Origin of the sequence: Brevibacillus parabrevis, from assembly GCF_022701015.1 — a bacterium.
GTDB classification, from domain to species: domain Bacteria; phylum Bacillota; class Bacilli; order Brevibacillales; family Brevibacillaceae; genus Brevibacillus; species Brevibacillus parabrevis.
The window spans coordinates 2205022-2261774 of the sequence record NZ_CP064090.1 but is presented as its reverse complement, the minus strand read 5'-3'; the positions used below and the strand labels follow the sequence as shown (position 1 = coordinate 2261774).

The window sequence follows — 56753 nt, the reverse complement described above, 5'->3', positions numbered from 1 at the left end:
CCATCTTCGCAGGCTTGGAGCCGGAGTGCGTGTACAGCGCGATGTTGTCGTGCAGCTTATCCATATAGCCCCACGCTTCTTTGTCTCCGTACAGCTCGATCCAGGCGGCAACCGTGAAAAATCCGGTTCCTGACGACGCAGGGTTTGGCATGACGATCAGCCCTTTGTATTCAGGCTTGGTCAAATCAGCGTATGATTTCGGGATGGGCAGATTGCGCTTCTCCAGCTCTTTTGTGTTGACGACAAAAGCGGTTTCAAATGCATCGATGCCGACCCAATGGGCGGGGTCTTTGGAATCTTTGAACTCTGGCGAAATGCGCTCGATTCCTTTTGGCGTATAACCTTCCAGCACGCCTTGAAACTCTGCGCCCAAAAGCTCTGTCGCCGCGGTTCCCCAGACGACGTCGGCTTTCGGATTGTCTTTTTCCGCAATCAGCTTGGCGACGATGACACCAGTAGAGTCTCTGACGATGTTCAACTTGATTTCAGGGTGTGCGCGATTGAAGGCTTCCACATACGCTTTCAGCTGGTCATCCTCCAGAGCGGTATAGACAGTCAGCTCCGCTGAACCTGACTTTGCCCCTGTCGAACCTCCGGATTGTCCACATCCTGCCAGCAAAGCAGCCGCTAGAATCCCCACTACCATAGAGCCAATCCACTTTTTCATCCTGAATCCTCCCCTTTGTTTCTGATCCATGCTCCCCTTCCAAGCTGCCTGACGGTAAAGACAAGACTAATTCCATGTGTGATTAGTTTGTTTTCCCGTTTTTTAGTTGTTTTTGTTTTTATTATATATGTAATGTTCTTAAAATTTCAAATATTTTTTGAAAAAGAAAAATCGAGCCAAAAAGCCCGATTTTACGCGATTCTTTTATATGCATCCCTGCCTGCTCTGCTTGTCTACAAGGAAACTAGCGTCCTTTTTCGTTGCTCAAAGGTTGCGATATGTTGGTATCCTGACTGTTTCAGTGTATTTCTTGCCTGTTCCAGATAGCTGCCCAGGTGGTCGGGAAAGTGCGAATCGGACGAAGTCGTAATCGGCACGTCATGCTCTCGCAAAATGCGCAAAAAGCTTTCGCTTGGGCACATTTCCTTTACCGGATAGCGATAGTACAGCCCTGTGTTGATCTCCGTTGCGACATCGTGCTGTTTCAAAAGCCCGGCGATCCGCCTGTAGAGCGGAACAAGCTTGGCTTCTGGCGGCCGATGACCGAACACTTTCAAGTTGTCCAAATGCGCCACGATGTCAAAAAGTCCGCTGGCTACCGCCTGCCCGACCACCGCAAACGTCTCCTCGTACAAATCAAGCAAAGACATCGCAAGGAAACGCTCCTGCGTCTGCGGGTTGTCGAAGCCCCAGCCGCTGGCAAAATGAATCGAGCCAATCACATGATCCCACGGATAGTTGGCAACGAGCGGAGCGAGCACCTCTTCTCCCCCGGAAAAGTAGTCGGCCTCGATGCCAAGGCGCAGAGCGATCCCGTCCTCCGCCCAGACTGGTTGCTGGGAGAGAATAAACGAGACAAACTCGTCGATCGAGGTGGTGCACACCTGATCGAGCCACTCGCGCTGCAATCGGCCCAGCTCGTCATCTGCGAGATGCATGTGCTGCTCGAAGTACGGCTTGAACTCTCGAAAACGATACAGGTGATCGACCACGCCGACTTCCTGCAAGCCGAGCTGCTTGGCCCGCACGCGATACAAATCCAGCCACTCGCGGGAGAACGCGCCTTGCGCGACTCTTTTGCCTATTCTCGCTGTCATTTCCTCCATCCAGGCAAGCGAATGTCTGGGAGAGTCCGGCTGCTGAAAAAATAGCAACGCTTCTGCTGTGCGGGTGAGCCACCTCAAAGAATACGGCCCTTCTTCCAGATGGACGTGATAATCGACTTTCATTTGGCTTCCTCCCCGGGAACTTTGCGTCTCGAACTGCTCCAAGCTTGCCACGCAAGCTGCTGCTGGCGCTTTGGTGAAAGTTCCGACTTTGTTGTTTTTGTTTGTTTTTATTTTGAAAAGTAGTTTTTTTGTGCTTTTTCATTGATTTTCTTTATTATAAAATCTGCTCCGCCACCATACAATTGTTTTCGCGTAAAATGCTGGGCAAACAAAAAACCGGAAAGCTCCCATGGAGTTCCGGTTGCGTTGCTACGTTTTCGGGTCATCCCACATCTCCTGCGTCATGGCGACAAACGCCCGAATCGCTGCTTCCTGATTGCGTTCCTTCAAATAGATCAAAGACGTGCGCAGTTTTTTGGCAAAACGGTGGAGAACGACCAGCTTGCCAGCCGCAATTTCTTCTTCGACAATCGCCTCGCCCAATACACAGCACCCGGTCTGGCTCAGAGCGGCTTGCTTGATCCCTGCTTCGCTGCCGAACTCGATGATCGTAGTCGGCTTGAAGTCGATTTCGGCATACAGATTGCCGCCGATCTTTTCGACCATCCCGTCTTTGAGGAACGGAACGGTGTGGAGCAGCGTTTGCTTATCGCGCCCTGCAAGCAGTTCAGGCGCTGCCAGCAGCACAAAATCTTCCTCTCCGATCGGGACGACTTCCAGATCGGGGTTGAGGCAATCGCCCGCTATAATTCCCACATCCGCCTGATGGGCACAAACCAGCTTCGTCGTCTCCACACTGTTGCAGGAGATCATTTGCAAGCGAACTTGCGGGTAGTCTTTCAAGTAGCGCCCAATAATGCCGGGCATGTAACGCGTACAGTAAAACTCCGGGCTGGAGACGACCAGCGGGCCATACGGGATATCCAGCTTCCGCAAGTCGTCATCCAGCTCCCCCATGACGGCGAGCAGACGATCCGCATGATGCTTCAGCAGCTTTCCCGCGGGCGTGAGGTAGTTTTGCCTGCCCACCCGTGTGAACAACGGTCGGCCGATCTCTTTTTCCAGTGCCTTGATTTGCAGCGTGATTCCTGGTTGACTGTACCCGAGCTGCTCAGCCGCTTTCGTCAGATTCAACTGCTCGGCTACCACCTGGAACGTTCGGAGGTGACGCAATTCCATCTGTCCAACACACTTTCTTGAAAAAGATTTCCCTCATCGTACCACAGCGCCGCTCTCCTGTCTTTTGGAACGAATCGACCAGTCAGCACTCAGCAGGTGATTCGGTAAGGAAGCTGCGGGTGCGACTGAAAATGTCTTGGCTGACCTGGATCGCTTGCCGCCTCCACCGAGATCGGATGAATGGAAGCTCCCCTGTCTGTCGGGAACCATGGACGGCTTTCTTTGACAAGCACGAGAACCCCTTCCTGGTCGCCGTAGAAGCGAAAAGTGGTTGATTCCGGCTCGAATGCATTCGGAATGGGTATTGATTGTAAAAAAGCTGTGTACGTCGGAACATCAGGTACAGGCATCCCGATTTCCTGGATCGACAGCCAGCTAGTTTTCGCTTCGCTCGGAAAAGCCAGCATTTCCAGGATGTTACCCTCAGGGTCCAAAAAGTAGAGCTGTTTGCCTTTCCATGTGTAGGACTGCATGATCTCTTGCCCGTCTTTGCCGCGCAAAACAAGCCCGCGCTGCTGGATCACTTTGGCTAAAGCGTCAAAGGCCGTCTCGGCAATCCCGCAGGCAAAGTGGTAAAACGGCTTTTCGGCTACCTGTTCAAAAACGAGCAGAGCGTCGCCCACCCGTACAGAAAAGGAGTGCTCCGAACGCTCGGAAAGCGGCATTTGCAAGACGCTTGTATAAAAGGCCAGCATCTCTTCCAGCATGGTTGTCGTTAGCGTGACTTTTTGCCATTTCACTGTCAGCTCACTTCCTTTCCCTTCCATATTAGCATGCCGGATAAAAGCCACGGCAAGCATTAGAAAACTTGGCTGCGCCAAGCCTTGGTTGCACTTGCACTGGATAAGCATCTTATACATTCTTATCTGTATAAAAAAGCAAGCTATCCAAACGAGAATAGCTTGCCTTGCCGCATATGTGCTTTGTCGCCTCAGGCGAATCGCTTCACCAAGTTCAGGAACAGGTCGATGGCCGTCCCGATTTCTTCTTCATCAATGTCGAACTCGGGATGATGATGGGGAAAAGCGCTCTTTGCGCCGCCCATTCCGACCAGCAAATACGCACTCGGCTTGCTCAGCGCGTAAAACGCAAAATCTTCCGCCCCCATAACTGGCTCTACTTTCGTCGCCACTTCGTCTCCATACACTTCGCGAATCACTTTTTCCGCAAACAAACCGAGGTTTTTATCATTGATGAGCGGCGGCGTTCCCAAAATGTAGTCGACTTCTCCCGCTCCCCCGAACGTCAGGCACATTCCTTCTACCAGCTTTTTCATTTCCCGGAAAATGTACTGCCTCGTCTCTTCGGAAAACGTGCGAATCGTGCCTGTGATCACCGCTTCATTCGGGATGATGTTGTAGTTCGATCCGGCGGTCACTTGTCCGACTGAAATGACAGCAGGTTCTACCGGATTGATTTTCCGGCTGACAATCGATTGCAGACCAATCAACAAATGCCCTGCGATATACGTCGGATCGACTGTTTCGTGCGGGGATGAGCCGTGCCCGCCTTGCCCCTTGATCGTGATGCGAAAATCATCGGAGGAAGCGAGCATCGCGCCATGCGAATAACCGAGCTTCCCTTTTGGCAGAGCTGACATCAAATGCAGGCCAAATACGGCATCCGCCGACTCGATCGCGCCTTGCTCAACCAAGGCCTTTGCCCCGCTCGGAGACATCTCCTCGGACGATTGGAACAAAAAGAGAATATTCGCCTTGACCGCGTCCCGGTTTTCTGACATCCACTTTGCTACAGCAAGCAAAATAGCCGTGTGTCCGTCATGTCCGCAAACGTGCGCCACTCCAGGCACTGTCGACAAATACGGCTTGTCTCCTTCTTCGTCAATCGGCAATGCGTCAATATCGGCACGCAGAGCAATCGTCTTGTGCCCATCTGTCCCTTTCAAATAGCCGACCAGATTCGGCGGCTGAAAATCGAGAATCTCGATGCCCAGTTCTTCCAACACGCCCCGGATATAGGCGCAAGTCTGATACTCTTCCCCAGACAGTTCAGGATAAGCATGCAAATGGCGTCTGTGAGCGACAGCCCACTCGGTAAGATTTGTTTCCACAATTGTCCGCATATGTTGCACTCCTCCTTAAAATGGTCCATAGCCAATCGCGTGCGCCAATATGACGGCGACGACTGCAATGCCGTATTGCATGAGCAGAAGCGGGAACAGCCATCTGATCCAGCTCAAGTAAGAGATGCCCGCCATCCCGACTCCCGCTACTGCAATGCCAGGAATCACGATATTGGAAATGCCGTCTCCGAACTGGAAAGCCAGCACAGCGGTCTGACGCGTGATGCCTACCAACTCGGACAGCGGAGTCATGATCGGCATGGTGAGAGCAGCCATTCCGCTTCCCGAGGGGATAATAAAGCTTAAAATCGTCTGGAAACCCAGCATGCCGACAGCCGTCAAGGAAGGCGGCAGGTCCTGGATGACCGCTGCCGAATAGTACAGGATCGTGTCCATGATCTGCCCGTCGTTCAGCACGACGACAATCGCTCTCGCCACGCCGATAATCATCGCCCCCGCGAGCAAGGACGATGCACCTTTCATGAAAGCGTCCACCATTTCATTGACGCTCAGACGGCCAATCAATCCGACGATGACCCCGAGCAGGATGAACAAGCCGGCAATTTCCGTGATGTACCAGCCAAACTCGATCACGCCTACGGCAATCGTGACGAGATTGAGCAAAAAGCAAGCCAGGATCAGCTTGTGGCGCTGCTCAAAAACCACATTTCCGCCAAACATGTCGCGGACACTCTCACGGTTGTAGAAACCGTAAATGCCAAGCTCCGGATTCTTTTTCACTTTCATCGCGTGGCGGTAGACAAAAATAACTGCCACCACATACATGACCACAAACACTCCGATGCGAAAGCCGATCCCCGAAAAAGGCGGCAGCTCGGCAATTCCTTGCGCGATCCCGATCGTAAACGGATTCATGATAGCGGAAGTAAAACCTACCGAAGCCCCCACCAGCACAATGGCAGCACCTGTCATCGCATCGAATCCGAGCGCCACACAGAGCGGAACCAAAATGGCGATGTACGGCAGCGTCTCTTCAAACATCCCGATCAACGAGCCACCTGCGGCAAAAAACAGCATCATCGATGGGATCAGCCATTTTTCCTTGTTGCCAAGCTTTTTCGTCAAGGAATAAATGAACGCCTCCATCGCCCCTGTCGCACTGAGAATGCCGTACGAACCGCCGATAATCAGCACGAAAAACATGATGCTGGCGGAATCAACCATTCCGGTATGAATGCTGTTCAAAAAGCCCATGAAGCCAATCGGCGATGATGCGGTGTACTGAAAAGAATCCGCCTGAACGACGCTGCGTCCATTCACGTCGATTCGGGCATATTCGCCTGCGGGGATCAAGTAGGTAAACAGAACACAGACAGCCAAAATTCCTAGCAACAGCACGAATACATTGATTTCCGTCAATCTGCTTAACGCTTTTTGCTTCAAGACAGCTCGCCCCCCTTGCCCTCTCTTTGTCTCTTGCCATGGTGTATTCGTTTTCATAGTAGCACCATTTGAAATAATGAAAAAATTACAAAGTCATATGTATGGCATTTCAAATCATTATGGAAGGAGACGGGGCGAGAGTGAATGAAGTGCTTGGGTAGCGCTTTGCAGTTTACGTCATCGATACTTTAGGTGTGGCGAGGAAAGAGACGAATCGCTGTAGCTTCTTGGGATACCCCCTGGGGGTCTAGACTGCACGGCTCCGGGGAAAAAGCGAAACCGCGTCAAAAGCAGCTCGTTCACAGATGCAGATTCACGTTGACGCTTAAAACCGTGTTTCGCTTTTTCCTCGAAGCCTCGGTCGGTATCCCAAAGAGCTTTCGCGGATTTCGTCTCTTTCCTCGTCAGGAGCTGGCGGTGGTCGGCGCGGGTTTCATGGAAAGTGCCAAATACATAAAAGCTGGCTTGGGTAGCGCTTTGCAGTTTACGTCATCGATACTTTAGATGTGGCGAGGAAAGAGACGAATCGCTGTAGCTTCTTGGGATACCCCCTGGGGGCTGGACTGCACGGCTCCGGGGAAAAAGCGAAACCGCGTCAAAAGCAGCGGACTCAGAGAAGCGGACGCACGTTGACGCTTAACACCGTGTTTCGCTTTTTCCTCGGAACCTCGGTCGGTATCCCAAAGAGCTTTCGCAGATTCGTCTCTTTCCTCGTCAGGGGCTGGCGGTGGTCATCGGAAGTTTCAAGGAAAAATGCCAATGCAAAAAGCTTGCTTGGGCTGACATTTTGTAGTCTGCGTCACCGATACTTTAGGCGGTGGTGATCGAGGGTTTCAAAAAAGCACAGAAACATGAGTAAGAGTCTTCTTCAAGACGGTCGTTTCCTGCAACCCGTTCATGAAAAAACTTACTCAATTTCTGCTCTGGATTTTCCGCCCTTGAGCAACCTCCAAAAAAACAATATCCGACCAAAGCTTACCGTTGGCCGAGGAAACAGGAGAAACAAGTGAAAGGGCTTTGGGACTCCTTCCGAGGCGCAGGCGAAAAAGGAAAACACGCCTTTAAGCGGCAACGTGCGTCCGCTTCTTCGATCTCGCTGCTTCTGCCGCGGTTTTCCTTTTTCGCCGGAGACGGGCCGTCCATGCTTCCCCGCTAGAGGCCCAAGTCCCTACAGCGGTTTCTCCTGTTTCCTCCCTCCCCCACAGCCGCGATCAACAGGCCAAACCTGTTACATCTCCTTATCTAGCAAAAAAACCTCCTTGGCACACAACACAAGAAGGTCTCATCATGGCGAAAATTCACAGGAAACGGGACGAGAAAGGAGAGTACGGTGTTCGCGGTTGTCCAGCCGTATAGAACGAGTAATCGAGCAGGCGAATAGCCGTCTGGCGATTGGTTCAGTCTCTCATAGTTTTTGTAGGTATGCTCTGTCATACATTTCTATGAGCAGCATGCACTGCTCACAGGGGTCCTTGTCTCGCACAAGGATAAGCGTTTGTCCGCGATTTCCTGTGGCTGAGCTGTACTCAGCTTACAAAACATAGCCCCAAGCTTTCTACGTTTTCTAAGCTAAGCACATGAACCATGCGCCTAGTCTTCCAAATCAATGTACTTCTCGGCTTGCGGAAACTCCAGAAAAATTTTGTGGCACTCGTCTTCGATCAGCTGGGACAGACGCTTGACCTTTCGTTCGAGCTGCAACCCGTTCTCGCGCGCTTTTTCGATATCGTACATGGCGCGGGTAATGGTCTGTTCGCCGCCGTTGTAAAACCTGCCTGTGTTCAGCTCTTCTTTTTTCATCGAGCCGTATCTTTTGAGCGAAGCCGCTTCCTTGCGCATATGCTTGGCGGTTTGCATCGCGGTAAACAAGCTGATCTCCTGCTTGTTCCACAAAATATGATGCGCGAGGTTGGCCCCGTGAATCAGCTCGTCAATCTGGCGAAAGTCTTCGCGGGCTTCCTCCAGTTCTTCCGTGATCAGCGTAAACGACCGGGACGGCTCCTCGGCTTTGTCGCCTTTTATATAGACACAGAAAGCGTTATTTTCACGTTCCTGATCCAACTCCGTAACTTTGTGGGCAATATCTGAACGCAACGGAACGAGGGCAGCAAGAGACAATTTTGCCATTCACAACCTTCCTTTCTCACGGGAAAATCTGTACAAGTGTAAAGACGGCCCAAGATATGGAAAGTTACGCTATCCAGCAAAATTTTCTGATGCTGCGAGCAGGCGCACAGCATTTTGTTGCACGCCATGCGCTCCGCTCAAACGCTTTTCGACTGATTGAATTTCTTTTGATAGTAGCGCGAAAAACCGATGATACAGGGAACGAGTACGATTGTCGGCATGAACCAGACAAGCGGGTGAACCGAGCTAAGCCCCAACAGACGCGGTGCGCCAAATACGGTAAAAGCCGTAATCGTCGCAATACAGCAGCCGAGCATCCCGCCCAAGTGCTCGAACCACCAGTGAAGCTTGCGCCCCGGCGCGCGCAGCCAGTACCAAAGCTGCGAAGCACCGAGGAAAATCCCGATGAACGGAAACCAGGTCAAGAGCGTAAAACCGATGGACGCTCCATACAGGCTCATGGCGCCTCCCGAAAGCAGCAGCAGGGCAGGAAACAGCAAGTCGATCGCGTGGCGGTGCGCAGCCTTGCGATTTTTGTAGCGGAGCACGCGAATCCCGTACCAGGCCGTTGCTGAGCTCAGTATGGCGATAAAAATGAGGAACCAGGCAAAAGCAACCGACTCTCCTGTTTTTTGCGGATCAAAGCCAATTCGCCAAATGCCCATGACCAAAGCCGAGATCGCTACCGCTCCCATCGCCCAGACATACACCCAGCCCGAGCGAACATGTGCCTTTCCGCCTTTTTTGGTGACGACAGGAATCCAGAACACAAGCAAAGCGGTAAATCCGGCGATGATATGGAGCACTTTGAAGATCGAAAAAATGAGCATGGCACAACTCCCCCCTGCTAGTTTTTTGTCAGCGTTTGATGCATGATTTGATGCACTTCATCGACGGACAATCCTTTGGCTTCCGGTGCGATTTGCGTCTTCATTCTGATACCGTACGTGATCATCGTAAAAAGAATGGCGATCTTCTCGGCATCGAGGCTTTCCGGGATCACTCCGGCTTTTTGCCCCACCTCGATCCATTCTTTTGAGGTTTGTATGCTCTCCGCATGCAGTCGGGAAAGCATGTCGCCAATGACTGGATCTTCCCGTTTGCTCAGCAAGTAAATCAGGATCAGGTTCGTCACATCGCGCGGGTCGTGGACATGACTCAAGCTCTGCGAAATAGTCCCCAACGCTTCCGCCAATTCCCCTCCCCCTTCCCTCACAGTCTGGTAAAACCGCTGGCTGATCGCAGCAAATCGCCTCTGTAGCAGCAAGCCCAAAAGCTCATCCTTGCTTTTTACGTAATGGTAAATAGCTCCTTTGGACAATCCCGAACGCTTCATGATGTCTTGCAACGTCGTTTGCTGGCATCCTTTTTCCAGAATCAATTCCTCCGTGGCTGTAAGCAGCAATTGAAAGCTCGGATTTTGATGGATCGATGACATAGTCTCCTCCTGTGAACATGAATGATGGAAGTCCATTTCCTTTCTTTTACTATACAAACCGTCGGTCGGTTTGTCAACTGAATCAAGAAAAGCGGACTCCTGTCGTCCGCCTGGCCTTTCGCTATTCGCCGATTTGTTTATAGTAAATCACCGTGTCGTGCAGTTCTCCGTCCGCCGATTTTGCATACTGGGGAATGCGCCCGGCTTCCTTGTAGCCCATCGCCTGATACAACTGGTTCGACGGATCGCCCGCCCGCGTATCCAATACGAGCAGGCTGCGGTTCTCCGCCATCGCCCGCGCCTCTGCGAGCAACATCAGCGTGCGGCCAATTCCTTGGCGCTGTGCCGAAGGATGCACCATCAGCTTGACGATCTCGGCCCGGTGCAGTCCGTTCGGCCGATCCGACAACTGAAGCTGGATCGTTCCGACGATGCCTGTTTCCTTTTCTGCTACCCAGACAACAACCTGTTCGCGCGGGACCAAAGTCCAATACTTGTACGCTTCTTCCTCCGTCAAAGGCGGCAAAAACCCGATAGAAGCCCCGTCCGCCACGACGTCCACCAACAACCGGGCCAATTCGCGCAGCTCCGCTTCCGAAGGCTGGATCACTTCTCGATACGACAATCCTGGCGTCATGCTTTGAACCCTCCGTTTCATGAGGTATCTTGCAGGTTCCTCTCCACTCCATCATAGCGGACGAACGGAGAAAAGCCAGTGAACAAATCACATTTTATGTAAGAAAATCTAACACGCATTAAAACTGTTATTCACTACGGACGATACCCGTACATGCTAAAGATAAACAGCAGACACATATACACAACAGCTGCCGGGATGAGGGAAAGCGCAACGAGCAGCTTTTTCTTCGTTCCCGAAACGGCCATGAACCAAAGGAAGTAGTTGTACACCAGCAGCAGCAAGAAAGGAACAAAGAAAAAGCCCGTCATGAACCCGACCCATTCCGAATTGGTGTCCCAAAACTGTTTCGGAACCGGCAGCGCATGATACTCCTGGTAAATCTCTTCTTTTCGCGCAATAAATACATATGACAAAACCGCGTAATAGACGATCACAGCGAGCTTGCTCCAGCCATTCATTCTTTTCGTCGCCCACGTCAGCATAAAAATGATGCCCAAGATGAACCATAAGCCCATATATTCCATGTTGATCCCTCCTAGAAGGGATTATATTTTTTCGTTGTCTATGAAATAAGTACCAACTTTTTTTGGTACCTCCCCACGCTTCGTCAGCAAGAGTCGACAAAATTTGGAATCCTTCCTATAATAGACTTGTCTAAAAAAATGCTGTCTTTTCGTAGGAGATGGTCATGATTACATACGCGATTTCGTTTGTACTGTCGTTCGCTATCGTCATGGTGCTGATTCCACCGCTGGCCAAACTGGCATTTCGCCTTGATTTTGTGGACAAGCCCCGGAAAGACGTCGAGCGCAAGATTCACCGCGAGCCGATTCCGCTCACGGCCAGCTATGCCATCTTTGTCGGGTTCGCCGCATCTTTTCTGCTGTTTTCCAAAGAGTCGCCGGAACAGACTGTCGCCGTATTGATCGGCTCGCTGCTCCTTCTTACCATCGGCACCATCGACGATTGGTACAAAACCCAGGGCAAAGATTTCTCAGCCCTGCCCAAACTGATCGTCCAACTGTCGGCCGCTGTGATTGTGTACATGTCGGGGATCACCTTCTCCGGGTTCTACAATCCGCTTAGCGGCGAGTACATTTTGTTGCCGGAATGGCTTCAATTCGTTCTCACGATCCTCTGGATATTCGGAGTAACTACTGTCATCAACTTTTCGGACGGAATGGACGGCCTCGCAGGAGGACTTTCCGCCATTTCTGCCGGCACCCTGTTTGTTGTGGCTCTCGTCAAAGGCCAGAACACTTCCGCAATCATGGCGATCAGCCTGGTCGGAGTCGCTCTCGCCTACCTTCGCTACAACAAGCCGCCCGCGAAAATTTTCATGGGGGATGCAGGAGCGACTTTTCTCGGGTTCATCCTCGCCGTGATCGCGCTGGATGGGGCGTTCAAGCAGGCAACCGTCCTGTCCTTGTTCATCCCGATTTTGGCGCTGGGCGTCCCGATCTTCGACAACTTGTTTGTCGTGATGAAACGCTTCATGCAAGGCAAGCCGATCTACCAGGCTGATGCGAGCCAGGTTCACTACCGCCTGCTGCGTACGGGACTCAATCCGAAGCAGGTCGTGGCTTTCCTTTGCCTGATCAGCGTCTGTTTCTCGCTCACCTCGATCATCCTGCTGTTGCTTGGAGTCTAACGCAAGCGCATAAAAAATGCCGCTCCGGTCGCTATCAATCGTGACCGTGCGGCTTTTTTATTGGCAAAAATGGTTTCAGGACAACGGACGTCTTGCCGTCAGCATCGTCTGGCAAGTCTGAAAGCCTGTCCGTTCATACAAGGCAATCGCCGGCTTGTTGTGCGTTCCGGTCAGCAAATACGGCTGCAATCCTTTTTCCAGCGTCCGGTTTACAAAAAATGCGGCGAGCTGCTTGCCGTAGCCTTTTCCTTGATGCAGCGGATCGACAAACACATCGTAAGCCTCGCCGTGCGGGGTGACGATCAGCGAACCGACGAACGCTCCCGCTTCGTCATAAAACATGTGAATATCGTCTTTCATCTCCGTCAGCAGCCACTTTTTCCACGACTCCATCGTTTGCTCGGAGCAATCTGTCAAGCGGTACGGCTTCAGGTCGATGCCTTTGCGCACTTCGTAGTAGGCATCACTCTGGGACTGGATGTAGCGCTCCAGATCACCCTCGGCAAAAGGCTTGATCGCAAGCGTCGGCTCAGCGAGCATGCCGCCGCTGTATTGCATCAGATGCTGTCCCCACAAAGGCACAAAGCCTCTCCCGGCAAAAAACGCTTCCGCTTCCCCTTCGTCGACACGATAAGTAGCGGCTACAGCCGTCACCCTTTTCTCCTGCTGTTCCAACTGCCGAAAAAGCTGGTCGAACAGACTGGAACCGATCCCTTGGTTTCGCCACTCAGGGCGCGTATAGACATAAATTTCAGCCGTTCCTTCTTCACCAAAGGAAGTGACATCATACATGCCGCAGGCAACAATCTCCCCTTGCTGTTCGTACAGGAACACGGTAGCGGACTTCAAAATCGCGGCAATCTCCAGCGCGCGCCACTGCACCCCGCGTTGCAGCATCGCCACAACCGCTTTCATGTCGCCATCGTGCATGTCTCGAATCATGTTCTCTTCTCCCTCTATTGCGCACAGTCTGTTTGCTAGTGATTCGGTGCCCCCGTCGTTTCGGTTGCTTGCTCCAACTGTTTTTTATGCTGCAAGCATGCCTGGCACCTTCTGCTTTTCCTGCCGAAAGCCGTGTAGTATTTCTGCTTTTTGCAGGAGCGGCACGTCATGTACAGCGGGCTGGACAAATTATAGTTCTCTTCGGGCGTGTTTTGCGACAGGTGAACCGTCTTGTTGTACTTGATCAACAGGTGAGCTGTATGTATCGCATCAACCAGCGCGGAATGCAGTCTTCCTTCCTGGACAATTCCGGCACAATCGATCGCATCCTTGAGACTCATCTGCTTGCGGTCGGCGAGCAGCATGCTGATCGCGGGCTGAATATCGTTGTAATTGCGCATCCAGCTGAAATCCAGCCCAAAGCGGGCGCAATGCTCGATCATCAGCCGCTTGTCATCCTGGCCCCACGAGCACAGGTAGTAGTCCGAATCGGTTCCAATCCACTCCAAAAAGGAATGGAAGCCTTTGCGAAACGGAATAAACGTCGGCATATTTTCCTTGTCCAAACCGACGAACTTGCGGGTGCGCTCCGAAATTCTGCGCTCGATGGCCGGAAACGTATAGCTCTGGAAGGTGTCTACCTCCACGCCGTTTGGTCCGGGAACAATTTTTGCCGCTCCGATCTCGATGATTTCCGGAATCTTGTCTTTTTGATGAGTCAGTGTCGTTTCCAGGTCATATACAATGATTTGCAAGCGTGATCACATCCTGAATGTATTGCTTCTATTATGAACGCTTATGGGTATGGATTGCAAAAGCATCGGCAAAAGATTTGCTTTTTTTATGGAGGAACGGTCTCGAAGCGGTGACTGACCACAAAGAAAAATGGCTGCCGGAAATGGCAACCATCAGATCGTTTTTCGCAGCCAGGCCAGGAACGCCCAGCGTCTTTCCGTCCGGCGCTTGTAGGAGGGCAGCCCCCGGTAGACTTCCACAGCTTCCTGAAAGGACGCTTTCGCCTTGTCTTTTTGCTGCAATTCGCCGTACACCACGCCGAGTTTGAAGTATACCTCGCATGATGACATGTTCATCTTCGCCAGCTCGCCCAAAAATTCCAGCGCTTTTGCCTGTTGTTTGCGCTTCGCATATTCTTCCCCGACGATGAGGTATGGCTCTCCGTACCGGACGCGCGGATTCAGTTGCAAAGCCTTGCCGATCAGCTCCAGTCCTTCTTCCATCCGTCCGACCTTGAGCAAGCAAATTCCTTTGTCGCACAAATATTCAGCCGAATCTTGCATCGCGATAGAAATACCGTCCAGATAGGTCAAAGCTTCTGTGTACTGCCGTTTTTCCATGAGCAGCCGGGCAGCCTCAAGCTTGGCAGGCGTATCGTGCGGATTTAGCCTAAGCTGGCTGTTCAGGGCGGACAGTCGCCTCCAGCGCCGATACGGCTTGGTGATATCGGGCAGCAGCCGGACAAAGCGCAAATCGAGAAAGTACAGGACGAGCAAAATGACGAGCAGCGCAATAAACGGATTACCTGTCAGCCACCATAAAAATGAGAACAAGAACAATTTCCCCAAAAGCTTCCCCTCAATCCTCTATTTTTTTCCTTTTTTACTATATGAGTCTAGCAAGTCTATTGTCAAATATTGTTACAGAGACAAAAAGGTTACTACTACAAGGGGTTGTTATCGCGGAAATTATAGGTTACTATATCTGTGGTAACTTCATTCTTTTATCCAAAAGGAGGTTTGCTCGTCACCGTGAACATGAAAGTATACATTCTGGCCATCGCTGCCTTTGTTGTCGGTACGGTAGAGTTGATCATCGGCGGCATTTTGGACATCATCGCGGAGGATTTGCAAGTCTCCATCAGCACAGCCGGCTGGCTGATTACGATGTTTTCCATTATTTTCGCGCTATCTGCTCCGATTCTTTTGACCGTGACGGCGAAAGCCGAGCGGAAGTCTTTGTACGTCTGGGCGCTAGTTGTGTTTTTGCTCGGCAACGTGATCTCTTTCCTCAGTCCTACTTATTTCGTTTTGATGCTTGGGCGGATTTTTTCCGCAGCGAGCGGCTCGTTGATCATCGTCCTGTCCATCACCATCGCTTCTTCCATTGTCAAAGAAGCGTACCGGGCCAGAGCGATCGGCGTCATTTTCATGGGAGTCAGCGGCTCGCTCGTCCTCGGAGTTCCGCTTGGTCTTGTCATCGGCAATTCGTTTGGCTGGCGCGCTCCGTTCCTGCTCATCTCGGTTTTGACGCTCGCTGCCATCGTCGGCATTTACGCCTTTTTGCCCAAAATTCCGGCAAGACCCACGATTCCGCTGAAAGAACAGCTCGCGACGCTGAAAAGACCGAAGATCATCAGCGCTCAACTGACATCCGTCTTGATGCTGACCGGGCATTTGACCCTGTACGCTTACTTCACTCCGTTTTTAAAAACGGCTTTGCAGCTTTCCTCGGGCTGGGTGAGCATCGTCTACTTCATTTTCGGCATCTCAGCCGTATTCGGCGGCGGGATTGGCGGCTGGGCAGCAGACAAGCTTGGCTCGACGAAAAGCATTCTCGTCATCATCGCTTCGTTTGCCATCGTGATGTTTCTCATTCCGGCCGTCACGTTTTCGCTCTACCTGTTCCTGGTCGTGATGATTGCCTGGAGCATGCTGAGCTGGGCGATTACACCAGCCCAGCAAAACTACCTGATCGAAACCGCGCCGGAGTCGTACGAAATCCAGCAAAGCCTGAACACTTCCGCCCTGCACATCGGCATCGCGCTCGGCTCGGCTGTCGGCGGCTTCGTGATTGAGCATTACTCCGTCGTGGACACGGCTTGGGTAGGCGGCATCTTCGTGCTTCTGGCCTTTGTCTGCGCTGTTTTTTCCGTCACAAGACCTGCTTCCGCCAAAAGGCTCGGTCAATCTATTCCCGTTTAACCCATTCAAGGAGGTGAACGCCGCTGTGTGAGGAACGAGAACGAAAGTAGTCCATGCTCTCGCTCGCCCACACAACGGCCTTATCATGAGCACACATATTCAAGCCAAACCAGGTGAAATCGCAGAAAGCATCCTGTTGCCAGGCGATCCGCTGCGCGCCAAATACATCGCGGAAACGTTTCTCGGCGATGTGACCTGCTACAATCAAGTTCGCGGCATGCTCGGCTTTACTGGCACGTACCGCGGAAAACGGGTATCTGTCCAAGGCACAGGCATGGGCGTCCCGTCGATTTCGATTTACGTCAACGAACTGATCCGCGATTACGGCGTGAAAAATTTGATTCGCGTCGGCACATGCGGTGGCATTCAGAAAGATGTCAACGTCCGTGACGTGATCATCGCCATGACAGCGTGCACCGATTCGAACATGAATCGCCTGACGTTCCCTGGTTTTGACTACGCGCCATGCGCCAACTTCGACTTGCTGAAAAAGGCGTACGATGCCGGAGTCGCCAAAGGGTTGTCTGTACGGGTCGGCAACGTGCTGACAGCCGACGTGTTTTATCGGGAAAGCATGGAGCCGGTGAAAAAGCTCGGCGATTACGGCGTGCTGGCTGTGGAAATGGAAACGACCGCGCTTTATACGCTCGCTTCGAAATACGGCGTCAACGGCCTGTCGATCCTGACCGTCAGCGATCACATTTTCACTGGCGAGGAAACGACTGCCGAAGAACGGCAAACGACGTTCAACGACATGATCGTCATGGCACTGGAAGCGATCGCAAGCGAATCGTAAACATACAAAAAGGGATCGGCCCGCTTCGGCTAATCCCTTTTTTCTATTTATCCTTCTTGACGCAGCACGATCGAAGCCAAAATCATCCCCGCAATGACTGGCTCCCCGCTCTCGACTTCAATCGCCTCTACGCTGCCCGTGACCGGAGAGAGAATGTCCATTCGCCTGCTCCCCTCTGCCAATGTGAACAGCAATTCCCCCTCCTGCACCGAATCGCTCAATTGAAAAAAGATTCGCTCAATGGTTCCGGCAAACGGCGATACCACGTCATACTTTAAACCCAATCGGCTCACCTCGACTTATCTTTTCTTGGATTTCCTGATACTTGCGACTGATCGTGGACTGGCTGACGCCAAGCACTTTGGCAGCCATGGAGGTCGTCTTGAACTCATCCATCGCCATCTTGATCAGCTGCTCCTCCATCGCTCTCGTCGCTTCCTTCAACGGCATGATTTTGGTCAGACGCTGGCGCAAATACTGCTTCTTTTTCGTTTTCAAAAGCGGTGTGATATGGTGCGCCTCAATCAAATCCTCGTCTGCCGTGACCACAATCCGTTCGATGATGTTTTGCAGCTCGCGCACGTTGCCCGGCCAGGAATACGATTCGAGCAAGTCGAGAGCGTCCTGGGACAATTGCGTGGAGCGCGCGTATTTTTCATTGAACGTCTGCAAAAAGTGCAAACTGATCAGCGGGATGTCTTCCGGGCGATCCCGCAGCGGCGGAATGACGACAGGGATGACGTTCAGCCGATAGTACAAGTCTTCGCGGAACGTGCCTTCCTCGACCATTTTTTCGAGATTTTTGTTGGTCGCGGCAATGATTTGCACGTCGACCTCGACGATCTCGGAGCCGCCTACGGGAATAATTTCCCGCTCCTGGAGCACGCGCAGCAGCTTGACCTGCAAATTCAGCGGCATTTCGCCGATCTCGTCGAGGAACAGCACGCCTTTGTGCGCCATCCGGAAGTACCCCGGCTTCCCGTTCGAGTTTGCACCTGTGAATGCGCCCTTTTCGTAGCCAAACAACTCGCTTTCCAGCAGCGTCTCCGGGATCGCCCCGCAGTTGACTTTGACGAACGGTTGGCTGTAGCGCGGTCCCAGCTCGTAAATCGTGCGGGCAAACACTTCTTTGCCGACGCCTGATTCCCCGGTGAGCAGCACAGTGGAGGACGTGTTAGCGATCTTGTGGATGTATTTCATCACTTTTTCCATCGGCTCGCTGGCGTAGATCAGCTGGCGGTTTTTCGCATATTGCTTCTGGTCGCGCAGATGCTCCAGCTCTTTTTTGTACTTTTCCGATATTTTTTTGACTTGCAGCAGCTCTTCCTTCAGCATGACTGTCTCCGTCACGTCGCGCAAAGCGATGACGATCCGCTCCAGCTTTCCGTTGTCAGCGAAAATCGGGTTGCCGACAGCCAGCACGTTTTTGCCCGAGCGGCTTTCCTGTGTGACAGACACCTTGCGCTTGCGCTCCATCACCATGCGGACAATCGCCGAGAAAAACAAGCCCTCCTGTTCCAGCTCCATCAGATTGATGCCGAGCAGCTGCTCCTTGTTGATTTCCCAAAAGTCTTCGATCAGGTTGCCGCTGTAGCGCAGCAGCACGCCTTTTTCATCGAGGACGAGAATTTCGTCGTAGATCGAGGAGAGAATCCCTTGCAAGTCGGTGTTGAGGTTTTTGACGTACTCCATTTCCATCGCCATTCGCTCGATAAAAGGCAAATCTTGCAGGACGATCGTCGCTCCGGTCACCGTGCCATCGTGGCTGTGGATCGGGCAAAAGTCGGCGAGCACGCCGATTCGTTCGTTGACGATGATGTAATTGAGCACCTTTTCCCCGTTTTCAATCACTCGCTGAAAAACGCCCGGGTCCAGCAATTCGCCTACCCGTTGCTGTCGCAACTCTTCTGGCGTTACGCGAACCATCCGCAACACTTCGGAGCTGAAGTTTTCGATCTGCCCCTTTTTGTCCACGATCAAAATGCCCATCGGAATCGAGTTGAGCAAAGATCGCATCCAATCCGGGTGGCCGGACTGATTGGTCAAAATGTAGTACAAGACATCCTCGCGGCGCAAATAGCCTTCGTCTTGCCCCGCCGGGTCGCGGACGACCACGACTTCCTCCCCAAACACCTTGAAGTAGTCGGGTATGCTGATTCCTTGCTGATAATAGGCGAGGTTGGTCTGGTACGGAAGCTCCCGAACGGGCTTGTCCATCCAGCCCGGCTCGGTCAAGAGCGGCAGCATATCCGTATTTCGTATATAAGCAACATACTTGTTTTCGCTTTTGGGATCGGTAACAAACACATAACGCTCGTTGAACCGAGTCATGATGTCCCACACTTCATTCGCAGAAGATTCAAACGATACTGGATACGTTTTTCGTACAAAACAATTGGAAACCATAGGTCCTCCCAATATAGCTTGGCATGTGACTACTATTATACTCAGGGCTCCCATGGAGAAGAAAGGGAAAAGAAGACTGGGGTGGGCAGTCTTCTTTTCCTGTCTATCGGTTAGATTTGGACTTGCGGCAGCACTTTTTGGAAAGTCTCGATGACTTTGTCTGCTTCTTCGTACGTAATCGTGAGGGGCGGTTCGATGCGGATCGTCTTGGCATTGATCAGCGTTCCGGCTACCAGAACGCCGTTGTCAAACAAGCCTTTGGACACCTCGTAACCAATCTCGTCGTTATGGAACTCGATTCCGATCAGCAGCCCTTTGCCGCGCACTTCCTGCACTTTGTCACTGTGAGCCGCTGCTGCGGCGCGCAGCCCTTTCAGCATGTACTCGCCCATTTCCACGCAGCGGTCCAGCAAGTTTTCCTCGATCAGCACGTTGAAGGTCGCAATCGCTGCGGCGCACGCCAGCGGATTTCCGCCAAAAGTCGTCGTCTGCACAAACGGGTTCGGGAAAAAGCTTTTGAATACTTCCTCCGTCGCGACCACCGCTCCTGCTGGCATGATGCCCCCGCCAAACGCTTTTGCCAGGCACAAAATGTCCGGCACCACATCGTAATGCTCGCAGCAAAACATTTTTCCGGTGCGGCCCATTCCCGTCTGCACTTCGTCCAAGATGAGCAGGGCACCGTACTGGTCGCACAGCTCGCGCACTTGCTTCAAGTAGTTTTCCGGCGGCAGGTTCACTCCGCCTTCGCCCTGGATCGGTTCGAGGATCACCCCGGCAATTTCTTCCCCGACGAGCGCGCACGCCTCAAATGTTTTGCGCAGCATGTCGATATCGCCAAAATGCACATGGCGGAAGCCGGGAATCATTGGCAAAAACGGTTTGCGGAATACGCCTTTGGCCGTAGCGGACAACGCTCCCAGGCTTTTGCCGTGGAACGCTTTTGTCGTAGCGATAAACGTAGTGCGCCCTGTGTGCATTTTCGCCAGCTTGATCGCCGCTTCTACCGTCTCCGTACCGCTGTTGGCAAAATAGGCGTACTTCAGCTCGCCCGGCGTCACGTCAGCCAAAATTTTGGCGAGCATGGCGCGCAGCGGATCGAGCAAATCCTGGCTGTGCAGCGGTTGACGGTTGAGCTGGTTAATCACGGCCTCTACTACTTTTGGATGGCGATGCCCGACGTTGTAAATGCCAAAGCCGCCGAGACAATCGATGTATTCTTTTCCGTTTACATCCATAAAGGAGTTCGGGCCTGCGTCCTTCCATTCCACGGCGGCGAACTGTCCGTCTTTCGTAACCGACTTGCGGTAGCCGAGAAAGCCGGGATTTACGTGGTCGCGGAAGTTCTCGACCGTCTGGCGCGTTACCCACTCTGCCTCGTCTTTTGTAATGTCGGTTTTGGCGATCAGATCGAGAATCTGGCTCGTATAGGCGTAGACGTCTTTGTACTGTTCTTGTACTTGTATGTTCTGCTGTTTGCTCTCCACGGTTTTGCTCATCTCGCTGTCCTCCTGATTGGTTGGATTAGTTTTCAAACCAGCCGGTTGGCTGAACTTGCAGGTTGATGTTGATTTGCTTCACTTCCGTGTACTCCTCGAAGCCAAACGTGCCCAGGCCGCGGCCGATGCCGCTTTGCTTGTAGCCGCCCCAAGGCGCTTCGTTGTAGGTCGGATGGTAACAGTTGATCCACGTAATTCCGGCGCGCAGCTTTTTGATGACGCGCATCGCTTTGGCGCCATCCTGGGTGAACACGCCGCCCGCCAGTCCGTACACGGTATCGTTGGCGAGACGCACGGCATCTGCCTCGTCTTTAAAGCGTTGAATCGCCAGCACTGGCCCGAAAATTTCTTCCTGAACAATTTTCATGGACGGGGTCGTATCGGTGAAAATCGTCGGCTCGATGAAATAGCCTTTTTCCAGACCGTTTGTCGTCAGGCGGTTTCCTCCGCACAAGAGGCGTGCCCCTTCTGCTTTGCCCAGCTCGATGTAATGGAGAATTTTTTCCATATGTGCCTGACTGACGACCGGGCCCATCTCCGTAGCAGGATCGTCGCCACGGCCTACGCGTATTTTTTGGGCGCGCTCCACCAGTCGCTCGACGAAGCGGTCGTGAATGCTATCTTCGAGCAGCAGCCGCGATCCCGCCGAGCAAACTTGCCCTTGATTCGCGAAAATTCCGAATAGCGCGTAATCAACAGCCGTATCGAAGTCTGCATCTGCGAAAACGATGTTCGGCGATTTGCCGCCCAGTTCGAGGGAGATTTTTTTGATGTTGCCGACAGCAGCCCGCATGATGCTGCGCCCGGTGGCCGTACCGCCTGTAAAAGAAATTTTGTCGACCAGATGGCTCTCGGCAAGCTCGTTTCCGACCGTTGCTCCCGCTCCGAGCACCATGTTGGCTACGCCTTTGGGAATGCCGACTTCCTCGATGATTTCAAACAGCTTTTGGGCGGTAACCGGAGTGACCTCTGACGGCTTGAACACGATCGTATTCCCGGCGGCGAGCGCAGGCGCAATTTTCCACACACCCATGAGCAGCGGATAGTTCCACGGCACGATCAGGCCGCACACACCGACAGGCTCGCGCACGACCATGGCTTGCACCGGGTCTGCCACGTGATACGTCTGTCCGTCCGGCTTGGTAGCCAGCCCCGCGTAGTAGCGGAAGCAAGCAGCCGCATCCGCGACGTCAAAAGCTGTCTCGCGCAATGGCTTTCCATTGTCCAGCGTCTCCAGCCTGCCGATTTCTTCCGCCCGCTCCTCCAGCTTGTCGGCAATCGCCAGCAAGTAGCGGGCGCGCTCCGCTGCCGGAAGTTCCGACCAGATGCCGCTATCGAACGCATCGCGGGCGATCTGAATGGCATGGCGGGCGTCTTCCACATCCCCTTCTGCCGAGAGCGCAATCACTTCCCCTGTAGCGGGATTCAAGATTTCGCGGGTCTTCTTGCTTTGCGCATCCACCCATTCCCCGTTGATGTACATCTTCAGGTTTATCATGCAATCCATCCTCTCCTTCCGCTGTGTCCCTTCTCAGTCATTCCTTAAAGCAACTCCCGTGCCAATCCGGGAAGCACGACTACCATTGGTGTAAGCCTGGGCACTTGTACGACTGATTTATGCAAAAAATCATCGATTATGCAAAAATGAATAGATTTCTTATTGGCTCGCCAGCTGATTTTGCCGAAGGGCAACCAGGGCGGCAAAGTCGTGAATCAATGTCGCTGCCAACAGCGAAGTAATTTGCGTCGGATCGTACGGAGGCAACACTTCCACGAGGTCAAACCCGATGTAGTTCAGGCCTGTCAGGGAGCGTATGATTTGCAGCGCCTCGTGACTGGTGAAGCCGCCTACCTCAAGCGTTCCGGTGCCGGGTGCGAAGGCGGGATCGATAAAGTCGATGTCAAAAGTGAGGAAGCAAGGAGTTTCTCCAATCTGCGCTTTGATTTGCGCAATGACATCCGCAAATCCGCGGCTGCGCAGCTCTTGTGTCGTGATCACGTTGTACCCCAGCTCGTAGCTGGCCTCGATGTCGCCCGGATGGTTCAGCGTCCCGCGAATCCCGACCTGAAATACTTTGTCCGGCTGCAAAAGTCCTTCCTCATGCGCCCGGATGAACGGGGAACCGTGCCAATATTTTTCGTCGTAGTACGTGTCCCACGTGTCTGTATGCGAATCAAACTGAATCATCGCTACCTGTCCGTATACTTTTTTAGCAGCGCGCAAGGACGCTAATGTAATTGAATGATCGCCGCCCAGCCCAATAGGCACGATGCCTTTTTTCATCAGGTCGAGCATGGCTTCTTCCATCAGCTCATAGCTGCGGTGGATGTTGTGCGGAATGACCGAAACATCCCCGACATCAATCGCTTGCGTATCCTCGAACGGGTATACTTTGTGCGTCGGATGATACGGAAACAGCGTCATGGAAGCCTGGCGAATCGCTTGCGGAGCAAACCGCGCCCCTACGCGAAACGAAGCGGCCGTGTCGAACGGCTGTCCGATAATCGCTACTTTGGCGTTTTCTCTTGCCGACGGTAACCGCATGAACGTGCCTGTCGTGCAAAACTCCGGTTTTACGTCTGGGGAAAGTGGATATTGCATAGGTTGAAGTCCTCCGTTTGTAGATAGTGTGTAGGAGACGGCTGCATTTTGTTCTACGGCGTTGGACTTTTGGTTTGGCTATCTGGTGTCTATCCCTCTGCTCCTGTCCAACGCTGCCTGTATTCGTTTGCCAAGTAATGGCGAATCGGCAAAAGAATCATCGACAGCAGGACGGCAATGAGGAAAAGCTTGTTTCGCATCGCTCGTAACCACTCCTTGTTTCCTTCCTTGCTTGTTCGCGGAATAATTATTGCAAATATTATGCCAATTTGTTTTTCCAGCGAACGCTTGCAGCAAGGGGGACGGCTTATGCGGTTTTGCATAATCTATGCGTTTTTGAATCATCGTTTTTGCATGGACTGGTCATGAAAAGGGCGCTGCTCTGGTGAGCAACGCCTTTGATTTTTGCACATTTAGTTTATTACTCGCTTTGTATACTGAGAGCTTCTTTCTCCTGTTGAAATTCCGTCAGCAACTGTTCTGCTTCTTCTTTGGCCTCTTCAGACTGCTTTGCCTTTTTAGCTCTATTTTTTAAAGAAGCCAATTTCTCTTCAAATTTTGCAACCAGTTTTTTTCGCTGTTCGATTTGCTCTACAATCTCGGTTACTTTTGGGTCATTGGCATCTGCATCGCTGTCTTTGTAGCTTGATTCATGAATGAGTGTCATCTCTTTGAAAACAGCTAACTTACGTGTTAATACATCCTCGGGGTTTTCGGGGTTCAGTTCTTTTTCGAGCTTTCCTACTTCCCACCCCAAGTCTTTGATTTTTTGCCTTTCTTCGCTCGGCGCATTAGGATCATCTTGATCGGCCAATTTTTTATACTCTTCTTTCATTTGCTCAAGCATTTCCGTTTTGGACGAATCATCGGCATAAGCTTGATAGCCAAGAAAACTTCCAGCGCTTAAAATAGCAAGACTGCCTAATGTTAAAGCGAGAAGTTTTTTTGTTCGATGTACAAACATGATTTCATCCCCTTTTAGCGGATTATTTCTTGATTTTTATTGTCACAACATATGCCCCGCCATAATCGAGCCATTCACTTAATGGCAGGTCTGTCCCCCAAGTATAATCACTGTCATTTACCGAATGTTGAGCCATATACACTTCTCCATCCTTAAAGCGATGAACTACTTGCGAATGAATGGTTCTTCCTGAAGCATCAACATACTGAACAATATCGCCTTCGTACAAATCATTGTAAATGTCTCTAAAATTCTTTATTGCATCTTTGACTGAGTACTTTTTGGCTTGATACGCAAATTCCCCTCCTGAACCATTAACTACTGCCCAGTGTTCTCTAAATTGATGAGCACCAGTCCAAGAAGATGTGCGAGATTTTTTATCATTTGTATTTTCCGGAACATTGCGACCGTAATAGTACCAATCTTTGGTGTTCCTGTTGTAACCAGCCTTCCCATGAAAATCCAGACCCCCACCTTCATGTAATACTTGAGAGACAAAGTTCGTGCAGTCACCGCCATCGCCATTACTTCCATAATTTGCATAATTTTTGTTCCCCGGTCGTTCAGCATACTTTTCAGCGTATTTTTTGGCACCTTTTCGATCAAAATTATTGTTTATTTGGGAATCCGTATTTGTAAACATAGTTTCTGGTGCTGCAAATGCTTGTCCAATTAGTAATGTTGATCCTAAGCATGTTAGTACCAATGATTTTTTTAACATCGTCTTCAAGTTTTCCATCTCCTTGCATGTTAACTTTTTAAAAATAAAGCTCAAATCAATTTACATTAAATCAAAATATTGGAAAATATTCAATTTATTTTTATTAAGAGCAGAAGCAAGCGCGACCGTTTTGTATGCATTTTTGGGTAATCCATGAATTTTTGCATGAATAGGAACGCGCACGCTGACCCCTCCCGCAGCAAAAAGCGGGATAGATGGCGCCCTTTCGCGTTTGGCATATCACTTGCTTACATGGCTGAGAGAAATAGTCGCATCATGTACACCACAGTTTGGGGAAGCAAGGGGGGCAAACGGCATGAGGAAAAACGATGCGACCAGACTCCGCAGCCGGGCGGCCGGGGGTTTGGATCGAATAGAAGCTGACCGCGAAATGTTAACCGCTTTCATTTTACAAACAAAGGGGATTGGTCATGGAAAAAAGCCTGAATCATTCAACTGCACCCACATTAAAAAGAAGCTTGAAGCTGTGGCAGGTTATCGTTTTGGGACTGGGCTATTTAACACCTCTGACCGTTTTTGATACGTACGGCATCGTCAGCCAGGAAACAGGCGGGCATGTTCCGACTGCCTATATTTTGGCGCTGGCTGCCATGCTGTTTACCGCATCCAGCTACGGGAAAATGGTGCGGGTATTTCCCGTCGCCGGGTCTGCCTACTCTTACGCCCGTCAGGCGATTAACCCGCACATCGGCTTTCTCGTCGGCTGGGTATCACTCCTCGACTACGTATTTCTGCCTGTCATTAATGTACTCCTCGGCAAAATTTACTTGTCTGCCGCCTTTCCGATGGTTCCGGGCTGGATATTGGGCATCCTCCTGGCTGCGGTCACTACTTACATCAATTTTCGCGGTATTCAGTCTACGGCCAACTTCAATACATTGCTGGTCGTGTTTCAGGTCATCGTTGTCGTCGTTTTCGTCTGCCTGAGCATTTCGCACATTGCTTCTGCCGCCAACGGTGCGCCTGCTTTTACAGCCCAGCCTTTTTACGGGGAAGCGATCTCGCTGCCGACGCTGCTCACCGGGGCTGCGATTCTCTGCTTTTCGTTTCTCGGCTTCGATGCCGTCACCACGTATACGGAAGAAGCGGTTGACCCGCTGAAAACGATCCCGCGCGGCATTTTTCTCGTAGCATTGATCGGGGGCGTCATCTTCATCACGACTTCCTACTTCACTCAGCTTGCTTTTCCGGCGGTGGACCATTTCCAAAATCCGGAGTCGCCTTCACCCGAAATGTCGATGATTCTCGGACAAGATCTGTTTTACGCGATCTTCGTAGCGGGCAGCATAACCGCTGCGCTTGCTTCCGGGATCGCTTCCCATACGAGCGCTTCCCGCCTGCTGTACGTGATGGGCAGAGAAAACGTCCTGCCGAAAAAGCTGTTCGGCCACCTGCACCCTGTCAAAGGCATTCCGGCGCGCAACGTCTTTTTTGTCGGAGCCATCTCCCTGGCCGCTTTGTTTCTCGACCTGGAAACGGCGCTTGCCTTCATTAATTTTGGCGCATTGACCGCTTTTACTGCCGTTAACGCCTCTGTGATCGCCCATTACTATATTCGCAATCAACAGCGTTCTTTGCGCGATGTCGTTCACTACCTGCTTTCGCCGTTGATCGGCACCAGCTTTGTCGCTTTTCTCTGGTACAACCTGGACAGCCACGCGCTGACCCTTGGACTCACCTGGTCGTTGGTCGGCATCAGCTACTTGCTGTTCAGCACCAAATTTTTCACCAAAAAGCCTCCGGTCATCGACTTCGAGGAAGCCATTTAAAGCTCGGCCCCAAATCAAGCACAGGAGTGAGTCGACAATGAAGTTTGAATATTTGTACGATCAATCAGAAAATTTGCTGTCCCGCTTCGTCACTTTTGCCACCGAGCAGCGCCGCTATGATTTCGCCTTTTTCTACTCCCGGCATTTCGATGGAAAAAGTATCGTCATGTCGCTGCAAAACATGCGCGCCGCCTTGCTGTGCTCCGACGATGTCGGCCACGATCACAACTGGGTTCATTCGTTGGCTGTGCATGCGGAAGACGAAGAGGTCGTTTCCAGTTTCCTTGCGAAAGCGCTCTCTTCCTTGTTCAAACACGACGATCTCGATTAATGAAAGAAACTTTCACGAGCTGGTGCCTGTTTGCGGCATCGGCTTTTTTGCGCTGTGACGCCCGGCGATCCTTGATCGTCATGATCGGCGAACAAACAACCTTTTCCGTCTCCGCACAAGCTGCTTGCCGTTCCCGGAAAGGAAACCGTATCGACCGCTTTCACAGTAGCAGGTATCCGGAAAATCGGAACCTTTTCGCATGGCGGCAGGAAAATGCATGCGCAGCCAGTAAAATAACAAACAGCCCGCTTATTCTCAAACGGCTAACAAGGAGGATAACAACCATGTCCCACGATTGGCACATCCAGCTTGCTACGCCACACGATACGCTGGCTGTCATCAGTCTGCTGAAGCAGGTCGCGCAATGGCTGAAAGAGTCAGGGATCAGGCAATGGGCGTTTCTTTTGGAAGGCGGAGACGACGAGGAGATTGCACAAGCGATTGTGGATCAGCACACGTATCTCGTACGGAAAGGGCCGGAGCTGATCGGCACCTTTACCATCGCAGCCAGCCAAACGGAATGGGACCGCCATATTTGGGGAGAAGATGCTTCCGAAAACAGCCTCTATCTTCACAGGCTCGCCCTGCGTCCTGCTACGATGCGAAAAGGACTCGGAGCCAATCTGTTGACCTGGATCACGCAGCATGCAGCAAGCGAGCAGAAGAACCTGAGACTGGATTGCGTAGCGGACAATCCGCAGCTGAACCAGTTTTATCAGCGCAACGGCTTCCACCTGCTCGGGACAACAGACGGACATCACAAATGGCAAAAGAGCGTGGAACCCCGCGCTTAGCGAATTTGGGCTTTCGCCTTCATAGGCAACTGCATACGGTAATAGGGACAGCAACTGGAGAGAGGAGCAATTCAATGTATCCGTCGCACTATGGTTATCCATGGCATCCCCCTGTCACGCCTGTGAACTGGGACTGGGACCAAACGTCTTGGGGACACCACTGGTATCCAGCCTATTATCCTTGGTACAGCAACTGGGAGAGCAGCTGGAATCGGGTCGAGCTGAAAGATTACGGCCCCCACCCGCTGGCGATCAATATCGATGAAGCGACAAAGCAAAACAACTATTACCGCACCGCCTTGTGGACGGGGAAGCATTTGCAAGTCACCTTGATGAGCATTCCGGTAGGTGGAGACATCGGTTTGGAAATACATCCGGACACCGATCAGTTCTTCCGCATTGAGGACGGACACGGGCTTGTGCAAATGGGAGCGAGAAAAGACCGGCTAGACTACCAGGCAAGACTCAATGACGATTACGCCGTGATGGTTCCCGCAGGCACGTGGCACAACATCATCAACACCGGAAACGAGCCGCTGAAGCTGTACTCGATCTACGCGCCGCCCCACCATCCGCACGGAACGGTCCACCGAACAAAGGCGGCTGCCATGGCAGAAGAACGGCATCACTCCTGATGAGCCATTTGACTTCAAGCAAAAAAAAGCAAAAATCCCGACTGACCCTGCGTGCAGGAGTCGGGATTTTTTCATGGCAAATGCTCAATTGCTCAGCTTTCGACGAGTGTTTGCGTATGCTCAAAAACCACTTTTCCATCCACGATTGTCAGCACTGCTTTCGTATCCGGGATTTCCTCGACTGGCACCGCGAAAAGATTGCGCGCAAGCACGACGATGTCTGCCAGCTTGCCCGCCTCCAGCGTGCCCAGCTCCTGTTCCCGGAACGAGCCGTAAGCAGACCCGGCTGTGTACGCCCGCAGTGCCTCGGCCAGCGTAATTCGCTCGTGCGGATGCCAGACATCTGCGCCGCCGCTGTCGATCCTGGTGACAGCCCGGTACACCTGGAGCAACGGATTCAGCAGATCGATCGGGAAGTCTGTCCCGAACGCCAGCCTCGCCCCGGCCTTTTGCAGCGTGTTGATCGAGAAGACATGCTTCTCCCGCTCCGCCCCGATCCGGTCGGTATAGACGCCGCGTTCGGACATGGCAAAATGGTCGGGCTGCATCGAAGCGGTGACATCCAGCTCCCGGAACCGGGGAATATCATCCGGGTGGATGACCTCCACATGCTCGATCGAGTGGCGGGCATCGCGCTTGCCGTTTGCTTTTTGCGCTGCTTCGTAGGCGTCAAAGGCAAGCCGGATCGCTCCGTCTCCGATGGCGTGGAAGCGGATCGCGAAGCCTTCCTTGTCGGCATCCACCGCCCATTGTTTGATCGTCTCCGGCGGGAATGACGTCTCGCCCCGCGTGTCGGGCTGATCGGCATACGGCTCAAGCAAATACGCTGTGCGCGCTGTAATGACGCCATCGATAAACTGTTTCAGCCCCGATACGCGCAGCATGTCTGACTGGTACGTCTCGCGAAGCTGTTTGGCTCGCTCCAGGTCGCCATCCAGGGCAGGCCAGAGATGAATCCGCATCGTCAGCTCATCTGCCGCCTCAAACTCGTGGAATACGTCATAGTCCGTCAAGATCGCCATCGATTCCGTCGCAAACAGGTCGTGAACCGCCGTGACGCCCAAGCTCGCCGCATACGCGAGGAAGTTGCGGAACAGTTCGCGCCTTTTTTCGCGGGAAAAGTGATACGCGTGCTGGACGACGGCTCCCATCGCCTTTTCATACAAAAGGCCGTTCGGCTCCCCCTCCTCGTCTTTGCCGATGATCCCGAAAGCAGGGTCTTCCGTATCCCTGTCGATTCCGGCCAGTTCCAGCGCTTTGGAGTTGACCCAGGCGTAATGCCCTTCCGCGTGAAACATGAGCGCTGGCCGATCCGGCACAGCCTGATCCAGCGCGTAGCGATTCGGCAATTGCTGCGTGTCCCAATAAGCCGCATCCCAGACGTTGCCAATAACCCACGGCTCATCCGGTTTTGCCTGGGCAAACTCGCGGATCATCTCCAGCGCCTCTCTTTGCGATCGGGCGGAAAACAAGTTGACGCATTCCATCGCCACTGCCCCGTGCATGATGTGCAGGTGAAAATCGTGGAATCCCGGCATGATCAGCTGGTCGACAAACGAATACACTTTCGTCTCTTCCCCGGCATAAGCGCTGATCTCTTCTTTTGTGCCGACCGCGATGATTTTGTTGTTGGCAATCGCAATCGCCGCTGGCTCCGGCTTCTCGGAAAGCCCGGTAAAAACGGCGTTGCTTGATACGATCAAATCCGCTATTTGTTTTCCCATTGTTTGTCTCATCCTCTCATTTTTCGCTGGAAACGAGTTAAGTTGCCTTCAGCAATGACCGCTGTTAGCCCATCTCGCATCACCCTTTCCTCCCTGCTGGAATGCTCGATTTCGCCCCATTAGTGCACTTCGTCTACCGTCAGCATCGGCGGCGGCTGTCTGAACATTTTCGTCAGTCCAACGAGATAAATAAAGCCAAGCAGGAGCCAACTGCCGCCCAACAACAGGGAATGCTTGTCGAGCTTGATGAAAAACAGGCCGATGAGCGCAGCGCCGATCAAAGGTAGAATCAGGTACAAAATCGTCCCTTTGAACGACCGCTGTTTCTCGCGGATGTAATAATGGGCAACGACCGCCAGATTGACGAAGAAAAAGGCAAACAGCGCTCCAAAATTAATAAACGACACAGCGGTCAGCAAATCGAGAAACAGCGCACTCAACGCGACTAGACCAATGATGGCAATATTGAAGACAGGGGTCCGATACTTGGGCGACAAATAGCCAAACACTTTTTTCGGCAGCACATTTTCCCTGCCCATCGCGTATAAAATGCGCGAGGCGCTCGTCCCGGACGCTACCGCCGACGCGAATCCGGCTGTCAAACCGACTGCGATCACGATGCCGGTGAACACTGTCCCGCCAATGTCCATCGCGATTTCCAGATAGGCGGAGTCGGGGTTTTGAAAAGACTGAAACTGCGGATAAATGAGTTGGGAAAAATAAGACCCGGCAATAAACAACAGTCCGCCGATCAGCGTGATCAAATAAATCGCTTTCGGCAAGCTTTTCGTCGCGTCTTTCGTCTCCTCCGACAGCGTCGTCACCGCATCGAAGCCAAGGAAGCTGAAACAGAGCAGCGGAACGACGGACAACAGCGTCGGGATGCTGATTTGGGCATCGTAAAAAGGCACGGTCGAAAACAGCGTCCCTTCTCCTTTACCACTCTGCAAGCCGTAGATCGCCAAAATGAAAAAGAGCAGAAAAACAAGCAGTTGCAGCAGAAGCATGTACGTGTTGAATTGCGCTGCCAGCTTGATGCCGAGAATGTTGACCGCCGTAATGATGGCGATAAAGGACACAATCCAGACGAACATCGGAATCGAAGGGAAAAAGGCCGACAGCGAGATGCCGATGAGCAAGGAACTGATCATCGGGCTGAACATGTAGTCGATAATGATCGTCCAGCCGACAATAAAACCGACGTGCGGGCTAAGTGTCTTCTGGGTAAACGTGTAGGCCGCCCCAGCATTCGGGAACGCTTTGACCAGCTGCGCGTAGCTGTACGCGGTAAACAGCATGACAATCATGGCGATGGCGTAAGCCGTGGGCATCATTCCGTTCGTACTATGTACGGCGACACCATACGTCGAGAAAAACGTTTGCGGAGCCATAAAAGCAAGCCCGAAAAAGACGATGTGCCTAAGAGTTAGCGAGCGCTTCAGCGTTGGTGCAGACGGATGCTCCATTGATCAATCCCCCAGTTCTTTTGTTTAGCTACTCTCTTGTTCAAGAAGTTGTCCTCTGCATATTTTGTACCAAGTCAGATAATTTAGCAAATTCCGTTTATTTTACTGCCAGGTCTAATTCTGCTGCCGCCGAAATGTATGCAATGGTGCATCGGCTATCCATTTTTGCATACTTACTGACGAACGGTCGTAAGCATTTTCCGCGCTGTTTGGGGAGAAAAGTGGTGACATTTGCTTTTCCGGAAAAATATCGCGTCGTTTTTCGGACACAAAAAAGACTGCCAAGCCAATTGGCAGCCGCTGTCTTCTGTATTTTACTTGTGCACGTTTTGTATGAAACTATTGTCACTCGTTTTGTTTGTGCAGCTTTTGCTTGAAAAGCCATCCGGGCCTTTATTGATAGATCCGCTGAACCCTAAGGTGTATTTTTATGATGAAAAAGAGGCACACATTCAGAAGTTATTCTCACGAGTGAAAGGTAGGGGCGCACTTCATTTTCCAGAGAGGATGTTTTCTTAGATAACACGACACAGTCGATACGAGAAACGAATCACTTTGCTCTTTTCGTGACAATCCATTCTTGATTGTCCTCGTCCAATTTAAATTCAGCAAGAATTAGCTTTCCTTCTCCTTCTTCTTGCAAATATGCCATTTTTCCAAGTGTAAGATCCTCGTTAAGCAAGAGTACGGGTATTGTATCTCCTACTTGAATAATGGGATCCAAGATTTTTTCCTGAACATCAATAAATGACGTCGCTACTTTTTCAGAGTATTTTTCTTCTAACTGCTCTTCAATCAAATTGCTGTGCAGATACGAGACATAGGTCCACTCGTTCCCCTGAGCATCTTTTACTGTATCCAGTACGGGAAGCTCAGAAGCACTTCCTCCCTTGAACGTATTATTGTTCAATTGTACGCCCAGCTTCTCTAACGTCATGCTTTGATACTTTTGCGATGAATCAGTCAACTGCTGAACTTCTTTGTCAGCTAACACACTCTGGCCAACAACAGCCATGACAGCGAGCCCAACGCATACAGGTATTAATTTCTTCAACATATGATTACCCCACCTTTATTTTTTCCAAACCTTGCCAGTCGTCTTGGATATATAGGAATTATCCAGCGTGTATGCCTTGTGAACTGTTTTCACTTCAGCTTCCTTTGTACCTGGCCCTGTATAGTACGATGTTTGTGCCCATGCACCTTCGCCGGAGGAATCTTTTTTAGTCTTATCGGTAATAAATGTTCCGTTTTTGTAAAATTTGGAAGTTGTGCTTACGCCTTTTAAATCTGGCCCCTCGCCTTTTGTGTAACCGCTTAGAAACACATTTCCTGGTTCGGCTTTCTGGTCAACCGCGTATGAGTAGTAATCCTCAAACCCCCAAACATAGTCTGGTCTAGCAAAAGTAGTTCCGCCACCAACAACCAATCCGCTTGCAATTGTGAACAAAAAAACAAATCCACTTATTTTCCTCACAACAAAATCACCTCCGTAATAAGCAATATCATTACACAAATGAGCTAGATTGTCAAATATTGGTAATTCATTCACTTTTCTATCTCAAGCGAAATCACCCCACATATATAAGCGGGAAAATAGCTTCATCTATTGATCTGCACACCAAAACTGTGTACATAACCGTTTGTATCCTTGATTAGCCACAAGTTTTCCGAATCCCCAGTCGAACCGAGCGTTTTGTTGAGCGCAAGCGGTCACATCCCATTTCATGGAAAACGTCGAGCCGTTGTTCACAAAAAAAGACTGCCAAACGAATTTGGCAGCCGCTGTCTTCTGGATGTGCTTGTGCTAGTTTTGCTTGAATCCCACGCGAGCCTTTATTGATTCACAGGCAGCAAAGGCAGACGAATGTGGCTCGGATGCCGTTCATCATGGTAAATGTGCTGCGTGGCGACCACCGTCTCGGTTTCCGTCGCCAGGTTCCCTCCCGTGTTTGGATTCGGGAACGAGAAGTTTTTCGCACCGGATGTGACCGCGACCCGGATTCTGTGGCCCTTTTGAAAAACGTTGGCGATTTTGCCCATGCGGATTTCGTAGCGTTCGATCTGTCCCGGTTCGAGCAGCTGCGGCTCGGAAAACGAATGGCGGTAGCGGGCGCAAATGATTCCATCCGACAGGCGAATCGAGTTGCCCGCTTCGTCCACGTCGCTCAGTCGCACGAGCCAATCCGTATCGCGGGCCGAGCTGGCTGCGTACAGGACGGCAGAGATTTCCCCGGCAATGGCGACCGCTTCCTGCAAAGGCTCCGATGTGTAGACAAGCACGTCTTGACGTTTCTCTACCTCGGCGTAGTTTTCCGGCACGCAGTTTTCGTTCTCGGACAAATCAAGCAAGTACGGCGCGGCATCTAGCGGATCGAACAAGTACGTATCCGCTGGCTGCTCACCGGGAGTCGCAAGCGTCAGGGCACCATCTCCCGCACTCGTATTCGCCTGTCCATGGCTGCTCAAATAAAACGCCGTTTGCTGCGCCTCTGCTGGCGGCCACGCCGAGGACGTCTTCCATTCGTTTTCGCCAACCATGTAATACTGGACGCGCGGCTCGTGTTCCACGCCGTTTTCGATGCCTTTCAAATAGCGGTCAAACCAGCGCAGCTGCGTCACGTCCAAATCGTAGCGAATCGCGTTGTTTCCAAATGGCACGTGATGAATCTCGCGCGTCGTATTGGCTTTGTGGTACCACGGGCCGAGAATCATCCGGGTGTGCTCTGGCATGTTCTGGGACACGACCTTCCACGCCTCGCTTGTGCCCATTCCGTTGTCGTCGTACCAGCCGGATACGAGAAACGCAGGCACTTTTACTTGATCGGCAAACTGCTTCCAGTCGGAACGCGCCCAAAAATCGTCGCCATCGGGATGCTCCATCCATTTTGTCCAGAACGGGATTTCTTTCCCGAGCACTTTTTGCGGAATTTCCTTGATCGGGCGGACTTTCAGCACTTCGCTCCAGTCATCCCGGCTGAGGGCAGCGACATTTCGGCGCTTTTCGGCCATCATGAAAATCCACGATAGCCCCGTGAGAATCGTCCCGCCTTTTCGCGGAATGTCGATGTACGGTGTGCCGACGGTTACGTAGCTGAAAATCGCCTTCAAGTGCGGGTTGCCGCTCGCTGCTGCCGCCCATTGCACATAGCCTACGTACGAACCTCCGAGCATGCCGACTGCCCCGTCCGACCATGGCTGCTCCGCGATCCAGTTGAGCGTGTCGTCTCCGTCTTCGCGCTCATGCACCAGCGGAATCCATTCGCCCTCGGAGTCTTCCCGCCCTCGCGTGTCCTGTACGACCAATGCGTAGCCGCGCGCGACGAATGGCAGACGGCGAAAAATCGCGTCCATCCGGCCGTATGGCGTCCGCAGCAAAATGGTCGGCACCCGTTCGCCCGGCTGCAATCCAGCTGGAATCCACACTTCTGTCGCCAGCTTGATGCCATCGCGCATGGCTACGTCGTGCCTGCCCAGATGCTTGACGCCGTAGCGCGCGGCAGAAAGCTGCGCATCTTGCCACAGCACAAGCGGCGTCATGCTTTCCCAGCCTTCCTGCACGAGTACCACACTGTCTCCCCTGCCCGTCAAGACGAATGCGATGACCTCGTTGTCGCACACGATCAGGTCGATCGGCATCGCTCCGCCGCGCAGCGCCCACACCCACGCCTGCTTGTGCTCCTGCCCGCCAGAGAGCGTCCCTTCGACTCGCTCATGCCGCTGGTAGCAGCCGCCACCAGGCGGATGCATCTCCTCGACAGCCGACCAGTCGAGTGCATTCCACTCGCCAAGCCTGCGGCTCAGCTCGTACACAGGCAGCTCGTAGACCGCTTTGTCTTCGGCGAGCAGTTCGAAGCTTCTCTCTGCCTTTTCTTCCGACTCCCAACCTGTAGGCCGATGCCACACTCGCTCTTTTCCCAAAAGCAAATCGGCGATGTGAACACCTGATTGATAATAGCCAAAAACTTGTCCAGACGGCTGCTTGTTCTCCATCGTAGCTCTCCTCTTTTCTACAAAACGGAATTTATCTCCACACTTCCTGATAGACGCGCAAATAGTTTTTGCCGAGAATGTCCTCAATCTCTTCGTCCTTGTAGCCCCTAATCATCAGCTCGCGCGTAATCAGCGGAATCGACGCATGGCCTTTTACGACGTCAAAAGGCATCTCTGTCGTTTTCGCGATGCGGTCGAGCGGAATGTACTTGGTCAAATCGTCGCACAGGTCAAGTCCGATGCCGATATGCTTGCTGCCGACGAGCTTCTTCATATGGTCGACGTGGTCGATCAGCCGCTCAAGCGTCGCTTCGGCTCCGCTGTTTGCCGTAAACATGCTGAACGCATTCAAGCCGATCAACCCGCCCTTTTCGGCAATCGCCGTGATCTGTTCGTCCGTCAGGTTGCGCATGGTCGGCACCAGGCTGCGGCAGTTGGAATGAGAAGCAATGATCGGCTTGCGGGCCACTTCGATCACGTCCCAAAATCCTTCGTCGTTCAAATGGCTGACGTCGATGAGGACGCCCAAGCGCTCCGCCTCTTCAATCAGGGCAACGCCAAAGTCGGTCAGACCGCCTTTTCTCCCTTCACGCACAGGGGCAAAAAAGCTGCCATCTGCGGCAAAATTTCGCCGACTCCAGGTAAGCCCCATCATCCGTACGCCCAGCTCGTAAAAAATGCGCAGCATGCTCAGATCGTTGTACAGCGGTTCGGCGCCCTCCAGGGAGAGGACAAACGAAACTTTTCCTTCCTGCCTTGCCGCGAGCAAGTCTTGTCCGTTTTTGGCGATGACCAAATAGTCCGGAGATTCCGCCACTTCCGCGTGCAAGGCACTCACCTGATTGAGCGCTTTGCGCAACGCCATTTCCGGCACAAACGCATCTTCCACAAAGACGGCCGCCACGACGGAATGCACCCCGCCTGCCTGAAACCGCGGCAAGTATTCTGTCTCGATCAGCTTCGTCCGACCGTAGCCGCGCTGAATTTCTACATCCATCAGCAGGTCAAAATGTCCGTCCAGCACATGGACGCCATCGTGAAAGCTGCGTGCCTGCTGCAAAGTCGCATCTGCCATTCCCGCTCATCTCCCGTCTTTTTTGTCCAAATAGTTGTAGATCGTGTACTTGGTGACATCCAGCAAATCCGCGACGTGCTGCACGGCTCCCTTGATCAAAAACAGCCCTACTTCGTCGAGCAAATGGATGAATTGAATCTTCTCTTCCTTTTGCATCAGGGCAATCGGTTTTCCGGTCTTTTTCAGGCAATCGTCGATCATTTGCTCCATCAGACTGGTGACCGTCGGTGCGAACTTTTCCGCGGCCCGCCCTTCCTCGGCTTTGTCCGCGAACGCCATCATGTCGTTTAAAGCCGCTTGCGCGATGGCAATGTGCGTCAAGTCCATATTCAGGCACAGGCTGCCGATAATTTGCCCGGTTTCGTCCTTGATGTACAGCGAGCTGGACTTGATCTGCTTTCCCTTGATCGTGTCGTTGCGGTAGTTGAGATCGTAGTCCTCCTGGCTCGTCTTGGCTGTGCGCAAAGCTTGCAGCGCCAGATTGGTGACCGGGGAGCCGACCTCCCTCCCGCTGACATGGCCGTTGTAGATCGCAATGATCGAAGAAGATATGTCTGTCAAATCGTGCAGCACGACTTCACAATGCTGCCCCAACGTCTTCGCCAAGCCTTCCGCGACAGGAATATAGCTGGCTAAAATCGGATGAATGTGTCTCGTCATGAACAGAGCCTCGTTTCTTTCTGCTGTGTTGCTTGTGTCAGCTGACTTCGACAATCAGCTCAATCTCTATCGGATTATTGAAAGGAAGCACAGAAGTTCCGGCAGCTGCCCGCGCATGCTGGCCTGCCTCGCCCAACACTTCGATGAAAAAATCGGACGCGCCATTAATCACTTGCGGCTGCTCGTAAAAATCCGGGGCGCTACTCACCAGCGCAAACAGCTTGACGATCCGCGTGATCCGGTCCAGATCGCCCAGCTCGGATTTGAGCAAGGCGAGCAAATTGAGCGCCGTAATTTTCGCGGCTTCGTATCCTTGCTCGATCGTCACGTCTGTTCCCAGTCTGCCCAAATAAAGCGGCTTGCCGTCCACGTAGCACCCCGCTCCCGAGGTGTACACCAGATTGCCCGTCTGCACACACGAGACGTAATTCGCCATCCGCGGTGGCGGTGGCGGCAATGTGTAGCCCAATTCCTTCAACCGCTGTTCGATCCTCGACATGTCCTCACCCCTTGAATGAATGAAAAGTCAGCAAGACCTGTTGCTGCTTTAACCATACTATTCTGACCACTTTGATTTCAACAATTTTTTAGAAGTTGATTAATTTTTTAAAAGAGAAACACACAAAACAGCCAGACACACTTTTTTCCAAGCGTGTCCGGCTCGCAAGTCGTCGTCGTATGGCGAAAATCGGTCAATAGCGCAGCTGCATCAGGATGCTTCTGATCTCTTCGTCATTCATCATCAGGTCGTAGTGCTTCCTGCTGATCTTCGCCAGCGCGAGATCGTGGTAGAAAAATTCCGTAAACACTTTGACAAAAGGCTTCGCCATCGTCTTGATCGCTTGCCAGGACTGGTTTTCCTCACAGGCAAAAATCACTTCGCGCTCGTCGATGATCAACAGGCGAAACCGCTCCAATGTATGATGCTCGTCCGCCGGAATCAAGGTGTGCACCTTGGCAATGTTCGGCTTCAGCGATCCGACGACAAGCACTTCTACGTCCACGCCCTCTGCTTCCTTTTCCTCCAGGATCGGCAAATACTCGACGAGATCGTCTTTCCATGCCGAGATGCGGATCGAGCTTTTCGCTTCTTTGATGAGTTGCTTGCTCTGCACCCGAATCGAGCTGTCGACTTTCAGGCTCCAGACGAGATCCTCGGAGTAAGCTTTTTTCCTGGACTGAATTTTCAATTGCTTGATGTTGTCCTGAAATTCCGCTGTCAGCTTTTCAATCGCAAGCGCAAGAGGCAGTGCGCTGTACAGCTTTTTCTTTTCGGAAACCGAATCGAGCACCATGCCTTTTTCAATCATGCGCGACAGCACTTCGTATATTTTCGCCTTGGGCACGCCGGAAATTCGGACGATTTTCGTGGCGTCAAGCGGCTCCTCGCTCGAAACCAGCGCTTCAAAAACTTTGCTCTCATACTGCGAAAAACCAAATTTTTGTAACATGCTTCCTCCTGCCCGTATCATCTGGTTATTTATTTCCTATGATAAAGCATAGAAGCAAGCAAATCCAATGACCGTCCCTGAATTGACAGGCGCTTGGCTTCCATGTAATCTGTAACAGGTTACAAGTTACTCCATAGGTAGTAACTAAAATTCACAATCGTTGCACTTCTCTTGCAAAGCGTTTGGAACGCCGCTTGTGAAAGGGACATGCACCTCGGGCAGCATGAGAGACTAGGTAGTAATGGGAGGCAGAAAGTAGCAATGAATGTCGTTTTTTTGTTCACAGGATTTTTGTTCGTAGCAGGCTTGGGCTATGCGTTCAGTCACAATCGCAAAGCGATCCGGCTTCGGCCGATCATCGCCATGATGATCGCCCAGCTGGTGTTGGCCTTCCTCTTGCTGAATACCGGCGTCGGGATTGAGCTGATTTTGTTTATCTCCAAAGTGTTTGATACGCTGATGAAGCTCGGTATCAGCGGAGTCGACTTCGTCTTCGGCGGACTGGAAAACGCCGGAATGTCCACGTTCTTTCTCGATGTGCTGCTCCCGATCATTTTCATCTCGGTATTGATCGGGATTTTGAACCACTTTAAAATCTTGCCGCTGTTGATCCGCTTCACAGGATTTGTCCTCAGCAAGCTGAACGGCATGGGCCGACTGGAAAACTACATCGCTGTTTCCTCGGCTTTTCTCGGACAATCGGAAGTGTTTTTGACGACGAAAAAGCAGCTCGGCCTCGTGTCCAGCAAACGGCTCTATACGCTGTGCACCTCTGCCATGAGCGCGGTGAGCATCGCCATCGTCGGCGCCTACATGACTATGCTGGAACCGAAATACGTCGTCGTCGCCATCGTCGTCAACATTTTGTCGGCGCTGATTGTCGCCAATATTATCAACCCGTACACTTTGACGAAAGAGGAAGATTTGATCGAGCCTGTGGAGGAAACCGAAAAACCTGCGTTCTTCCAGATGATCAGCGAAAGCATTGTCGACGGCCTGAAAATCGCGGTCATCGTCGGCGCGATGCTGATTGGCTTCATCGCCCTGATGAATCTGGTCAACGAGCTGTTCTTGCTCATCTTCCGGATTTCTTTCCAGGAAGTTCTCGGCTACATATTCGCTCCGGTTGCTTTTTTGATGGGCGTTCCCCAGGCGGAGATCGTTTCGGCGGGAAGCATCATGGCGACCAAAATCGTGACCAACGAGTTCGTCGCGATGCTGAACTTCAAGGAAATCGCCAGCAGCCTGTCGCCCAAAACGGTTGGCATCGTCTCGGTCTTTCTCGTCAGCTTCGCCAACTTCGGCTCTATCGGCATCATCACCGGATCGGTGCGGGCACTCAACGAAAAGCAGGGCGACCTCGTAGCCAAGTTCGGCTTGAAGCTTTTGCTCGGCTCGACTCTGGCATCTGTGTTGTCGGCAACGATCATTGGTGTTTTTCTGTAAGTAATCACTGTTTGGCTACGAAAAAACAGGCAGCCCCGAAGTGACCTCGAAAAGTTAGACACCTCTAACAATCGGAGTTCCGTTCAGGCATATGCCTGTTTTTTGCTGTCAGCGGGTGAGACAAGCAGGCTGTGCCGGAATGGCGGCGGATAGGCGGACAGACGCAGCTCCAAGCTCATCACCGTATCGGGTACATGCAAAAAAGACAGGCAGCCCGCCCGGCATGCCTATCTTTCGCTCGCCTATTTTTCTCCCTCTGCTTTGTCGGAAGCTTTCGTCAATTGGCGCAAGGCGTAGCTCATTCTCACGACCTTGCCTTCCCGATCGCGGAAAAAGTCGATCCAGACGGTAGAATCCCGCCTTTTGAAAACGAAGCTGTCCTTGTCAACCGGAGTGAGCGGATAAGCAAGACCGTCCACCAAAAGTTGCAGCTTCCCTTCCCGCTCCTCGATCACGGTGTTCAGCCATTCCGCAGATCGATAGCTCCCGACGTACTCGGACAACTGATCATTCGCCAGTTCGTACGGGGCATACGTGTACAGCGGCGCCGCTGGCGGTCTTTGCGCAAGCGTATTCAAGAGCGCCACGACCAGTTCGCGGACAGATACGCCATCGAGGTTGGCCAGCACTACTCCAGTCAGTTCCATCGACGGAACGGAAAAAATGTGCGAGCTGATCCCTTTGAGCGAACCACCGTGCTCCAGCATCAAGCCTTCGGGAAAAGCCGGAGATACCATCAAACCGTAGCCGTAAGAGCGATGCCCATCACAGCGGGCGTGTGGCGCGAGCATTTGCCGGATACTGTCCGAAGACAAAATGTTCGCACGATTGTTCTCGGCATCCGGGCGAAAAATTTGCAGGTAACGCAGCAAATCGTTTACGGTCGATTTGAGAAAGCCTGCGGCGCGCATGGCGGGAGCGTCATGCCAGTACGGGGCGGCGATCACCTCGTTGTTTCCGTCGACTTTTTTGTTCGTGTACAAAACGGTCACGTCGTCCTTGTCCGCAAGCTCCTCCACGGCAAAAACCGTCCGCTGCATGCCAAGCGGCTGCAAAATGTGCTGCTTCACATACTGCTCGTAAGTCTGGCCGCTCGTCCGCTCGATGATCGCCCCAAGCAAGCCGTAGGCGTCGTTGTTGTAGCTGAACGCTTCTCCCGGTTCGCTGAGCGGCTTTCCTTCAAACCCGGCGATCGCTTGCAATACTTCTTCATACGTATCCAGATAGGGCACGGTCTTCAGCTCTTCTTCCGCTTCTGTCCCGATGATCGCAGGGTCTTGTTCCATGCTGCGCTTCATCGCTCCGTCCAAATAAGGCATCGGCGCCATCCCAGGCGTGTGCGTCATGAAATGGTGGATGGTAATTCGCTTGGTCAACTCGTCATCGCCCGTGCGAAACTCCGGCAAATAGCGGATGACCGGATCGTGGACGGACAGTTTGCCTGCCTCTTGCAACTGCATGATCGCCACACACGTAAACGACTTCGTAATCGAGGCGATGCCAAACACGGTATCGAGCGAAAGCGGCAGCTGTTCCTCCCTGTTGCGGTAGCCGAACGTCTTTTGGTACAACAGCTTTCCTCCGCGCGCGACCCCGATTGCCGCCCCTGGCGCCTGCGCTTCTTCAAGCAACAGCCTGGCGTACTCCTCAAACATTTTCATCTGTTCGTCCACTTTTCATCTGCCTCCCAGCGCCTGGTCGTAAATCGCCCGTGCGATGCGGGCAATCGCCAGCTCTGCCGCCGGCTTTTCCGTCACGGCCCGCGACAATACCGTAATCGCAATTGCTCCTTTATCCTCAGGCAAGTAAATGATTCCCGCGTCATTGACCACCGCATTGACTGTTCCGGTTTTGTGTGCGACCTTCGTTCCTTCCGGCAGCAAATACGGCAGGCGGCTGTTGAACTGTTGGCGGCGCAAAATGTCCAGCATGAGCTCACAGGAGGCAGGCGTCAAAATTTCTTTTCGTTCGATCATCGCAAGCAAGCGGTTGAGGTCGCGCGGCGTAGCCACGTTGTTGTCCCGCGTCGGCAGGGAGACATCGTGAACGATTTCATAATCGCCTGTCTCTTCCCGGCGCTCGTATTCGTCGTAGCCAGCCGCAGACGGAGCAGGCTCATTCATCCCGACACAGTGGTTGAGCAATTGCCAGCAAGTGTGCCGCAAATGAATCTGTTCCAGCCCCAGCTCATGCATATGGGCCTCTACCTTGTCGATGCCGCCGATCAGCTCGATGACCAAATCTGTCGCGTAGTTGTCGCTGACAATCGTCATCAAGGTCGCCAAGTCTTTTACGGTCAGGGCTGCGCCTGCGTCCAGCTCCTGCAAAATTCCCGAGCCTGGCACGCGGTTTTCTTTTTGCGAGGCGATCCGCTGGTCGAGCGCGACCCGTCCCGCTTCGACTTCGCGCATCAAGGTGACGAGAATCGGGATTTTGAATGCGCTCGCCAGCTGAAACAGCTCGTCATCCAGATGCCCGGCCTCCTCTTTCGTCTCCACGTGCAATGCCGCTACCCCAAACACTCCTGGCGCATCCTTGAGCGCTTCATCCAATGCCTGTTGCCAAGCCATAAGCATGCCTCCTCCTTTTTATGGAAACAGCCAACACACATGCATGCGAGTGTCGGCCATCTCTGTCTGTCCTATTGCTCTTTGTAGCCCCATTTGAAGTCGATGTAGCCTAGCGGGTCCACCGTGATGCCTTTGACCTTGTCGTTTTGTACCCAGGAGTTGACGCTGCTGTACACGCCCGTGACTGGCATTTCTTCCATCAAAATGCTCTCCGCCTCGACCAAATATTGATTGCGCTTCGCTTCATCCGGCTCGGCGTACGCCTTTTTCACCAGCTCTACGTAGCGCTCGTTGTGCCAAAAGGTCGAGTTGTTGGAGCTGTACTTTTCCATCATCAGCTCCAAAAAGTTGACGGAGTCGTTGTAGTCGCCTGTCCAGCCTGTGCGGGAAATCATGTATTTGCCGTGCTCCTGATCGTCGAACATGACCTTCAACTCTTTGTTGAGCAGCTTGACGTCCACGCCGAGCACCTGCTTCCATTGGGCTTGCAGTGCTTCGGCAATCTTTTTGTTGAGGTCGGATGTGTTGTACAAATATGTGATCTCTGGCAGCTTGGCGAGGTTCAGTTCCCGCATGCCTTCTGCCAATAACTGTTTCGCCGTCTCCCCGTCATTATCCTTGAAGTAGCCGTCCGGTTTCAGCGAGGCGGAGAGCGGCACAAAGCCCATCAACGGCGTCTGTCCGGCCTGGCCGATGTTGTCGGCAATATCTTTTCGGTTGATCGCGTAGGCAAACGCCTTGCGAATCTTGGCGTTCGTGAACGGCGGCTTTTCAGTCTGGAACAGCAAGTAGTAGTTGGTGGCGCGTTCCATCGTTTGCAGCTTGCCTTCATCGCGCAACGGTCCGATGGCGTCCGCAGGCAATCCGCTGATCGGGCCGCCCGCCCAGTCCAGCTCCCCGCTGTTGAACAGCTCCAGCTCTGTATTCGTATCTTCAATCATGGAAAACTCGATTTCGTCCAGCTTCACGACATCCTTGTCCCAATACTGGTCGTTTTTCGCCAGCTCGATCTTGTTTTTATGCTCCCAGTTCGCCAGCTTGAACGGCCCGTTCGTGACGATGGTTTCCGGCTTTTTCGCCCAGTCGGGATTGGCCTCGACGACTTTTTGGTTGACCGGATAGTAAAAGGTGGCGAGCGTCAGAAAATACGGCGTCGGATTTTCCAGAGTGACTTGCAATGTCTTTTCGTCCAGCACCTTGATGCCTACGTCCTCCGCCTTTGCCTTTCCTTCGAAAAAAGCGCGGGCGTTTTTGATCGGATAGTATTTGTAAGCGGAGCCGCTCGCCGTCTTCGGGTTGAGCACGCGCAGCCAGGCGAAGGCAAAGTCGTTCGCTGTCACCGGATCGCCGTTGCTCCACTTGCTTGCGCGCAACGTGAATGTATACACTTTTTTGTCATCCGACAGCTTGATGTCCGAGGCGACGGAATTGACTGGCTTGCCATCCTTGTCCAGCCTGACGAGCGAGTCGTACAGCGAGCGGATAAAAGCGCCGGAGATCACGTCATTCGACATGCCGGAGTCCAACGTCTCCGGTTCTGAGGCGTTCATGTGCAAAATTTGGGTGGCGGCCGGCTGCGACGGCGCTGGCTGGGACTGTTGCGTGGAATCGGCAGCAGGCTGATTCGTGCTGGCACTGTTGCTGCAACCTGCGAACAATCCCGAGAGCAAAACCAAGAGACTTGTAATGACGACTGGTCGTTTCATGCTTACCCCCATCTTTGTTCAGTTCAGTTCACTTCTAACTTCTGTATAAATATTCTGCAAATTGTGTGCCAGCTGTTTCTGCCAAGCTTGATCCAGCCTGCTTATTCACTGCTGCATACACGGGCCTTCGACTCATCCTGACAAAATGCTGCATAAAGCTGTCCAGCAGCAAAAAGATGGCTCACACGATCAGCCTGCCCATTTTTTCGCCTGATGAACACGCAAAAAAGAAGTATTCAACGTTGAATACTTCTATTCACTCACGAATATTCATTTTGCCTAGCCAATCGCTGGCTGATACATGGCGACGGCATCACACGATCTCCGGCAAAAAACGATCGGCACGTGCTTTTGCTTCGCCAGCTTTTTAATATTTTTGCTGAGACTGTGACTGACAAAGTTGATAAAGACGAGAACCAGCTCCGTATCGGCAGGAATCGTCGCCTTCACGTCCGACTTTTTTCGTCCAGATACGTGATATACATTCCGAAATCCTTTATCCTGCAACAAGCTCTCGATTTCTCCTACCCGATCTCCTCCAACTACAAGAACGCCTGCCATATGAAAGCTCCTCCTCTCTAATCTCCCATTCTCGTCTGTTTTGTCAGTCCGTCGCCTAGCCGTGCGTCCGATTCAACAACGGTCTGTTCTGAGTTGTCTGTCCTTCTTCTTTCTCTTTTTTGGCAGGGAGTCGGTATTTTTCCGTCCGCTCGATCTGAACCACCTGCGAATCGTGAACCACGATATGGATGGAACCAAATTCCAAACTGTCCAAGGCTCGCTCGATTTTCTCCCACAGTTGTTCATTCAGGGCATTCTCTTTTTTCGCCATTCGCTCACGCCTCCCTGGTTATGTTGTGAAAAACTAAATGTTTATTATTCCTACCTATTTAGTATGTTTTATAGCCTAATGTTACCTCTCGAAAGCCTTCTGTTGTCCAGCAACGACGACACCGACTTTTCGAGAGGTCATGTCCTTTTGAAACGATAGCAGCGTTACCCTCCTCCTGTTCATATAGCGAAAGGCTCCCGACGATGCCGACATGGTCTTGTCTGCGCGGGAGCTTTCGGAAGTCCGATCAGCTATTCACTAAAATCCGATGTATTTACTTATGATTAGAGATTATCACAGACCCATTCCATCGGTCAATGCCCCAATGTTCTGATTTCGTCTGCGCAAGCCAGATTAAATGTGCCGCCGTTCCGTAGCTTGCTGTACAAACTGTTTGTGCCGCTCACGCATCCTTTGCTCTGTCGCTTGATCCAGTCCCCAATTGCCAAGGCTGGAAGCTGGCCGCAGCGCTGCGTACAAATCCCAGTACGCCAAGTCCGTATAGTCGAGATCAGGCATCCTCTCCCGATAAAATGCTGTAAAGGCGTCCATCGCTTCGCTGCCAAACGCCCAAAGCAGCTCCAGCCGGGCATTGCCCACATCTGCGAGCGGATCGCCCACAGCCGCATCTTCCCAGTCGAGTACGGCAGTCAGTCGACCGTCCAGCCACATTGTATTGCCTGGCCAAAAATCTCCGTGCAACAAGACATCGCGATTTTTTCGCGCCAAGGGCCAGACAGTGCCCAGCAGCTCGCGAATCAGCCCCTCGTCCAGCGAGTCGTCCAGCTTTTCCGGTGTTTTGCGAAGCGTATCCGCTACCCAATCGGTCTGACGCGGCAAAAAGGTACTGGCTTTTTGTTCAGGGTCGATCCGGTGGATACGGGCAAGCACCTCTGCCAGTTGGGACAAATAAGCGGACAGATTGGCTGGTTGGAAGCCTGTCTGTCCCTCGACGAATGTCGTGACAAGGCACGGCGAGGCAAAAATAGTTGCCGATGCTTCCAGATGGAGCGGCTGCGGCGCAGGAATATGCGCTTCCTGCAACAGTTGCAGCAGCTTGTATTCGTCGGAGGCGATCTGTGGATTGCGCTCGCGATCTGCTGCGCCGTGTTGCCGCACAACCATTTTTTTGCGCGTCCCGTCCGCACACTCCAGCTCTAGCGCTGTCACCGTCGCCGAGACGCCGCCGACAAGCTCCCAGGCGCGAAGCAGCTTCCCGCAAGGTTCGATTTTTCCTGCCAGCTCTCCCCATTTGTCCAGCTTGTTTGCTTGAGTCATGTTTGTTCGTCCTCCTGTCCGCTCTTCGGAAAAAGAGCCATCTAGTGTCGCTGTCAATCAGTCTGGCCGTATCCGCCAGGCTACTTCCTGCTTGCGCTTTTGCAAAAGCTTGTGGCACGCCTCGGCCATCAGCGCTATTCCTTGCTCAATCTTGTCTGTGTCTGTCTGGATGATGCTAAGACGCAATCCGTTGTCCCGGCCAAAGCCTGGCAAATAGTTTTGGTCCGTCGAGCGCACAGAGACGTGCTGCTGGTGCAAAGCAGCGATCACGTCGTGGGCATCCAGATCTTTCGGCAGAACAATTGTGGTAAAAATTCCGCCGTGGGCAGCCGGACACTGAATGCTTGGGTCCAGGTGGCGGCGGCAAGCTGCGGCAAGTGCATCCATCCTCGTCCGATAGCGCTCTCTGACCATCGCGGCATGATGATCGTACATCCCCGAGTTCAAATACAGCTCCAGAGCAGCCTGGGACAAAACGGACGTGCTGGAGTCCGCCGAAGCTTTATGCAGGCGAAATGTCTCCATGACCGCTGGCGGCAAGACGACAGCAGCCAGGCGCAGTCCGGGCAACATGATTTTGGAAAAGCTTTTCACGTAAATGACATGCCCTGACAGATCGTAGCTGTAGAGCGGATCGGCCTTCGCGCTCGTCTCCATATCCGCCAAATAGTCATCCTCCACCACAAATACCCCGTAGCGCTCCGCCAGCCTGGCGATTTGCCTTTTCTCCTCGGCTCCGTAGCTTGTCCCTAGCGGATTGTGAAAGCGCGGCATCGTATAAAAAAATTTGATCGGCTTGCTGCGAAACTGCTGCTCCAGCTCGTCCAGATCGATGCCTGCCGTCGTCCGCCCGATGCCGTATGTCGTGACGCCAAGCAGTTGCAAGGTGCGAACCATGCCGTGAAAAGTAGGCTGCTCGACCAGGACGGCGCTTTTTCCATTGGGAAAAGGCATGGACGACAAGAGGTGCAGCGCTTGCTGCGAGCCGGAAACGACGCAAATCATGGACGGCTGCGCGAAAACTTGCGAATGGGCCAGATGCTTCTCCAGCTCCCGGCGCAAAGAGTAAAAGCCTTGCGGATCGCAATAAGTGAACAGCTGATCCTCGTACAGCTCAATCGCCCGGTTCAGGCAATGCTGGAAGTCTTTATACGGCATGACTTCCGGGTCCGGACTGGCCGCGGAAAAATCGATTTGTCCCTGTCCCGCTCCCGTTCGCGTGACGGCCTGCGGGCGCAGCACCGCGTAATAGCCGCTTTTTTGCACTGCGTACACGAGATGCTCTTTTTCCAGCTCCTGATACGCCCGGATCGCTGTATTCGTACTGCAATTCCACCGCTCGGAGGCTGTACGGATCGACGGCAGCTTTTCTCCGGGGCGTATTTTGCCCGTCAGCAACTGTTGTTTGAGCTGTTGCTTGAGCGCCTCGTATTTTTTCTCCACCCTTGTCCACCCGCTCTCCATCTGTGTGGGTACAGATGCCCTTTTTCCTCGTTTCTCCCTGGTTGTTCCTTCAGTATAGTGAATCGTAAGTCAGTCAGTAAACAGGAGAAAGGATGAGCAACAGATGGAATGGAAGCACCCCGAATTGCCTTACACAATCAGTGATGATCCGAAGCTGCTCGACGAAGAACAAATTTTTGCCTGGCTGTCTACGACCTACTGGGCTGGCGAGCGTCCGAGAGAAATGATCGTCAAAGCCATTTCGCAATCGCTCTGTTTCGGAGTGTATCACGAGAGCGGACAGGCCGGGTTTGTCCGGGTCGTCACCGATTACGCGACTTTTGCCTGGGTGTGCGACGTCTTCATCGATCCCGCCCACCGTGGAAAAGGGCTGGGCAAATGGCTGATGGAGGTCATGGTGCAGCACCCGGCTATTCGCCATACAAACATGACGCTGGCAACGCGGGATGCCCATGGGCTGTACGAAAAATACGGCTTCGTCCGCAAAGAGATGATGCGTAGAATGGCAGAAGCACCGATGCCGCTCTCGTAATGGCAAAAGCATGTTCCGCCAACAAAAAAATCCGTGGGGATATGCTCCTCAACGGATTTTTGCCGTTTGCCTGACTTGACCGTCCCGTTCAATGCTTGCCCCGTACGAAATCCGGTTCAGCTTGTCGATCATGCGCTGCTTGCCTTGACTGTCCTGCTCCGCGGGCTGTCCATTCACGATTTTCACAGGAATGACGCGGGAGCTGGTTTCTTTCTCTTTAAAAGCAAGCTCTACCATCATCGCTTCGCGTCCTTTCGTGTTGTACGAGGTCGTAAACACAAAGTTGCCGACGCTGTAGTAGATCGGGACTTGCTTGTAAAATTCGACGCCCATCACGGAATGGCTGTGTGAGCCGACGATCGCGTCCACGCCGCTGTCGATCAGCTTTTTCGCCAGCTCGCGCGCATACGGCTCAGGCGTGTCCTTGTACTCCAGGTTCCAGTGCATCACCGCAATCGTAATATCCGACTGGGCAACCGCCTGCTTCACATAGGACAGCATCGGTTCGTAGGAGTAGGCGTGAGCAAGTCCCGGCTTGTTTTTGCCCGCGTACCAGCGATAATTGGGCAGCACGTGGCTCAGGCCGATCACTGCCACTCGCTTGCCCTTGATCGTCTGGATCTGCGGCGCAAATGCTTCCGCTTCGTTTTTGCCTGCGCCCACGTAGCCGATTTGCTGCTTGTCCAAATGTCCGAATGTGTCCAGCAAAGCGTCTACGCCGTAATCGAGCGTGTGGTTGTTAGCCAGATTGACTACATCGATGCCGGCATTTTTCAGTCCGTTCAGTGCGCTGGGCTGGGCGCGATACGTAAATTCTTTTTTCTCCGGCTTGCCGCGTGTGCTGACAGGCGTCTCCAGATTGGCGATGGCGAGATCAGCTTGTCGCAGAAACTCCCCTGTTTTTTGAAACGGATAGTCTACCCCGTGCCGTCCGATTTGCACCCCCACGCTTTTATCCAAAATGATGTCTCCCACAAACGCAATCCGGATTTCCTCCGCCGTCTCCTCTTGCTTCGCGTCCGCACCTGTCGCATGGATGGGCGGCGGACTTGCACTGCTGACCGCGAGCACCAACGCAGCAACGGCCACAGCAGCCGCACCGCTCCAACGAACAATCCCCATCCGCCTCACACGCCCTCTTGCTTTTTTATGCTCATTGTAGAAGGCTTGGGGCAAAAAGAGTGTTGAAGCGTGTCTTCGGACTTGCCATCATTTCTCGCCCTCATTTGACGAGACTTTTTTCCATGTCGAAGCGTGCTGTTTTCGCTAGTATAATAAGGACATACCTTTTACGCTGCAAAGAATGGAAAGGAGGAAAAATGGGTCAACCATCCGTTATGTTGAAAACGAAAACAGCGGTCCCTGCCTATCGCTTCGACAGTGTAAAGAGAAGTCATCTGCTGGAACAAATGAACAATGGGCTACAGTGCCGGCTCACGTTTGTAAACGCACCGGCGGGCTACGGAAAGACAACGCTGCTTTGCCAATGGGCGCACGATTTCAGCGGGCAGCTGGCGTGGCTTTCGCTCGATGAGAAAGACAACGATCTCGTCCGGTTTTGGCGCTATATCGTGCATATGCTGACAAATGCCTCTTCCCCGCATCTGGCGGAGAACATGGAAAACTCCATGAAGGCAACCTCTCATACTTCGATTTTTTCGTTTATAGACTCGCTGCTCAATGAGCTGGCGACAACGATTCACCAGCCGCTGGCGATCATTCTCGATGACTACCATGTGATTTCGGAAAGCGCGATCCACGACAGCCTCGCTTACTTTATTGAATATTTGCCAGGCAACTGCCATGTGTACATCGCCAGCCGCAGTGCCTTGCCCTTTTCAACGGCAAAATGGCGTCTTCGGAGCGAGCTTGTTCATCTGACGCCACAGCAGCTGTTGTTCGATCAGGCCGAGGCGTTCAGCTTTTGTCAGCAGGTGCATGGCTTGCTGCTTTCCGAGGAGCAAATCTCCAGTCTCGTCGCCAGCACAGAAGGCTGGGTCGCCGGGCTGCAACTCGCTGCGATTTCGCTTTCCACCTCCGGGAACCACGAGCGGTTTTTTGCCAAATTTACGGGGGCACACCGCGACATCTCCGACTATTTGTTTCACGAAGTGCTGGTGCAGCTGCCCCAATCGACGCGCGATTTCCTGTTGCTGACCTCCGTGCTGTCGCGGCTGGACGCCCACGTATGCAACGCGCTGGTCGGCATGACGGGCAGTCAGCAAGTTTTGGCTGAGCTGTACAGACAAAATATATTTTTGTTTCCCCTCGACGACGATCAGACTTGGTATCGCTACCATCATTTGTTTGCCGATTTTTTGCGCAGCCAACTGGAGCTGACTTACCCTGGCAAAGCTTACGAGCTGCACAAGCTTGCCAGCGAGAGCTTTGCTGCGCGCGGATTTCTGGACGAAGCCATCGAGCATGCGATTTGCGCTTGCGATTACCCGCTCGCCGTGCAGTTGCTTGCGCAGCACTTCCCGACGTGGCTTTCGCGCGGCGAATTTTTCACCTTGCTGCGCGCGCTTACGAGCATCCCGGATCACGGGCAAAATATGCCGCCGCTGCTCAGGCTGCTCTACGTCTTTTTGCTAATCGCTTGCGATCAGACCAGTCTTGCCCAAGCCGAGCTTGACCTGCTGGAAAAAGACTGCCAGAGCATGCCCCCATCCGCGGAGCGCGAGCAGTTTGCCAGCGGCCTGTTTTTTGTCCGGGCCAATCTCGTCTTTGCCAACGGCGATTTCGCAAGCTGGGTAGCCAGCTCGTCCCAATTGCAGGAGGACTTGCCGCAAAACCCGTTGTTTTATCATCTGAACTACAACACGACCGAGCCGTTCATCCGCAGGACGCGATTCGGCTTGAAAGGGATGCTGTCCGAGGAAACGGAGCTGGTCGGCAAGCAGTTTTCCGCTATTCTGGAGGCGCACGGCTGGCAGGACTCCTTGATCAACAAATACGTCGTCCAGGCGCTGGCGGAAGGGCTTTACGAGGAGAACAAGCTCGAAGAAAGCTTCGCGTTTTTGCAAAAAATCGCGCCTGTAGCGCTACAGCAAAAAATTCCCGGACTTTATGTTCCGTATGTACTGACTCATGCCCGGCACTTGCTGGCGAACCAGGATTTCAAGGAAGCGCGAAGGCTTGTCCAGGAAGCGATGGAGATTGTCACGGGGTGGTCGCAGCTGTACTGGATCAGTCCGTTGCGCGCTTTTCAGGCGTACATCGCACTCAGGGAAGGAGATGTGGCCTGGGCCGAGGCAGAGCTTGCCAAGCTGCCCCGCTCCACTTTTCACAAACCCAGTATTCATAAAGAGCTGGAGCAGTTGGCCTATGTCCGGCTGCTGCTCGCCAAACAGCAAGAGGCAGATGCGCTCAAGATTCTTGCCCCTTTGAAGCAAATTGGCGTCAGGGAGGGACTGTTAGGCAGCCAGGTAGAAATCGCCAATCTGCAAGCGATGGCGCTACAGCAGCAAGGCAACAAGCGCGAGGCGTTGGCACATCTGCACGAGGCCCTTGTCATCGGGGCGAAAAACTTGTATGTACGCAGTTTTTTGGATGAGGGGCTGGCTATGCACAGCTTGCTCAGCGCTTACCAGCAGCGGGAAAACTCCAGGACGGAGCAAGCTCCTCCGGTCATTTCTCCCGACTATGTGCAGCAGTTGCTTGAGCTTTTCCCGAAAAAGCGGGCAAGAGCGCATGGCAGCTCATTCTCGCCGCTTCCAGAGCCGTTGACAGGCAAGGAAATGATCATTTTGTCCATGCTCGGCCAAGGGGCGTCCAACAAGCAAATTGCCGAAGAGCTGGGCAACACGGTCGGTACGGTCAAAGTGTACCTGCACCGGATTTACGGGAAACTCGGTGTGGAAAACCGTACCCAAGCGCTGCTCCGGGCACAGGAAATCTCGCTTTTGGAGGCGCCGACAAGCACTATGTTATAAAGCTGAGCTTTAGGATGAGAAAAGGCTTCGCCACGGTTTTGTGGGCGGGGTCTTTTTTCTTTTGGGGATAGTCGGGAGTTTCAAGGAAATTACTGATTGCATGAAAGCCTGTTTGAGTGTCGCTTTGTCGATTGCGGATGCGAGTGATCCAGCCATCTTCCGCCCCTTTCGCGAGCAGCCATAATCCAACGAGCAAAGCCGCGAGGGCGAGGTACCCCCGCTTGTGGTCAGCGCTCCGATCTGCAAGCCTTTATCTGCTGTGGCGAGCCAGCCATCCCGGCATGACTGCCGGAGACAAATACGCCATCATGACTTCCCGCCACAGCACAAACGATTTCGCCTTGCCTTGGGGCGATCCGTCCTCGTCTCAGCGACAGCCGCTGTCTTTGCCCGATGATTCACTCCCATGAATGAACTTCTTCCTTGTTTTTTGAATATATAATTAGGTTCCTAACTATATACCTGTGAAAATGGGCTAGTTTTCCTAGCCCGTCTTTACCTTTTCTTGCTATTTGCTTGCACGTCTTTCTTTTCATCTGTCAGTGCCGAGATGCCTTCTGTCACGCGACCAAGCAGGGACAGAAATACGCTGCGCTCCTCCAGCGAAAGGGAACTGACCATCGCTTCCAGCCGCATGAAATGCTCAGGCGCCATGTCCCTCAGCTTGCTCGCACCCGCTTCGGTCAAAACAACCGCTTTTTGGCGTCCATCCTGCATGCTTTTTCGCCGGGAGACGAGTCCATCGCGCTCCAGCACGTCAATCAGGCCCGTCACCGTAGCGCGGGTGACGCCGAGATTGTCTGCCAATTGCGAAGGCAGCAGCTCTCCGTCGTTGGTTTCCAGCTCCGCCAAAAGCCGATAGCGCCCGGTTGACAAGCCGAAGCGGCCAAAGTGAATTTCCGCTGCGCTGCCGAGTTTCGCTCCCGCCTCCATCAGTCGCGCGGCTACAAGAACTGCCTGTGCGTCTACGTCCAGACTGTAGCGCGCAAGCTGTCGCCTCGCCTGGTCAAGCGAAGGAGCAGAGTCGAAGTCATGCTTGTTTTTCGGTTCGTTGTTCATGCACGTAGTATGGTGCCTAACTACTTTTCGTGTCAACCAAATTTTCCAAACCCATTTTTCAGTAGACCAGACAGACTCGATCGGCTTATTTCGGTTGCATCCGAATCGCCCCGTCCAGCCGGATTGTCTCTCCATTCAGCATCGGGTTCGTAATGATGCTGTTCACCAGCTTGGCGTACTCGTCGGGCTGGCCCAATCTCGGTGGAAAAGGCACGGTCGCTCCCAACACGTCTTTTACGGCGCGGGGCAGCTTGTCGTACATCGGCGTGTCAAACAAACCAGGAGCGATCGTCATCACCCTGATCCCATACGGAGCCAAGTCCCTCGCCAACGGCAAGGTCATGCCGACAATCCCGCCCTTTGCAGCGCTGTAGGCCACTTGTCCGACCTGCCCGTCGAAAGCAGCGATAGACGCTGTATTGACGATCACGCCGCGTTCGCCCGTTTTGGCTGGCTCGTTGCCCGCCATCTGCTCGACTGCCATTCGCACGACATTAAACGTGCCGATCAGGTTCACTTGCACGACTTTGCTGAATGTCTCCAAGGAATGAGGGCCGTTTCTGGACAGCGTCTTTTGCCCCAGAACCATTCCTGCGCAATTGACTGCGGCGTGAATCGTGCCGAAAGCTCCCGCCGTGCGCTCGATCGCCTCCCGCACGCTCGCTTCGCTCGTCACATCCGTCTGTACGAACAGGGCGTGATCGCGTCCCAGCTCATTTGCCAGGGCGTACCCCCGTTCGAGGTCCTGATCAAGAATGGCTACTCTTCCTCCGTGCTCTACCACATTCCTCACAGTGGCTTCCCCCAACCCGGAAGCTCCACCCGTTACAATGGCAACCACATCCCGAATGTCCACGCCATTCTCCCCCTTCCTGCAAATCGACATTCAGGATAAATAAATGCAAGTTGAGTACCAGCCGCGAAAAGCGCTGCCAGCCCTTGCTTCGGGTTACCGAAACTGTCCTTGTGTCCAAGCCGTTCGGACACTCGTGAGACAGTTTTCGTCCGATAAATGGACACGAACCGCCCTTCCTTCCGCTCAGCGCACAGGCTTGCAGTTGTTGGTCATTGGCGTGCAGCAAAGCGGCTGGGAAAAACACAAGCAGTCTTTCACGGTGTCGTCAAAGCCATTCAGAAAAAAGCTGCGGAAGTGTTGCCCATGCCCAAGCAACGCTTTGTCTGGCCTTATCTATTTGGGACACGCTCAGCGAAGTCAATCAGCGAAGAGTCAAATAAACAGGATGCACAAATAACCCCGCAAAAGGCGACTGCCCTTTCTTCGGGGTTTTGTTTGTTCTTGGCCAAAACAATGCCGTGACTCGGCTTCCAGCAGACTGTAGTTGGCGGGCACTGTCAAGCTGCCGAATTACGGCGCAATTTGCTCAACGAGATGAACGATGGCCTGCGCGACCTTTGCTTCGTAGCTCTCCTTGCGGCACAGTTCATCCCATAGTTGCTCATGCTCTTTTTCACCGGGCACATCAGCAGTTTTATGCTCTGCCTGCCCGTCTCCGCCAGCCGCGGCGGCCACCTCGGCATTTAGCGCACGATTGCGGACCAGCTCGTGTACCATGAGCAAGCTCATCAGCTTGTCCATATTCGCCTGATGACGAATCAGGTGCGGCTCCATCCGTCTGGCCATCTCCCACAGCTTCTCTGTTTGATCTTGTGCGGTCAGCATTTCCCTCTCAAACCTCCACACGGAACATAACTAAACAACATTAATTATATCTAATTATAATCAAATATAGAAAGATAAGAAATCAATCCGCGCTATTTTCCTGGACAGGCTGACGGAGATGCTGTGTGGAATCAGGAGAAAGTAGTCCGACCCTATTTTGTTGTATGATGGGCATATGCACGAACTGCTCGTTGGCCGCAAAAGTGTGCCCAACGCTATTTTTTCAACCCGGGAGGAACTATGGATCGCATTCAATATTTGTCGCAGTTCAATTTGTTGCGTTCCCTTTCCAGCGAAGACCTGATCGAAATGGACGAGCTGACCTCGATTACGACTTTTCCAAAATATACATTCATTCAAACGCCCGACACGTTCACGGAAGGGCTGTACTTTGTGAAGCGAGGGAAAGTTCGTTTGTATCGGCTCAATGAGGAAGGCAAGCAATTTACTTTGGATATTTTGCGCGAGGGGAACATCTTTGGCGAGATGGGCGATATTTCGCTAGGGACGCGCGGCCTGTTTATCGAGACAGTCGAGGAAAGCGATATTTGCGTGATGGACAAGGAGCGCTTCGAGAGTTATCTTCTTCGTCGGCCACGTTTCATGCTGAATATGATCAAAGTAATGAGTGAGCGCTTGTCGCACATGAGCAGTCTCGCGCAAAGCCTTGCTCTCGGAAAGCTGCACGACAAAATTATCCACGTTCTGGCGGAGCTTTCCGAACGGTTCGGGGTTCAGGACGATGGCGACGATTACAGCCGAATCGACATGCCCCTCTCCCATCAAGAAATTGCCCACCTGGTAGGAGCTTCAAGAGAGGCCGTGTCTGTAGCGTTGAAAGAGCTTGCGGAGGCGGGCATGCTCCGCACCGGGTTCCGTACAGTGACCGTCCACCGCGACATTCTCCGGGTGGCACAAAAACTCGCTCAGGACGACAGCTTGTGAACTGCATTACATCTTTTCCATTCGTGCTTCTCTTATGATGAAGAAGAGTTGAATGACAGGACGAAATGGAGAGAGAACGAGATGGAAAACAGGCCACTGGCTTCTTTGCAAACAGAATTGGATCGTGCTACCGCGCAGATGGAGCAAAACTTGCCCGCT

At 52.7% G+C, this 56753-nt stretch carries 56 protein-coding genes (2 of these 56 only partly in view); 13 read left to right on the top strand and 43 right to left on the bottom strand.

Annotated elements, in window-relative coordinates:
• From IRJ17_RS10820 to IRJ17_RS10790, 7 genes are all read right to left on the bottom strand, one after another.
• On the bottom strand, positions 1-667 hold the 5' portion of the coding sequence (locus IRJ17_RS10820; protein ID WP_122964694.1) for a putative 2-aminoethylphosphonate ABC transporter substrate-binding protein. 389 nt of this gene lie to the left of the window's left edge; 667 of the gene's 1056 nt are visible here — the first part of the coding sequence; its start codon is at positions 665-667; the stop codon falls past the left edge of the window.
• A 233-nt stretch (positions 668-900) separates the two neighbouring features.
• Entirely contained in the window at positions 901-1896 is a 996-nt protein-coding gene (locus IRJ17_RS10815) for a histidinol phosphate phosphatase domain-containing protein (protein WP_217022300.1), read from the bottom strand.
• Between the two features lie 107 nt (positions 1897-2003).
• Complete coding sequence (locus IRJ17_RS10810; RefSeq protein WP_242774622.1) at positions 2004-2162, bottom strand: hypothetical protein; 159 nt, start codon at positions 2160-2162, stop codon at positions 2004-2006.
• On the bottom strand, positions 2146-3015 hold the full coding sequence (locus IRJ17_RS10805; RefSeq protein ID WP_242774619.1) for a LysR family transcriptional regulator: 870 nt from the start codon (positions 3013-3015) through the stop codon (positions 2146-2148). Before IRJ17_RS10805 ends, IRJ17_RS10810 begins: the two co-directional genes overlap by 17 nt.
• Positions 3016-3104: 89 nt before the next feature.
• Positions 3105-3755, bottom strand: a complete 651-nt coding sequence (locus IRJ17_RS10800) for a VOC family protein (RefSeq protein WP_173597600.1) — start codon at positions 3753-3755, stop codon at positions 3105-3107.
• 191 nt (positions 3756-3946) lie between these two features.
• The gene (locus IRJ17_RS10795; RefSeq protein ID WP_242774616.1) at positions 3947-5098 is read right to left on the bottom strand and encodes a M20 metallopeptidase family protein; all 1152 of its coding nucleotides are present in this window, start codon (positions 5096-5098) and stop codon (positions 3947-3949) included.
• Between the two features lie 15 nt (positions 5099-5113).
• Positions 5114-6559, bottom strand: a complete 1446-nt coding sequence (locus IRJ17_RS10790) for a YfcC family protein (RefSeq protein ID WP_242774613.1) — start codon at positions 6557-6559, stop codon at positions 5114-5116.
• 949 nt (positions 6560-7508) lie between these two features.
• Here IRJ17_RS10790 and IRJ17_RS10785 point away from each other — a divergent pair.
• Positions 7509-7658 (top strand): hypothetical protein, encoded by a 150-nt coding sequence (locus IRJ17_RS10785; RefSeq protein ID WP_242774610.1) that lies wholly within the window; start codon positions 7509-7511, stop codon positions 7656-7658.
• 434 nt (positions 7659-8092) lie between these two features.
• Here IRJ17_RS10785 and IRJ17_RS10780 read toward each other — a convergent pair whose 3' ends face one another.
• From IRJ17_RS10780 to IRJ17_RS10760, 5 genes are all read right to left on the bottom strand, one after another.
• Positions 8093-8629: a hypothetical protein gene (locus tag IRJ17_RS10780; protein WP_063230010.1), complete on the bottom strand. Its 537-nt coding sequence runs from the start codon at positions 8627-8629 to the stop codon at positions 8093-8095.
• A 137-nt stretch (positions 8630-8766) separates the two neighbouring features.
• Entirely contained in the window at positions 8767-9459 is a 693-nt protein-coding gene (locus tag IRJ17_RS10775; RefSeq protein WP_063230009.1) for a DUF2306 domain-containing protein, read from the bottom strand.
• A 17-nt stretch (positions 9460-9476) separates the two neighbouring features.
• Entirely contained in the window at positions 9477-10067 is a 591-nt protein-coding gene (locus IRJ17_RS10770; protein WP_122964689.1) for a TetR/AcrR family transcriptional regulator, read from the bottom strand.
• A gap of 121 nt (positions 10068-10188) precedes the next feature.
• Positions 10189-10704 (bottom strand): GNAT family N-acetyltransferase, encoded by a 516-nt coding sequence (locus IRJ17_RS10765; RefSeq protein ID WP_122964688.1) that lies wholly within the window; start codon positions 10702-10704, stop codon positions 10189-10191.
• Between the two features lie 134 nt (positions 10705-10838).
• Positions 10839-11231, bottom strand: coding sequence for a hypothetical protein (locus tag IRJ17_RS10760; RefSeq protein ID WP_122964687.1), 393 nt, complete (start codon positions 11229-11231; stop codon positions 10839-10841).
• A 158-nt stretch (positions 11232-11389) separates the two neighbouring features.
• On the opposite strand from IRJ17_RS10760, the gene IRJ17_RS10755 reads away from it, so the two are divergent.
• Complete coding sequence (locus IRJ17_RS10755) at positions 11390-12358, top strand: MraY family glycosyltransferase (RefSeq protein WP_122964686.1); 969 nt, start codon at positions 11390-11392, stop codon at positions 12356-12358.
• 75 nt (positions 12359-12433) lie between these two features.
• On the opposite strand, the gene IRJ17_RS10750 is transcribed toward IRJ17_RS10755, so the two are convergent.
• The 3 genes from IRJ17_RS10750 to IRJ17_RS10740 form a co-directional block, all read right to left on the bottom strand.
• Positions 12434-13300 (bottom strand): GNAT family N-acetyltransferase, encoded by an 867-nt coding sequence (locus IRJ17_RS10750; RefSeq protein ID WP_173597595.1) that lies wholly within the window; start codon positions 13298-13300, stop codon positions 12434-12436.
• 35 nt (positions 13301-13335) lie between these two features.
• Positions 13336-14055, bottom strand: coding sequence for a 3'-5' exonuclease (locus IRJ17_RS10745; protein ID WP_122964684.1), 720 nt, complete (start codon positions 14053-14055; stop codon positions 13336-13338).
• 153 nt (positions 14056-14208) lie between these two features.
• Positions 14209-14883 (bottom strand): tetratricopeptide repeat protein, encoded by a 675-nt coding sequence (locus IRJ17_RS10740; protein ID WP_242774608.1) that lies wholly within the window; start codon positions 14881-14883, stop codon positions 14209-14211.
• Between the two features lie 183 nt (positions 14884-15066).
• Between IRJ17_RS10740 and IRJ17_RS10735 the strand changes: the two genes are divergently transcribed.
• Together IRJ17_RS10735 and deoD are read left to right on the top strand one after the other, a co-directional pair.
• The gene (locus IRJ17_RS10735) at positions 15067-16239 is read left to right on the top strand and encodes an MFS transporter (RefSeq protein ID WP_122964682.1); all 1173 of its coding nucleotides are present in this window, start codon (positions 15067-15069) and stop codon (positions 16237-16239) included.
• An 85-nt stretch (positions 16240-16324) separates the two neighbouring features.
• Positions 16325-17035 (top strand): purine-nucleoside phosphorylase, encoded by a 711-nt coding sequence (deoD, locus tag IRJ17_RS10730; protein ID WP_122964681.1) that lies wholly within the window; start codon positions 16325-16327, stop codon positions 17033-17035.
• A gap of 47 nt (positions 17036-17082) precedes the next feature.
• Here the strand turns inward: deoD and IRJ17_RS10725 are convergent, their stop codons facing one another.
• From IRJ17_RS10725 to IRJ17_RS28140, 8 genes are all read right to left on the bottom strand, one after another.
• Positions 17083-17319, bottom strand: coding sequence for a hypothetical protein (locus tag IRJ17_RS10725; protein ID WP_173597593.1), 237 nt, complete (start codon positions 17317-17319; stop codon positions 17083-17085).
• The gene (locus IRJ17_RS10720) at positions 17303-19441 is read right to left on the bottom strand and encodes a sigma 54-interacting transcriptional regulator (protein ID WP_122964679.1); all 2139 of its coding nucleotides are present in this window, start codon (positions 19439-19441) and stop codon (positions 17303-17305) included. The genes IRJ17_RS10725 and IRJ17_RS10720 overlap by 17 nt, the downstream gene beginning before the upstream one ends.
• 110 nt (positions 19442-19551) lie before the next feature.
• On the bottom strand, positions 19552-20940 hold the full coding sequence (locus IRJ17_RS10715; protein WP_122964678.1) for a putrescine aminotransferase: 1389 nt from the start codon (positions 20938-20940) through the stop codon (positions 19552-19554).
• Between the two features lie 25 nt (positions 20941-20965).
• Positions 20966-22438, bottom strand: coding sequence for an aldehyde dehydrogenase family protein (locus IRJ17_RS10710; protein ID WP_217022276.1), 1473 nt, complete (start codon positions 22436-22438; stop codon positions 20966-20968).
• Between the two features lie 159 nt (positions 22439-22597).
• On the bottom strand, positions 22598-23542 hold the full coding sequence (gene speB / locus IRJ17_RS10705; RefSeq protein ID WP_242774605.1) for an agmatinase: 945 nt from the start codon (positions 23540-23542) through the stop codon (positions 22598-22600).
• A 421-nt stretch (positions 23543-23963) separates the two neighbouring features.
• The gene (locus tag IRJ17_RS10700; RefSeq protein WP_242774602.1) at positions 23964-24506 is read right to left on the bottom strand and encodes a hypothetical protein; all 543 of its coding nucleotides are present in this window, start codon (positions 24504-24506) and stop codon (positions 23964-23966) included.
• 22 nt (positions 24507-24528) lie between these two features.
• Positions 24529-25227: an amidase domain-containing protein gene (locus tag IRJ17_RS10695; protein WP_242775252.1), complete on the bottom strand. Its 699-nt coding sequence runs from the start codon at positions 25225-25227 to the stop codon at positions 24529-24531.
• A gap of 60 nt (positions 25228-25287) precedes the next feature.
• Positions 25288-25410 carry a hypothetical protein gene (locus IRJ17_RS28140; protein WP_255679163.1) on the bottom strand — a complete coding sequence of 41 codons (123 nt, stop codon included), beginning with the start codon at positions 25408-25410 and terminating at the stop codon, positions 25288-25290.
• A 248-nt stretch (positions 25411-25658) separates the two neighbouring features.
• Between IRJ17_RS28140 and IRJ17_RS10690 the strand changes: the two genes are divergently transcribed.
• The 4 genes from IRJ17_RS10690 to IRJ17_RS10675 all read left to right on the top strand — a co-directional run bounded on the left by IRJ17_RS10690 (position 25659) and on the right by IRJ17_RS10675 (position 28777).
• Positions 25659-27017, top strand: a complete 1359-nt coding sequence (locus tag IRJ17_RS10690) for an APC family permease (RefSeq protein WP_173597587.1) — start codon at positions 25659-25661, stop codon at positions 27015-27017.
• Between the two features lie 37 nt (positions 27018-27054).
• Positions 27055-27348, top strand: a complete 294-nt coding sequence (locus tag IRJ17_RS10685; protein ID WP_173597586.1) for an SAV0927 family protein — start codon at positions 27055-27057, stop codon at positions 27346-27348.
• Positions 27349-27632: 284 nt separating this feature from the next.
• A complete protein-coding gene (locus IRJ17_RS10680) occupies positions 27633-28142 on the top strand; it encodes a GNAT family N-acetyltransferase (RefSeq protein ID WP_242774600.1) in 510 nt (169 codons plus the stop codon).
• 74 nt (positions 28143-28216) lie between these two features.
• Positions 28217-28777: a cupin domain-containing protein gene (locus IRJ17_RS10675; protein WP_122964672.1), complete on the top strand. Its 561-nt coding sequence runs from the start codon at positions 28217-28219 to the stop codon at positions 28775-28777.
• 92 nt (positions 28778-28869) lie between these two features.
• Here IRJ17_RS10675 and IRJ17_RS10670 read toward each other — a convergent pair whose 3' ends face one another.
• The 9 genes from IRJ17_RS10670 to IRJ17_RS10630 all read right to left on the bottom strand — a co-directional run bounded on the left by IRJ17_RS10670 (position 28870) and on the right by IRJ17_RS10630 (position 39146).
• Complete coding sequence (locus tag IRJ17_RS10670) at positions 28870-30501, bottom strand: amidohydrolase (RefSeq protein WP_242774598.1); 1632 nt, start codon at positions 30499-30501, stop codon at positions 28870-28872.
• Positions 30502-30620: 119 nt separating this feature from the next.
• On the bottom strand, positions 30621-31967 hold the full coding sequence (locus IRJ17_RS10665) for an APC family permease (protein WP_122964670.1): 1347 nt from the start codon (positions 31965-31967) through the stop codon (positions 30621-30623).
• A gap of 550 nt (positions 31968-32517) precedes the next feature.
• Entirely contained in the window at positions 32518-33024 is a 507-nt protein-coding gene (locus IRJ17_RS10660; protein ID WP_173597580.1) for a hypothetical protein, read from the bottom strand.
• Between the two features lie 15 nt (positions 33025-33039).
• Positions 33040-33519, bottom strand: a complete 480-nt coding sequence (locus IRJ17_RS10655) for a hypothetical protein (RefSeq protein WP_141254237.1) — start codon at positions 33517-33519, stop codon at positions 33040-33042.
• A 284-nt stretch (positions 33520-33803) separates the two neighbouring features.
• Positions 33804-35960 (bottom strand): CocE/NonD family hydrolase, encoded by a 2157-nt coding sequence (locus IRJ17_RS10650; RefSeq protein ID WP_242774596.1) that lies wholly within the window; start codon positions 35958-35960, stop codon positions 33804-33806.
• A 31-nt stretch (positions 35961-35991) separates the two neighbouring features.
• Positions 35992-37035, bottom strand: a complete 1044-nt coding sequence (locus tag IRJ17_RS10645) for a dipeptidase (RefSeq protein WP_122964665.1) — start codon at positions 37033-37035, stop codon at positions 35992-35994.
• Positions 37036-37041: 6 nt separating this feature from the next.
• Complete coding sequence (locus IRJ17_RS10640; protein WP_122964664.1) at positions 37042-37695, bottom strand: helix-turn-helix transcriptional regulator; 654 nt, start codon at positions 37693-37695, stop codon at positions 37042-37044.
• Between the two features lie 37 nt (positions 37696-37732).
• The gene (locus IRJ17_RS10635) at positions 37733-38194 is read right to left on the bottom strand and encodes a RidA family protein (RefSeq protein WP_122964663.1); all 462 of its coding nucleotides are present in this window, start codon (positions 38192-38194) and stop codon (positions 37733-37735) included.
• A gap of 193 nt (positions 38195-38387) precedes the next feature.
• Positions 38388-39146 (bottom strand): TrmB family transcriptional regulator, encoded by a 759-nt coding sequence (locus tag IRJ17_RS10630; RefSeq protein WP_122964662.1) that lies wholly within the window; start codon positions 39144-39146, stop codon positions 38388-38390.
• A 261-nt stretch (positions 39147-39407) separates the two neighbouring features.
• On the opposite strand from IRJ17_RS10630, the gene IRJ17_RS10625 reads away from it, so the two are divergent.
• Positions 39408-40592: a NupC/NupG family nucleoside CNT transporter gene (locus IRJ17_RS10625; protein WP_122964661.1), complete on the top strand. Its 1185-nt coding sequence runs from the start codon at positions 39408-39410 to the stop codon at positions 40590-40592.
• 242 nt (positions 40593-40834) lie between these two features.
• Here IRJ17_RS10625 and IRJ17_RS10620 read toward each other — a convergent pair whose 3' ends face one another.
• The 7 genes from IRJ17_RS10620 to IRJ17_RS10590 all read right to left on the bottom strand — a co-directional run bounded on the left by IRJ17_RS10620 (position 40835) and on the right by IRJ17_RS10590 (position 48421).
• Complete coding sequence (locus IRJ17_RS10620; protein WP_242774594.1) at positions 40835-42265, bottom strand: serine hydrolase; 1431 nt, start codon at positions 42263-42265, stop codon at positions 40835-40837.
• 3 nt (positions 42266-42268) lie between these two features.
• On the bottom strand, positions 42269-43162 hold the full coding sequence (locus IRJ17_RS10615) for a serine hydrolase (protein WP_173597577.1): 894 nt from the start codon (positions 43160-43162) through the stop codon (positions 42269-42271).
• Positions 43163-43233: 71 nt separating this feature from the next.
• Positions 43234-44868, bottom strand: coding sequence for a peptide ABC transporter substrate-binding protein (locus tag IRJ17_RS10610; protein WP_242774593.1), 1635 nt, complete (start codon positions 44866-44868; stop codon positions 43234-43236).
• Positions 44869-45147: 279 nt separating this feature from the next.
• A complete protein-coding gene (locus tag IRJ17_RS10605; protein WP_063229985.1) occupies positions 45148-45429 on the bottom strand; it encodes a DUF2325 domain-containing protein in 282 nt (93 codons plus the stop codon).
• Between the two features lie 55 nt (positions 45430-45484).
• Positions 45485-45700: a YezD family protein gene (locus IRJ17_RS10600; protein ID WP_063229984.1), complete on the bottom strand. Its 216-nt coding sequence runs from the start codon at positions 45698-45700 to the stop codon at positions 45485-45487.
• A gap of 354 nt (positions 45701-46054) precedes the next feature.
• Positions 46055-46978: a phosphotransferase family protein gene (locus IRJ17_RS10595; RefSeq protein ID WP_242774591.1), complete on the bottom strand. Its 924-nt coding sequence runs from the start codon at positions 46976-46978 to the stop codon at positions 46055-46057.
• A gap of 57 nt (positions 46979-47035) precedes the next feature.
• Positions 47036-48421 (bottom strand): aminotransferase-like domain-containing protein, encoded by a 1386-nt coding sequence (locus IRJ17_RS10590; RefSeq protein ID WP_242774589.1) that lies wholly within the window; start codon positions 48419-48421, stop codon positions 47036-47038.
• A 124-nt stretch (positions 48422-48545) separates the two neighbouring features.
• Between IRJ17_RS10590 and IRJ17_RS10585 the strand changes: the two genes are divergently transcribed.
• Positions 48546-48974: a GNAT family N-acetyltransferase gene (locus tag IRJ17_RS10585; protein WP_242774586.1), complete on the top strand. Its 429-nt coding sequence runs from the start codon at positions 48546-48548 to the stop codon at positions 48972-48974.
• Positions 48975-49022: 48 nt separating this feature from the next.
• On the opposite strand, the gene IRJ17_RS10580 is transcribed toward IRJ17_RS10585, so the two are convergent.
• Positions 49023-50096: a CapA family protein gene (locus IRJ17_RS10580; RefSeq protein WP_242774583.1), complete on the bottom strand. Its 1074-nt coding sequence runs from the start codon at positions 50094-50096 to the stop codon at positions 49023-49025.
• Positions 50097-50293: 197 nt separating this feature from the next.
• Between IRJ17_RS10580 and IRJ17_RS10575 the strand changes: the two genes are divergently transcribed.
• Positions 50294-52909: a winged helix-turn-helix domain-containing protein gene (locus tag IRJ17_RS10575; protein WP_242774580.1), complete on the top strand. Its 2616-nt coding sequence runs from the start codon at positions 50294-50296 to the stop codon at positions 52907-52909.
• A gap of 495 nt (positions 52910-53404) precedes the next feature.
• On the opposite strand, the gene IRJ17_RS10570 is transcribed toward IRJ17_RS10575, so the two are convergent.
• From IRJ17_RS10570 to IRJ17_RS10560, 3 genes are all read right to left on the bottom strand, one after another.
• The gene (locus tag IRJ17_RS10570) at positions 53405-53968 is read right to left on the bottom strand and encodes a MarR family winged helix-turn-helix transcriptional regulator (protein ID WP_122964653.1); all 564 of its coding nucleotides are present in this window, start codon (positions 53966-53968) and stop codon (positions 53405-53407) included.
• An 85-nt stretch (positions 53969-54053) separates the two neighbouring features.
• Entirely contained in the window at positions 54054-54824 is a 771-nt protein-coding gene (locus IRJ17_RS10565; protein ID WP_122964652.1) for a 3-hydroxyacyl-CoA dehydrogenase, read from the bottom strand.
• 510 nt (positions 54825-55334) lie between these two features.
• The gene (locus IRJ17_RS10560; protein WP_242774578.1) at positions 55335-55649 is read right to left on the bottom strand and encodes a hypothetical protein; all 315 of its coding nucleotides are present in this window, start codon (positions 55647-55649) and stop codon (positions 55335-55337) included.
• Between the two features lie 240 nt (positions 55650-55889).
• On the opposite strand from IRJ17_RS10560, the gene IRJ17_RS10555 reads away from it, so the two are divergent.
• Both IRJ17_RS10555 and IRJ17_RS10550 read left to right on the top strand, forming a co-directional pair.
• A complete protein-coding gene (locus IRJ17_RS10555; RefSeq protein WP_242774576.1) occupies positions 55890-56594 on the top strand; it encodes a Crp/Fnr family transcriptional regulator in 705 nt (234 codons plus the stop codon).
• Positions 56595-56675: 81 nt separating this feature from the next.
• On the top strand, positions 56676-56753 hold the beginning of the coding sequence (locus IRJ17_RS10550) for a peroxiredoxin-like family protein (protein ID WP_242774574.1). The gene runs 591 nt beyond the window's last position; only the first 78 of its 669 coding nucleotides appear in the window; its start codon is at positions 56676-56678; the stop codon falls past the right edge of the window.

What these genes read in the sequence shown, in the direction of transcription:
- IRJ17_RS10815 (WP_217022300.1), bottom strand. Translation starts at nt 1,896, where the DNA reads ATGAAAGTCGATTATCACGTCCATCTGGAAGAAGGGCCGTATTCTTTG.
- IRJ17_RS10810 (WP_242774622.1), bottom strand. Translation starts at nt 2,162, where the DNA reads ATGACCCGAAAACGTAGCAACGCAACCGGAACTCCATGGGAGCTTTCC.
- IRJ17_RS10805 (WP_242774619.1), bottom strand. Translation starts at nt 3,015, where the DNA reads ATGGAATTGCGTCACCTCCGAACGTTCCAGGTGGTAGCCGAGCAGTTG.
- IRJ17_RS10795 (WP_242774616.1), bottom strand. Translation starts at nt 5,098, where the DNA reads ATGCGGACAATTGTGGAAACAAATCTTACCGAGTGGGCTGTCGCTCAC.
- IRJ17_RS10790 (WP_242774613.1), bottom strand. Translation starts at nt 6,559, where the DNA reads ATGAAAACGAATACACCATGGCAAGAGACAAAGAGAGGGCAAGGGGGG.
- IRJ17_RS10780 (WP_063230010.1), bottom strand. Translation starts at nt 8,629, where the DNA reads ATGGCAAAATTGTCTCTTGCTGCCCTCGTTCCGTTGCGTTCAGATATT.
- IRJ17_RS10775 (WP_063230009.1), bottom strand. Translation starts at nt 9,459, where the DNA reads ATGCTCATTTTTTCGATCTTCAAAGTGCTCCATATCATCGCCGGATTT.
- IRJ17_RS10770 (WP_122964689.1), bottom strand. Translation starts at nt 10,067, where the DNA reads ATGTCATCGATCCATCAAAATCCGAGCTTTCAATTGCTGCTTACAGCC.
- IRJ17_RS10765 (WP_122964688.1), bottom strand. Translation starts at nt 10,704, where the DNA reads ATGACGCCAGGATTGTCGTATCGAGAAGTGATCCAGCCTTCGGAAGCG.
- IRJ17_RS10760 (WP_122964687.1), bottom strand. Translation starts at nt 11,231, where the DNA reads ATGGAATATATGGGCTTATGGTTCATCTTGGGCATCATTTTTATGCTG.
- IRJ17_RS10755 (WP_122964686.1), top strand. Translation starts at nt 11,390, where the DNA reads ATGGTCATGATTACATACGCGATTTCGTTTGTACTGTCGTTCGCTATC.
- IRJ17_RS10750 (WP_173597595.1), bottom strand. Translation starts at nt 13,300, where the DNA reads ATGATTCGAGACATGCACGATGGCGACATGAAAGCGGTTGTGGCGATG.
- deoD (WP_122964681.1), top strand. Translation starts at nt 16,325, where the DNA reads ATGAGCACACATATTCAAGCCAAACCAGGTGAAATCGCAGAAAGCATC.
- IRJ17_RS10720 (WP_122964679.1), bottom strand. Translation starts at nt 19,441, where the DNA reads ATGGTTTCCAATTGTTTTGTACGAAAAACGTATCCAGTATCGTTTGAA.
- IRJ17_RS10715 (WP_122964678.1), bottom strand. Translation starts at nt 20,940, where the DNA reads ATGAGCAAAACCGTGGAGAGCAAACAGCAGAACATACAAGTACAAGAA.
- IRJ17_RS10710 (WP_217022276.1), bottom strand. Translation starts at nt 22,438, where the DNA reads ATGATAAACCTGAAGATGTACATCAACGGGGAATGGGTGGATGCGCAA.
- speB (WP_242774605.1), bottom strand. Translation starts at nt 23,542, where the DNA reads ATGCAATATCCACTTTCCCCAGACGTAAAACCGGAGTTTTGCACGACA.
- IRJ17_RS10700 (WP_242774602.1), bottom strand. Translation starts at nt 24,506, where the DNA reads ATGTTTGTACATCGAACAAAAAAACTTCTCGCTTTAACATTAGGCAGT.
- IRJ17_RS10695 (WP_242775252.1), bottom strand. Translation starts at nt 25,227, where the DNA reads ATGTTAAAAAAATCATTGGTACTAACATGCTTAGGATCAACATTACTA.
- IRJ17_RS10690 (WP_173597587.1), top strand. Translation starts at nt 25,659, where the DNA reads ATGGAAAAAAGCCTGAATCATTCAACTGCACCCACATTAAAAAGAAGC.
- IRJ17_RS10685 (WP_173597586.1), top strand. Translation starts at nt 27,055, where the DNA reads ATGAAGTTTGAATATTTGTACGATCAATCAGAAAATTTGCTGTCCCGC.
- IRJ17_RS10680 (WP_242774600.1), top strand. Translation starts at nt 27,633, where the DNA reads ATGTCCCACGATTGGCACATCCAGCTTGCTACGCCACACGATACGCTG.
- IRJ17_RS10675 (WP_122964672.1), top strand. Translation starts at nt 28,217, where the DNA reads ATGTATCCGTCGCACTATGGTTATCCATGGCATCCCCCTGTCACGCCT.
- IRJ17_RS10670 (WP_242774598.1), bottom strand. Translation starts at nt 30,501, where the DNA reads ATGGGAAAACAAATAGCGGATTTGATCGTATCAAGCAACGCCGTTTTT.
- IRJ17_RS10665 (WP_122964670.1), bottom strand. Translation starts at nt 31,967, where the DNA reads ATGGAGCATCCGTCTGCACCAACGCTGAAGCGCTCGCTAACTCTTAGG.
- IRJ17_RS10660 (WP_173597580.1), bottom strand. Translation starts at nt 33,024, where the DNA reads ATGTTGAAGAAATTAATACCTGTATGCGTTGGGCTCGCTGTCATGGCT.
- IRJ17_RS10650 (WP_242774596.1), bottom strand. Translation starts at nt 35,960, where the DNA reads ATGGAGAACAAGCAGCCGTCTGGACAAGTTTTTGGCTATTATCAATCA.
- IRJ17_RS10645 (WP_122964665.1), bottom strand. Translation starts at nt 37,035, where the DNA reads ATGGCAGATGCGACTTTGCAGCAGGCACGCAGCTTTCACGATGGCGTC.
- IRJ17_RS10640 (WP_122964664.1), bottom strand. Translation starts at nt 37,695, where the DNA reads ATGACGAGACACATTCATCCGATTTTAGCCAGCTATATTCCTGTCGCG.
- IRJ17_RS10635 (WP_122964663.1), bottom strand. Translation starts at nt 38,194, where the DNA reads ATGTCGAGGATCGAACAGCGGTTGAAGGAATTGGGCTACACATTGCCG.
- IRJ17_RS10630 (WP_122964662.1), bottom strand. Translation starts at nt 39,146, where the DNA reads ATGTTACAAAAATTTGGTTTTTCGCAGTATGAGAGCAAAGTTTTTGAA.
- IRJ17_RS10625 (WP_122964661.1), top strand. Translation starts at nt 39,408, where the DNA reads ATGAATGTCGTTTTTTTGTTCACAGGATTTTTGTTCGTAGCAGGCTTG.
- IRJ17_RS10615 (WP_173597577.1), bottom strand. Translation starts at nt 43,162, where the DNA reads ATGGCTTGGCAACAGGCATTGGATGAAGCGCTCAAGGATGCGCCAGGA.
- IRJ17_RS10610 (WP_242774593.1), bottom strand. Translation starts at nt 44,868, where the DNA reads ATGAAACGACCAGTCGTCATTACAAGTCTCTTGGTTTTGCTCTCGGGA.
- IRJ17_RS10605 (WP_063229985.1), bottom strand. Translation starts at nt 45,429, where the DNA reads ATGGCAGGCGTTCTTGTAGTTGGAGGAGATCGGGTAGGAGAAATCGAG.
- IRJ17_RS10600 (WP_063229984.1), bottom strand. Translation starts at nt 45,700, where the DNA reads ATGGCGAAAAAAGAGAATGCCCTGAATGAACAACTGTGGGAGAAAATC.
- IRJ17_RS10595 (WP_242774591.1), bottom strand. Translation starts at nt 46,978, where the DNA reads ATGACTCAAGCAAACAAGCTGGACAAATGGGGAGAGCTGGCAGGAAAA.
- IRJ17_RS10585 (WP_242774586.1), top strand. Translation starts at nt 48,546, where the DNA reads ATGGAATGGAAGCACCCCGAATTGCCTTACACAATCAGTGATGATCCG.
- IRJ17_RS10580 (WP_242774583.1), bottom strand. Translation starts at nt 50,096, where the DNA reads ATGGGGATTGTTCGTTGGAGCGGTGCGGCTGCTGTGGCCGTTGCTGCG.
- IRJ17_RS10575 (WP_242774580.1), top strand. Translation starts at nt 50,294, where the DNA reads ATGGGTCAACCATCCGTTATGTTGAAAACGAAAACAGCGGTCCCTGCC.
- IRJ17_RS10570 (WP_122964653.1), bottom strand. Translation starts at nt 53,968, where the DNA reads ATGAACAACGAACCGAAAAACAAGCATGACTTCGACTCTGCTCCTTCG.
- IRJ17_RS10560 (WP_242774578.1), bottom strand. Translation starts at nt 55,649, where the DNA reads ATGCTGACCGCACAAGATCAAACAGAGAAGCTGTGGGAGATGGCCAGA.
- IRJ17_RS10555 (WP_242774576.1), top strand. Translation starts at nt 55,890, where the DNA reads ATGGATCGCATTCAATATTTGTCGCAGTTCAATTTGTTGCGTTCCCTT.